Source organism: Flexilinea flocculi, from assembly GCF_001192795.1.
Taxonomy (GTDB): Bacteria; Chloroflexota; Anaerolineae; order Anaerolineales; family Anaerolineaceae; genus Flexilinea; species Flexilinea flocculi.
On record NZ_DF968179.1, the window covers coordinates 173,014 to 230,684 of the forward strand.

Genomic DNA, 57,671 nt, shown 5'->3' on the forward strand with positions numbered 1-57,671 from the left:
GCGAAAATGATGGGTATTGACACTGAAAAAATGTTTTTGCTTGGGTGGACGATTTCCGGGTTCTGTGTTGGGACTGCAGGAGCGTTGTTAACAAATTTTTACTACATCCATCCATATGTCGGTGAGACTTTTTCCAATATTTCCTTTGTTGTCGTAACTTTAGGAGGATATGGAAGTTTTGAAGGATCGCTAATTGCCGGTTTAATTGTCGGAGTTGTTGAAACCATATCAGGATATGTGATAGGTCCCCAATATAAATTAATTCCGGTTTACCTGACCTACCTAATTGTATTAATGTTCCGCCCTCGCGGATTAATGGGCAGACGATAGAAACGGAAAGGAGCATTAATCATGAAAGATAATGGAAAGCAATTAATGAACGACACACGAAAAATCTCACGAGGTATGGTTTTTCGAGTGATTGGCGGATTATGTTTAGCGATATTTTTATTATCATTTCCTCATATTTTTACCTCAAACTATCTTCGAAATTTGGCAATTCTCACCTGCATGTGGGCAATCGGTGGTCAGGCATGGAATGTCTTGAGTGGATATGGATCGAGATACTCAATGGGACACGCGATCTTTTTTGGACTTGGGGCTTATTCCTCAGCAGTTTTATTTACAAAATATGGCATATCTCCCTGGATCGGCATGATAATAGGAATGCTGGTCTCATCATCCATATCGGTAATAGTCGGTTTCCCCACCTTCAAACTTACTCCCGCCTATTACGGAATGGCAACTCTGGGTTTCACTTTTACGCTTCAGGCAGTTTTTTTGAATTGGCGTTGGGTTGGGGATTCACGAGGAGTCTTCATGCCTCTGCTTCGTAAATCGTCAATATTAGATTTCCAATTTGCTAATAATAAGACACAATACTATTACATTGTTTTGTTTTTACTCGTTCTGAGTTATCTCCTGGTTTATAAGGTTTCTAAGTCAAAATTAGGCTTTTATATTCGGGCAATGAAAGAAGATGAATTAGCAGCACAAAGTCTTGGTGTCGATGTGATGAAAAATCTCCAGATTGTCGGAATCATCAGCGCTTCTTTGGCATCGGTTGCCGGTACTTTTTATGCGCAATACATGTTATACGTTGACCCTATGAGTGTTTACAACAGTATTACATCCAATAACTTTATATTAAGCGCCACATTAGGTGGTATAGCTACCATTGCTGGCCCGTTGATTGGTGCGATTATTTTCATACCAACCGGTGAATTAATTCGCGGCTGGATCGGTGGATCGGGAAAAGCATTTGATCAGATGCTTTGGGGATTTGTGATTATTCTAATTGCGATCTATCGGCCAAGCGGTATTCTTGGCTGGTTCAAAGAACATGCTAAGTTTTTTTCTGGAATTTCAAAATGGATGAAAGAGCCTATTGTTAGGAGCAATCATGACAATTCTCGAATGTAAGCATATTTACAAGAAATTTGGCGGCATTACTGCGAATAATGATGTCAATATCTCGATTGATGAAGGGGAGATGGTTGGATTAATCGGACCCAATGGATCCGGTAAGACAACGTTATTCAATTGTATATCCGGTGTTTACAAAATAGATTCTGGCGAAATCATTTTTCGTGGAAATGCCATTCAAAAATTGCCCCCACATCGGAGAACTCCTTTAGGAATTGCCAGAACTTTCCAAATCGTGAGACCTTTTAAAGCTTTGACGGTTTTAGAAAACGTAATGATCGGCTCTCTCTTAAAATCCAAGTCACCGTTGGAAGCGGAAGAAAAAGCCCGTGAAATCATCGAATTCCTTGGAATGACTAAATATATCGATTACACAGGAGCCCATTTGACACTGGCTTATAAGAAACGCCTGGAAATTGCGCGGGCATTGGCAACGGAACCCTATATATTAATGTTGGATGAAGCGATGGCTGGTCTTAACGCTGCTGAAACCAAGGAAGCGGTTGAATTTGTTCGGAAAATAAATGACCGAGGCACTTCAATCATTCTGGTAGAACACGTTATGGAGGTTGTAATGCCATTATCTGACAGGGTTTATGTTCTTGAGAATGGAAAAGTTATTTCCCAAGGACTACCTTCAGAAGTATCCAAAGATCCATTGGTGATTGAGGCTTACCTGGGGGGTGAATGATGTTATTGGAATTGAAATCAATTCGCGTTCAATACTCAGAGATTATTGCTCTGCATGAAGTGTCTTTGCACATTAATGAAGGAGAACTGGTTGCTGTGATCGGCTCGAATGGTGCAGGCAAGTCAACCATGCTGAGGGCTATTTGCGGGATAAATCGGCTTTCATCAGGTGAAATTTGGTTTGATGGAAAAAAAATCAGTTCCATGAAAGCATTCAAGACGGTTGAGATGGGTATTTCTCATGTTCCGGAAGGAAGACGTCTTTTTCCAAGGATGACAGTTTATGAAAATTTAACCTTGGGCGCATGGACTAAAAGGAAGGATACGATATATATTCAGCAGCAGATTGAAAAAGTCTATCATCTTTTCCCGATTTTAAAAGAACGCGCTTCACAAAAAGCAGAAACTTTATCCGGCGGACAAGCGCAGCAATGTGCTATTGGCAGAGCATTAATGTGCAGCCCAAGAATGATTATGTTTGATGAGCCTTCTCTGGGCGTGCAACCGAATATTGTTGCCCGAATATTTGAAAATATTCAACAAATTAATCAGCAGGGAATTACTGTATTACTGGTGGAACAAAATGTAAAACGGGCGCTTGATTTGGCGGACCGCGCTTATGTTTTGCAAACTGGAAATATTGTTTTAGAAGGAACCGGAACAGAACTCATGAAATCTGTAATGGTTCAAAAAGCATATTTAGGAATATAAGCGAGCAAATCTTATGACTTCTACATTAATCAAGAATGCAATGATTGCTTTATTTGACAGGGAAAGAACATTTATCGAACGAGGCTGGATATTTATTCAAAATGATCGAATCAGACAGATTGGTTATGATAATCAAAACCAACCAGAAGCTGATTTTGTTTACGATCTTGAGCATCACCTGGTTATGCCGGGATTTGTCAATATTCATGCGCATCTTCAGCAATATTTCCGAGGATTGTATGAGTTAATAGGGGATTTCTATCAGGTAAATCTTCCTCTTGAAGGTTATCGATTAGATGAGGATATGGAAACACTCGGTTTGGCTTCCGCTGCCGAATTTGTTTATGGCGGATGCACAACTTCGCTTGTCATTTACACATACCCGGAGGGATTCGCAAAAGCGGTGAAAAAGACAGGAAATCGTGTCTATCTGGCATCTGATATTGAAGAGGTTGATCTGAAAGAAATGCAGAAAGGCAAGTATTCCTTTCTTCCAGAAAAAGGGAAGGTTGCTTTTAATCGAGCAGTCCATTTATATGAGGATTGGGAAGGAGCTGCTGAAGGAAGAATTCGGACATTGATGTGCCCAAAAGCGACCGACTTAGTTCTACCTGAAACATATCAGAAAGTAAAGGAATTTGCAAAAGAACGGAATTTGCGTATTACGACTCATTTAGCACAGTCGGTTAGAGAGTATCAGCAAGTCATGAAACTATATGATTTGTCGCCAACAGAGTATTTAGCAAATCTAGGAATATTGGATAATCAACTGATTGCCGCACATTGTGTTTATACCTCCGCACAGGATGAAATGATGATTTTAGATAGCGGTGCTTCGATTGCACAAAGCACTTTTATCTCTGCACCATTTATGCGGTGGAAGGACATGGGAATTCCTGTAGGATTGGGTACGGATGATATGTTCCATGACATACTGCAGATGCTTCGTTCTACACGGCAAGCACAACAACATCGGTCCAGTGCTGTGATCGGAATTGATCAAATGCTTGCTTCTGACAGGTTTACAAGCCGGCTGTCACCGTATGAATTATTGGAGATGGCGACGATCGGGAGTGCCAAAGCGATTGGAATGGACTCTGATATTGGATCTCTTGAGACAAAAAAGAAAGCAGACTTAATTGCTGTTGACTTTAACAATCCACTATTATCTCCGACTTCGGATCCGATTACCAGCCTGTTGTTATACGGCAATTCTGGAAACATAGATTATGTAATGGTAGATGGAAAAATGATCAAAGATCCTTCCGGGATGATAAATTTTGATTTACCAATTGCATTGGAGCAGGCGCAAAATCGTGTAAATCTGATTGTTGATAAATTCTTTTTCGATTTTCCAGAACAAAAAAAACGATGGCAAAAGAAGCTTTCATATAAAGAGGGAGAGGCATAAGAAAATGGAAAATACAAAAAATAAGCCAGTTGCAAAGATTGGTTTTGGACTTCCATATGATACACCGCATGATGCGACGGGATATTGTGCAGCTGAATTAGCAATTCTTGAAGCAAACGAAAGAGATGACCTGCCGTTTTTTCTTGAATTGAAACTTGTCAACGACGAAAGAAATGTTGATCGGGCTCTTGTGGTTTCGAAAGAATTTTGTGAGGATCCGGCTGCAGTAGGTATGTTGGGACCATTAAACAGTCCAATGTCACATGCTTCACAACATGTCTATCATCAATATGGGATGGCTCAAATTTCCTCAGAACCGATAAGTCCCGGTTTAACTGAAAAAGGCTATGAGAATTATTTTCGTTTGTTATGTAAAGGTGATGTCTATGCAAGATTGCAAGCTCGTGTAGCTGTGGAGTATATTGGCGCAAAGCGTATTGTTGTTATAAATGATGGCGATCCTAATCGATACGACCCGTTGGGAATTGCTTTTTTCGATGAAGCAAAAAAACTTGGCTGTGAACCATTACTCATGTGGAAATTTGGTGATTCAGACAGACAGCTCAATTTTGACCCGCTTGTTGAAACAGTTAAATCACAGAATCCTGATCTGGTTTACTTTGCTGTTTATTGGAATCCTTCTCATATTATTGCCCACCAGCTTCGATATAAAAAATGTTCGGGAGTATTTCTGGGCACCGATGCATTAAAACACATTCCTTATTTGGAGGTATATGGTTTAGATCCTGAACCTCCGTATCATACTTTTAATGGTGTGGATGTTCGACTGGCACCTTCTTGCAGAGAATTTTTTAAAAAATTTGCAGTACTCTATCCTCATACATTGGTCAATCTCCAATATGCACCGGAAGGATATGACATGACCAACATGATGATAGAAGCAATCAGACGAGCTGGCGTGATTGACAGAACAGCTGTTCTTCATGAAATTCAAAAAATGGGACAAAACGGTTTTGATGGTCTAATTGGGAAAATTCGATTTGATGAAAATGGCGATTTGATTGATCCTGAAGTAGGTTTATACCGATGTGTAGAAAGTCTGCGTCATTATATCGGACCTGTAAAAGAGTTATTGAAATAAAGGGGGGAACATGCTGTATTTTTCCTATGGATCGTTTATGAGCATGGACGTACTAAAACAACATTGTCCATCTGCTAAAAAAATTTCAACTGCCGTTCTTCCGAATTTTGAAGTTGTTTTTAATTATTACTCAAAAAATTACAAAGGAGGATGCACTGGAGCTGAATTTGTCCCAGGGAAAATTGCTTATGGTGTTTTATATGATATTTCTGAAGAAGAAATGCTTCATCTAGACCAGGTTGAAGGTGTTTACTCAGCAAAATATTTTCGACAGGAAGTCGTCATTATTACCGAAGAGGGCAGATTGGAGAAAGCTTTCATTTATCGAACAACTAATCCATCCGGCCCTCACGAAACTACTCGGGCTTATTTGGGAAAACTTCTTGTAGGAGCCAAAGAAAATCATCTTCCGGATGAATATGTAGAAAAACTTCAAAGACATTTTGATTCTTTACCGGAATCATGAAAAGGTTAAAGTATTTAATAATATCGATTCAATAAGAAATTCAGAAAATTATTCTTCATTTCTTTCTTATTATTAATCATTTTGGCATAGAAAGGAAATGAGTACTGATCCAACATCATTTAACAAATGATGCTAAGTATTTTGTTGCATTAAACAGGACATAATGAAAATATTAGCACAACCAACGGAAAAACCTACAGCAATATCTTCGAATGGATATTTGTTCGCATTATTGTCAACCGTAGTGTGGTCATCTACTGGAATCTTTGTCAGCCATTTGCAGACTGACTATGGAATGAAAGCCATTACTGTTGCATTCTGGAGAGATTTTTTAGCAGCTTTTTTTCTGTTGATCATTATTGTCTGTTTTTCACGTGTTTCATTAAAACAAATTTTTGCAAATGCACTTTTTTCATTGTTTTTTGGTGTAGTTACCGCTTTTTTTAATTATTTTTGGACAACCTCAATAAAACTTAATGGTGTGTCTGTCTCAGCCGTTTTGACGTATTGTTCTCCTGCTTTTACTGCTTTGCTGTCTTTTATCTTTTTGAGAGAACATTTAAAACCTATAAAAGTGCTTTACATCCTGGTTGGGATATTAGGTGCGGCGATGGTTTCAGGTGCAATCTATCCGAGTGCATGGCAGAGTAATGCAATCGGAATTGGCACAGGCCTCCTTTCCGGATTGTTTTTTTCCATTTACAGTATTATGGGAAGACTTGCTGCAAATCGGGGTATGAATGCATTCTCATCGATGTTTGGTTCTTTCTTTTTTGCTGCAATCATTCTGTTATTCTTAAATATTCCTGATTCAGAATCGTTATTCAGTTTAAAAAATTCTCTTAATGGCTGGATGACTTTAGTATTGTTAGTTCTTGGACCGACAATAAGCGGTTATGGTCTTTACATGCTCAGTCTGACAATGATTCCGGCAACGATTGCAAATTTGATCTCTACTTTAGAACCTTTTTTCACCATTCTCCTTGCATATTTATTATTAGCAGAAAAAATGACCTTTATACAATGGATTGGAGGAGCAATGATTGTATTATGTGTTTTACTGATTCAGTTTACGCGCGATTTCTGAGATTTCCTTGGTCATTCTTTAAGTCGGAAGAATAGAAAGAGCAAACCAGAGTACTCTTTATCGCTATTAACAGGTTGATCATCGAAATTGAATCGGAAAAATCAATATCCCAATCTGATATTATTTTTTGTATTCTTTGTCGAAGCGTATTCCGATGAATAAATAATTCTCCGGATGTTTTTTTCGCATCCATCATATTTTCCAGATATACTGTCACCGTTTTTAAATATTCTGTCTTGTGTTGTATATCATAAGTTTCGATTTGTTTGATCATTTCACAATAGTGGTTTTTTTCATCAAACTGGTTCCCTTTTTTCAGAATTGGATAGAAAAAACCCTAACCGATCAAGCGACCATGTTGCTGGTTTTGATCGATACATTGCCTGACCAATTTGAAGTGATTCAATCGCTTCCTCAAGAAAAAATTTAAAATCCTGAATGTTACTCGCAACTCTGCTGATTCCAGCTACAATTTTGATTTTCCGTATTTCAGCTTCGCGAAATAAAAAATCAACGGTTTTTTCTGCCGGACTCTGAAGTATATTGGTCAGTATTACAACAACATAATTGCCATATTCAAACACTGTCCCTGGAACATTATTTTCTTTAATTTTATAATCAACAAACGAATAAATATATCCTTGCTGGTACTCAAAAAAGGGGAGATTTTTAATGATTAAAACTTGATACTGTTCTTTAAGACCCAGTTTTTTTGCAGTCTCATACCATTCACTGCTATTCTGTTCAGTAAAATCATTTGTCATTAAACTTTCAAATATTTCTCTTTTTCCTCTGAGCTCGGCATTGTGAATTGCTAAATCTCGGCTTGCTATTAATGCAGCAATGGTGGTCCCCTGTTCCATCACTGCATAATCGAATTCTGATATCTGCTTGTCTGTTCCAAGAATCCAAATATATCCGAATACCTGATCGGAAATATAAATTGGAGAAAGTAACATTTCAAAATTGATATTTTTATGAGTATCTTTTTTTATATATCTGATGGTTGGGTTAATTCTGGAAAAATATAACAAACCTATTGATTTAATCGCTTTTTTTTCTTCGACGGAGAAGAAACTCTCCTGATTAAGGCTTTTATATTGATAATGATAACTGACCAGGACTTCCTGATTTCTATCGCAAATTTCGACTGAATTGCCGACGAGATTTGATAATCTTTCCGCTAATAAAGTAAGTCCACCATTGTCGATGACTAATTGCGTTAGTTCTTTTTGAATTGGAATTGAATCTTCTACGGATGAGATTTGTTCCCGGATAATTCTACCGTTGATGGCATATGTTATGTCTACATAAGGAATATTCCACGGACAACGAATTAATGGAAAGTTCAAACGGTCTGCTTCTTCAATCATTGCGTCTGGAATTTCTTCAAAATATTTTCCAATTGAAATGATCATTCCTGCTAAACCGGTTTCAGATAAAATCTGAATAATTCTTTTTTGACTCTCAACTTCTTGCGATATTCCAAAAGCAGTCGAAAGCAGCAGCATACCCGGACGAACAAATGGAATCATATCTGGCTGATCAACGATATGTGTCCAATTAATTACATTATTGATGCCTTTATGTCCGGCTACTATTTCTAAAGTAGATAGGATAGGCAATTCTGCCATTGCAGTTTTTATGGTTAATGTCATGATGAATCAGTAAAAAAATTTCCAGGAAAAGGTGTGAATAAAAAGTTTTCAGATAACCTAAAACTTATTATAACGGAATTATTTGGTTTGGGTGAGAATGAATCACCAATTCGAAATTTGAAAAGAAACTTTGTTATTCGGTAAGTCAATCCATATTTCGAATTGCCGAGAAGGAATCCATGCATTTGATAGATTGTTAAAAATGTATTTTTTTAGTATTTCTTTTTTGTGTTCCTAAAACTTGAATCTTTTCTGATTATCGAACCGAAATTATAAAAAGCGTCCTGAATTTAATTTCAGGACGCTTTCCTTTTGCTCCTCGACCTGGATTCGAACCGGGAACCTAGCGGTTAACAGCCGCCCGCTCTGCCGTTGAGCTATCGAGGATCAACTCATAAAATTATATGCTCTTTTGTTTTTCTGTCAAGCAATACGTTATTTTTGAAATATGAAATGTGACTGACGTGAATTGACAAAGTAAATGCAACCAAAGCATAAATAAAGGAATACTCGATCATACAGATATCCGAATTGGCGGGTTCGCATCTCGCTTCATTTAAAACACGTTATGAAATCATGGTTGGCACAGGACTTGCACAATATTGAATGAACCTTTGGATACAGAATTATGTATACAGCGGAAAAGGATGATGACAAATGAAAACAAATTCTAAATACCTGCTTTGGATAATAATCACCATCTGTGTTCTGATGGTTTTCCCTGTATCAGCACAAGATGATCAAACAATAATACCTTCGGATGTCGCGCTGCCATTGGATAATCCTGTCGCCATCGATGACATCGATGAACCTGGTGCGGATGGTGAAATTGGTCTGGCTTATCTTTCTTACAACACGACCGTAGGTACTTATGCTAAATGTTCCACAGATGCGTTTTTCTATATGTTACTGGTAAACGAATCATCGGAAAGCGCTTCAGTGGTTCTGCCGCGAAGAGCAAAAGTTCAAAATCAATATTATTATGTTGAGAACAGTGCCTATACATGCAAAGATGTCAATTATACGACATGGACTCAGGATAATTATGCGGATGCCAACGGAGGATCAGCTTGCGTTTTAGATGATAATGTTCTGGATTTGCCAGCCCATTCGGTGATTTCTGTCAGAGGGAAAGTGGTCAATTTTTCACATGAAATCAGCAGAGAGAACAAGACTGATTCGCTGTTGTATCAATTCGATATTCAAATTAATAACAAACGGAAAAATTCAGCAGGTGCGTTATATGAAGAAAGCGCCATCTGCAAAGCTTTGGAATTTTTGGAAGTTTCTGAAAATAATCGGATTGAAGGCGGATATTTTATTGATCCGACGGCAAGTAAATCATGTTCGATGAATTATTTTTTCATTGTTGAAAATAGTGATTTAATGTATTCCAATGTTGTCGAACTCCCACGTTGGATCGATTTGAATAACAACCGTTGGAGTGTTGGCTGCAGTTATCTATACGACGGTTGTAAAATCTCCGGATTCCGCCATTATGCGTGGGCAATTCTCGAGGATGGCGCTGATTATCACAATTTGAATTATCAGTTTTGTGATCAAGATCGTGCCTTTGGCAATAACTGCTACGAAGAAAACACACTCTGGTGGCTGCGCATTCCTCCACAGACAAAAATTGCTGTTCGCGGTATGGTGAACAACCTTTGCGGTGATGCAGCTACGTATCCCTTCTTTGAAAATTATGTTCATGCGAGCTTTGAGATTAGTGATGCAGGCTCCAATAAATGGTGGGTTGATGGCGAAATTGCAGGGACTCCTCTCTCCAGCGCTGCTTCCAATTTAGAGGTAACTGCACCGCTCTATTCACAAATTTCCGATCGTGACCCGGACGAGGAAGTCACTCGTTATCTTTTTGAAGATCCTTCATTAGGGCAAGATGAGCCGGTTTCAAACGAAACCGATGCAGTAAACCAGACGGCTGTATCTTCACCGGCAGATATTGATCCGTTGTCCCGGAATGACGAGAGCTGGTATCGAATTGGTGATCCTGAATGCGATCATTTCTTCTGTCATGATTTTCATCTGCCTCCAACCGGTTTCCCTGCAAATCGGATGACGTTATTGAATCAACAGCCAACAGAGCTTGCGTATAAGGATTTGGGTAATTACCAAATTGAAATTCCAGCTCTGGATGTAATATCGTCGATTGTGGGTGTTCCACAGCAGGGTGATACCTGGGCAGTTCAATGGCTGGGTGAGAATTCCGGCCTTTTGGAGGGATCTGAATTACCGGGTGAAGGATTGAGTGTCATCGCAGCGCATAACCATATTGATACCGGAACGGCAGGACCGTTTGCCATGCTGAGTACGATGGAAGAAAATGACCGTATCTTTATTCGTAAACCAGGCGGTGATCTGATGCAATATGCGGTTTCACAGAACCTTTTACTGAAACCGGAAGCGTTTTCTGATTTGAAAAATGTCGTTACGGAGAATTCTCTGGTTCTAATCACTTGCGAAAATGAATCCGTGGATGGCGGATATCTGAACCGTCGCATAATTATTGCCAATCCTTCCTGAATACGAATGGCGATTGCACAGTAACTCGAAATTGAAAAAGTCAATCCCTATTTCGAATTGATAGCGGTTTCCTCGAGTAAAACGGGAAAAACCAGCACGAAACAGAATATATAGACAAAAAAGACCAGAATGAACTCAGAGAAGAGATTTCATTCTGATCTTTTTATAAATTGTTTTTTTCGAAATTCTGATTTTGGACTATGGAATTTTCCCCCTAAGTTTTAAAGGCCACTCATTATTTAAAATTTCTATTTCCAAATTCCGTAATTCGGACGATATGGAAGAAAAAAGAACATAGTATTTTTCCTTTCATACAGAAAACCGTTCTATGCATCGAATTACTGAGGGAGAACCCTTTTAATGTGAAGACTTTTTAGAAATATGGTACTATCTATCGCATGAAAAGGGTAAAAAACAGAGCCGTTTTCCTCCTTATTCTTGTTGTCTTCCTCTTGACTGCATGGGATGATGCTACACAAATATATGAAGTTGAAAAAGGAGACACACTTTCGGAAATTGCCTTTCAGTTTGGTTTGAGCATGGAACAGATTCAGGCAGCAAATCCGAAAGTTGATTTTTCACTGTTAAAGATTGGTGATGAATTGGTGATTCCGCCAGCTAATGCTGAGGAATATGACGCATTTATTCAGAGTATGTATTCGAAATATATTCAGTACAACGGTTCGGAATGCATTTCTCAGCTTTTTCATCAAATCAGTTGTTTGTCACGAATTAAAAATTCGGGGGATCAACCCGTAATCAATCTCCAAATGCAATTAGAGGTAGCGGACAGCAGCGGGAATAAATTGCTTTTATCTTCAGGTTCACCGTTGATTCAACTTTCACCTGGTGAAGAAATTCCCGTGTTGTTTACAGGGTTCAATTCGGAGTTATCTGCGCCTTTCGAAACACGATTTCAGGTCAAGAATCTGGATGTGGCTGACTATCGTGAAAATTCTTTTCGCATTGCAGCAGATTCGATGGGCAATTCTTATGAAATCTCTCCCGATGGTTTGTGTGCGAAAATACAAATCCGTTTTGCATCGGATCTTGATATTCATGCTTTCAACCGGAACATTAAGATCGTGGCTGCTGTATATCGAAAGGATGGGACTCCAGCCGGTATTCGAACATGGATTGGAAATGTCGCATCTGAAATCAACATGAGCGTTTATTCACTTTCCGGTAAAATCGAGTCGGTGAAAATTTGGGCAGAATATTATTAGCAAGCAGCCATTCGAAGACGATGGTTCGAAATATGTTGAGGGTTCTTTATGGTTGTGATGGCTTCATGCAAAGCCATCACAACAAAAAGTATTTTCTGATTAATTCGAAGAATAACAAGTCTATTTTTCGAATTACTGATGAAAGGATTTCGGGACACAAGGTAGTATGAAAGCATTGGTGACTGGAGCTACGGGTTTTATCGGATCTGCATTATGTCGAAGACTTTGTGAAAATGGATATCAGGTGACTGCATTTCATCGGTCAACCAGTATTATTCGGCAGATCGAAGATCTTCCTGTGCGACATGTCATTGGTGATTTGTGCGATGATATTTCGGTTGAAAACGCTTTTGCGGATAAACCGGAAATCGTATTTCATTTAGGAGCTCAAACGGCTTCTGGAAAAATTCGAAAGCGAATTCTGGATGTGAATATTGGCGGGACCAGACGTGTTCTCCAATCCGCTTTGCGAAATAAAGTTGATCGAGTAATCTTCCTCAGCTCATCGTTTGCGATGGGGATCCCGGAAAAAAATCATACCAGGCAAGCAAAACCGGCTTTGATTTCTGAAGATCATACCTGGAATTTCTCCGCGGCGAAATGGCCTTATGCCTGGTCGAAGTATTTAGCAGAAAAAGAAATTCAATTGGCATCCGCCTATGGTATGGATACAGTGATTCTCAGTCCTTGTATTGTGATTGGACCTGGTGACCATTATCGAAAATCGAATTCATTCTTGGTACAGTTTCATGACCATCCTCCGTTATTTCATGTTGATGGCGGAATTAATTTAATCCATGTGCAGGATGTTGTGGAAGGATTGATACAATCCGTCACGTATGGGGAAAGAGGAGAACGATATCTTCTAAGCGGAACGAACGTTTCTTTCCAGAAATTATTTCTTCTGATGTCCGATGTCCTAAACTTCACATCTCCGAAATTAGCGTTATCGAATCGTTTCTCCAGAATCTTGTTTCAATTTATAAATGGAGAAAAAAATCCATCCAACGTCGGAAATATTGAAAATGATCTGTTTCATTTTGCAGGATATTATTTTTTTTATGAATCAAGAAAAGCTCGCATACAGCTCCGGCTTTCTCCTCCGAGGAATCTGACTGATTCATTAAAAGAATCCTGGAATTGGTTTAAAGGAATGCAGTAAATGGAAAAAAAGACAATTTGTATGTTGCCTGAAATTACTTCTTTGGGCGGTCCGGGGACGTTTCAGAAGAAATTTCAAGAAGAAGCTGCAAAATCGGGCATTGAAGTGCATTTTAATCCCGAAAGGAAGGATATCGGTGCCTTTCTCATCATTGGAGCTCCGCGCCGTTATATTCCATATCTCCTTCGGGCTCGTCTATGCAATATTCCCGTGATTCAGCGCCTGAACGGGATGAATTGGATTCATCAGGTTGTGGATTCAGGATTGAAGTATTATCTTCATTCGGAATTCGACAATCTTTCCATCGCATTTGTACGAAGATGGATTGCTTCCGGCATTATCTATCAAAGCCCATTTTGTGAAGAAAGATGGAACAAAAAATTTGGAGTATTAAAGAAACCAGTAAAAATTATTTATAACGGTGTCAATCTGGATGATTTTAAACCTTCTGAAACGACACCGGATTCACACTCAATTCAAATTATGATGGTTGAAGGGAATCTTGAACACGGAAGTGAGTACGGTATTGAAATTGCTATCCGAATGATTCTGGGTTTGTCAGAAATATTTCCTTGTTCGATCGTTCTTCAAATTGCCGGAAATGTCAATCCGCAATCCAGGGAACGAATTCAAGCGACTTTCAATGCATTACCATCTCATGTTCAAGTAAATTTTCTCGGAGTTCTTCCAAAACAGGAGATTGCTGCATTGGAATCACAGTCAACATTTTTCTATTCTGCTGAAATACTGACTGCATGTCCAAATTCCGTGATCGAAGCTCTGGCTTGCGGTTTGCCAGTGTTGGGTTTTGATACCGGATCACTGAAAGATGTTGTCGGAGATGGTGGTATCGTGATTTCTTATGGCGCTGATTATTTAAAACTGGAGGAACCGGATATAAAAGGGCTAATTCAGGCAGCAGAAACAATTGTTCGTGATAATTTGAAGTACCGTATCCGAGCAAGAAAACGAGCGGAAAACGTCTTCCCTTTGGATCAAATGACTCTGGACTATATTCGATTTTGTTTAAAAGATTGATTGAAAATAATCGTAAAAGCGAATTTTTCAAATCTTAAACAGCGACTCGAAAAGCATCTCAAGTCAGATGATTTTCGGTTCATGGTTTGTAACGGTTAAGAACTTTTCAATCCCCTGATGTTTAAGAATCAATGTGGCAGTGTTAACAAGCGGATGACAGAAAATTCGATCCGCTTCCCAGGCTTCTCTTAAAAAAATGGTTTGCACTTGCCGGCTGGTATCATTGATGACTGCCAACGGGGTGACCGAGCCAGGTGTAATTCCCAAAAGCTTCTGCATCTTTTCTTCACTGCCAAACCGCAGTTTCGATTCATTCAATTGTTCACCCAGCGTTTTCAAATCCGTTTTCATGTCCGAACGGGTGATAAGCAAGAAAAAACGGTTCCCTTTGTGATTTGACAAAAACAGATTTTTTGCGGAAAAACCGTTTAGGTGATTGGTATAAAGATCTGCTTGCTCATTGGTATATACAGCAGGATGTGCATAGTACTCGTAATCTATTTCGTGTTTGTCCAAAAAACTCAATAAAGATTTCTCATCATAAATTAATATTTGCGGGTCAGAATTCATCATCCGTTTTTTTTAGCAAAAATTTGCTAACAATATGTCCTTTCCCCTTGCGGCTTCCCAAGGATAAATGATCCATGCGTCCGTAATTGCTGCAAAAAAATCAGGTTTGTCATTTTTAAATAGATTCATTTTTGGATTGAAATGGAGAACACAGGTGAACGGGATTCCCTGAACTCCGCTGATTCTGCTTTTGATTGTCGAAAGACATCTGCCGGTCCCCCATGCGTTACTGACAATCAGAATATTCTTATTGGCAAGCTGTGAATCGGCTGGAAAGTTCTTGATATTTGGCCATGCCAGTAAACGCGGATCCTGGCGCTGTGTTTCCATTTCAAATTCTTTGGGGTAATCAATTTTTACCAATAGTAAATCCTCAATGCCCAAAACCTCGGATAAGATGCTGCCGGGGATAGTTCCTCCTTTGCTCAGCATCAAAATCGCATCAAAATTTGTGTGAAATTGCGGGATCAGATGATCGATCAGCCGATCGACTTCCTGCCACGAAATCAGTTCTTTGCGCATACTTGTATTCCTCAAATCTTAAAAAACCATTTGCAAAATCGAAATCTCTTGTAAGCAAATAATCGAGGGACAGCAACCTGTTTGTCTGGATATTTAAATGCTTATCCTTGGATTCTTCATAATTTTTTTCTTTTCTCATACGGTCTTTCGAAAAATCGAATTACTGAATCAGAAGAAAGCATGTCCCTAAGAATAATTTTATTATAGTAAATTTTAACTTCAAAAATTATCAAGTGCGGAATTCGTCAGCAATTCCAAATGTGGAAAGAATTCTTTATTGTTGTATTGTTTTAAATACTTTACACCAAAGATTTAAATGATAAATCCATTCCATTTGGCTTGTTTCATATAATTTCATGTCGTTCATCATTCATTCTGATAAAAGTCTTTAATTTTTTCGACAATTTTTTTCGTTTCTTCGAATTCCCATATTTCGAATTACTGATTGCTGCCGGCCGTCTTTGAAAAACAGCACAGGGTAAACTATAATTATTTTGATTCGGACAGACCAAGAAAGTGAACTGATTTTTATGAGGCTAAATCGAATTATCTGGTTTTTGATTATGATCGTTGCAGGTGCTGTGCTTGGGCTTTATTATGCCTGGATCGTGAATCCTGTGCGGTTTATTGATGCGACTTTCTATGATCTACGCCAGGATTACAAAGCGGATTATATCCTGATGGCTGCAGAAATCTATCACGAAAATCCTGTCCTGTTTCAAACGATGATTCGCATTGATCGGTTAATGGAAAATTCTGCGGAGGAAGCAGTGGCTAATGCGATATCCAATGCTGAAAAATTAGGCTATTCTGAAAACGATTTGGATCTGTTATATAACTTGAATAATGCTGTGGGCGGAAAAAAAGACGAGACTGTTGAACCGGAAGATATCTTTATCGAATATAACATTCCCGAAATCAATCATCAGGACATTTCTACGCCAACGGTTCCAGCCAATGAGGACTTCCATAATTCGTCTGAGAATCCATTTGAGCAAGGTGACGGTAATGGTTGAACATAAAAAGCGGGGACCTTATTATTTAATAACCGGACTGGTGATTGGATTGATCATTGGTCTGTTCTATGCCTGGGTGATGAATCCTACCCGATATGTTGATATCACGCCAAAATCACTGCATGCAGATTATCAAAAATTATATTTGCAGATGATTGCAGAATCTTATCAGGCGAATGAAGACATGGGAAGATCCTATTCCCGGATCAAACAGATGATGGATCCAGTTAATCTGGATACCCTTCGTTCCATGTTGTTAGAGATGGAAAGCGATCCTGATTTTAAGGAATCTTTTGATGTAATCAGAAATTTTATTAATGATTTGGATATCTATATCCGGAATCAAAACAACTGGCAAGCGGAAAATCACCAGAATCCGGTTATAGAGATGTCTCCCGTAGAAAATTTCGAATTTGAAAATCAAACGAAACCCACTGCAGAAACTCTTCGCGTTATTGCTCCTGAATCATCCGGCGGTTCTCAACAGTCAGATGGTTTTTATGTGATTTCCAATCCCTGATGTGGAACGGAGATCAAAAACTCAAGTGTTCAGTAATTTGAAATCAGAAAAAGCTTTATAGAAAAAAGAGAAATCTTGTTGTTATGGTGTTTTTATGCTTCGCGCAAAAACATCATGACTACAAATAATTCAATACATGTTTCGAACAACGGATGAAAAATATTACATATCCAATCATGAAAATTGAATTCTATTTTCGTAGGAATTACTGTGTTGCAGCGTGTATAATGGAAACATTATCTGCGATGAGTTTTGAAAGAAAAATATTTGGAGGTTTTTATGATCAATGAAGTTTTAGATGATGCAGAGAATCGAATGAAAAGCGCAATTAAGGTATTGGAAGATGATTTGGAGGGTATTCGAACTGGCAGAGCCACGCCGACTTTGGTCGAAAAGCTGATAGTCGAATATTATGGAATGCCGACACCTTTTAATCAGGTTTCAACCATCAGCATACCCGATGCTCGCACAATTCTAATTCGTCCATTTGAATCCTCACTGATTAAAGCAATGGAAAAATCAATTCAGGCGTCAGAGTTGGGATTGACTCCCAGCAATGATGGGAAATCCATTCGCCTGATGTTGCCCCCATTGACCGAGGAGCGCAGAAGAGATTTGATGAAGGTTGTTAACAATCGACTTGAAGATGCGCGTGTTGCAATCCGAAACATCCGCAGAGATGTCATTAAAGATATTAAAGATTTTGAAAAAGAAAAAATGATTTCTGAAGATGATCGGAAAAAAGGCGAAGAAAAAATTCAGAAATTAATCGATCAATATATTGCTCAAATTGATGAAGTTGGAAGACATAAAGAGAAAGAAATCATGGAGGTTTAATCAAAATCAATGACTGAGTTGAAATTAGATGTTCCACCTGAACGGATCCCACGCCACATTGCTATCATTATGGATGGAAATGGCCGATGGGCAAAAAAACGCGGATTGCCTCGGTTAGCTGGTCATAGACAGGGAACGGAAAATTTACGCAGAATTATTAAGGCGTGTGTTGAGTTTGGAATCAAGTATCTTACGATCTATGCGTTTTCAACCGAAAATTGGGGAAGACCTGAAGATGAGGTTAGAGGACTCAATCAGATATTCAATGATGCTTTTGTAAATGAATTTGATGAATTGAACCGTCAGGGTGTGCGGATTATCCATCTCGGACAACGAGAAGGGATCGGAAGCGATATGATGGCAAAAATCGATGATGCGGTTGAAAAATCGAAGACAAACGATCGGTTAACACTATCTGTCGGTTTAAATTATGGCAGCCGTAATGAAATTATGCATGCTGTCCGTAAAATTGTAGCAGATGGAATTCCTGTCGACCAAATTACAGAACCATTGATCAGCGATTATTTGTTTACAAAAGGGATCCCTGATCCGGATTTGGTAATCCGAACATCAGGTGAATTACGTTTAAGCAACTTCCTGCTTTGGCAGTCAGCATATTCTGAGTGGGTATTCCCGGATGTGCTATGGCCTGACTACAGTCGTGAAGAATTAATAAAATCAATCCAAGAATATGCAAAAAGGGACAGACGTTTTGGCAAAATTAACGATAAATGAGCAAGGTGATCATTCTATGCTGAAACGTGTTATTTCAGTAATCGTACTTGCACCGATTTTGTTGTACCTGGTTTATCTGGGCGGCATTCCATTTCTTATTGGCTGCTTCCTGATATTGGGCATTTCGGCTTATGAATTTGGTCATATTTATAACCGTGATGAAAAATGTAAAACACCTATCGCCCTATTGGTGGTTATGGTCCTGCTGCTGGCGTCTGCAAGGTATTTTATCGGTTTTGATGCTTCGCAGCGCATGATGACAAGCTGCATCATGGTTTCGATGATCTGGGGTATTTTTGCCTATGAGCATCATAGTACGAGAGCTGCTTTTGGCTTTGCAGTCCTGGTGACGGGTTTGGTCTATATCGGCTGGCTTGGCAGTTACATGATTTCTCTGCGTCAGGTTGATAACGGGTTTTGGTGGCTGACCCTTTGTCTATTGATAGTATGGATGAACGATACAGGAGCTTTATTCGTTGGTAAGAAATTTGGCAAGCATCATATGCTGCCCAAAGTCAGCCCGCAGAAATCCTGGGAAGGGTATCTGGGCGGAATTCTGACAGCTTTACTGACAGCGTGTTTATTGCATATTGCTTTTCCGGCAATCTCAAATATGCTGACCAGGAACCAGGTCCTGATTTTGGCTTTCATCTTATCTGCCTTTGCCTCCATGGGGGATTTTGGAGAGAGCATGATCAAACGGACATTCGACATTAAAGATTCTTCCAATATCATTCCCGGTCATGGCGGTTTCTTTGACCGTTTTGACACGGTTTTCTGGGCAATGCCGATTTGTTATTTGTTCTATGAACTGATCAGTTACGGGCTGTTACAAGTTTAATCGTTCCATTTGAAAGCCGTATATTAACCGGGATAACTGGCCCAGTCATTTCCATTGGATATATTTCATTACCGGACTGCATATAGTTTTCCGGATATGTGACTGTTGTATTTTCTCCAGAGTATGTGCAATAAACCGCTGTGCCCTCTGGAATAAAAATTCGAATGGTACCATTCGCTGATTGGAGGTTAATCGGTATTTGCGATGAATAGGGCAGCATGATATCAATGTTGCCGGTATTATTCATGATATCAGCGCTTGCGAGACTCATTCCTCGAAAGTCGATGATTTGATAACCGTTGTTCATCTTTAAGGATAAAGCAACGTTTTTTCTCTGACTGACTTTTAGATTCCAAAAAGCATCTGAGTCTTTGTTTTCATTTGCCGCAGTACTGGACAGCGCATAAGTAACTGAATATTCATCCTGGAGCATTTCTTCTGAAAATGTCTCATTGGAAGCTAATGCGATTGAACCAGTGAGTGAGCGATTGTCCAGATTTTCACTTTTTAATTGTAACTTTCCTGAGTTGACGCCAAATCGCAGCGTGATATTCGCTTGCTGCGGCAGTAAATAATCGATCTGACGGGATCGGGAACCGGATGAAACGCCCCCCGGTCCGGGAGTAGTCAGCGGATAGCTTTTCGCCATGCCTGAACTGGTAGGAAGCGGAACATCTGGTATCGGCACAATTCCTTTTGCTCCTAAAATGGCATAAACCAGAATGGCGATGATAATGATTACCAGCAAACTTCCAGCCAGACTCCTTCCGCATAACAGCATATCGATTCCAAAAAGAATTAGAAGCAATGGCCAAAAATTAATAAAAACATTCCAAGTCTCACTGGATCCGGCTGTGATATTAAAAATAAGAACTGCCAATCCGGAGAAGACCAGAACAGCAGCACCAAGGATTCTTTTCGCTCCGAAAAACAAGTCCAATCCCGCTGCGATAAAAATTGCAGGCCAAGCGATTTCCATCAATGCTCCGCTCGATGTACCGAGCAGCCCCATAGCTTGTAGCTGGAAAAAGGCACCAGCAAGAATCACAATGATCGGCATGAAATAGGTCTTATTCGAATTTTCCATATAAACAGAGGGTTGCAATATTCATGCCGGATAAACCGGAAACAGCAGGGAGATTATTTGCGAATAAAGGTGAATACCAGTCCCAGCACGCTTAATAGTATCAGAGTCAGTCCAATTGTTTGACGGTAGGATTCCATCTGATTAAGTACTGTTGAAAAACCAATTTTGGTTTCTTCTGGCGTGGGCTGCTCCAGGGAAGGTGAGGGATTGAAGTTTATTGTATAGGTAGGTCGGGGTGTGCGTGTTGGAGGACGCGGTGTATCCGTGATCGTTGGAGTCGGAGTAATTGTGTAGGTTGGTTCAATAATGAGTTCCTTCCCTTCATAAATGACCGGATTCTCAAGATCCAGGTGATTTAATACTGCAATGGTATTCCAGTCAACTTTATAAGCGTAAGCGATTTCTGACAACGTCTGACCGCTGGTAATTTCATGAACAACCGAACCGTCAGGTTGTCTTGTCGCAGTCATCAGAGGAATTGGCGAGGGTGTCGTTGAGACAATCGGTTTTGGCGTTCGAAAATCATAAGTCGGCAGCGGTGTGTACTGAATGGAGCCATCCAGGAGGTAGCCGACCATCACGACAACAAAACGGCGATTTCGTTCATCTGCAACACCAATTCCGATATGCTGTCCCTTCATATCCAATAATTTTTGGATACTTTTCGGATCCGATTTCCAAATTGAATGAATTAAATATTCTGGTGTTGTATCAACCCAAATCATTGCCACATTTTGGCTGACAGAAAAAGGCGCTCCTCCTCCATAACCGACATCGATTGCCCTTGTCTGAACCGTTTCTCTCTTCGGTCCCTCTTCGGTTAATTTTCCGATTTTCAAAAGATAGGCGGCAAAGTTTTGTGCTGCCATGGATAAATTTTTATCAAAAATGAGCATCGGAGCTTTTTTTTCAGCCCGTAGCATATTGATTTGGCTGAAAATTGATTGGATTGCTTTTTCTTGTTCACTCACGGGAGTGGCTGTGGTAGTGCTTGTGTGATTAATGGATTCTTGGATGGCTGTTGCTGTGATCGAATTTGCATCAGTTTGTGTGTTTGCAGCAACAAAAAAGACAGTTACTGACATCAGAATTTCGGTAAGAAAAGCACGACTTTTTCTCATGTACGATAAAAACCGTAAAAGATGGTCAGGAGAAGACCGATTCCGCAAATGATTGTGAGCATAAAACCAAATTTACGAGCGCCTGGTGTATCAAAAAAACTGATGTGCCCGATCAATGGAGAAGGTGTAGGTGTTGATGTAATGGTCGGGGTTAAAGATGCCAACGGCGGCAGTGTCATGGTGATTGTAGAGGTTGGTTTTGGTGTGTTTGTGACAGGAGGAGGAGTCACTGTAGGAGTCAAAGTGTCGGCAACTGGAGTCCCTCCGTAAAAAATCAGGATTCGCCGACCTGCAACTACACTGGTGTCATCGGGAGACATGCCGTTCAATTCCTGCAATTTTGCTATGGTTGTCCCATAATTTATGGCAATTGTCCAAAGTGTTTCGTTGACTTGCACTGTGTGATAGACTGATCCGTCCAATTCAGGCGTACTGGTGGCAAATTCACCGGGTTGGACAGGCGCGGCCTGAATGTCAATGAAACTTGAACCGGCGTTTATATTGGGAGCAATTACGGTAGAGGCGCTTTTCTTATCCAGGTTGGTATCATTTCCAGAGCTGTTGACTTGCAGTGTGTAATACCTGGTTCCATCAGTTCCTACTGCCATACCTGCCCCAACTGTTCCACTGTCCAATCCGATCATGGTATATAAATGGAGTTGATCCGTCCACATCTGTTTTACACAATAGGAAGCGGCAATGTTTTGTCCTGCACAGACATTTTCTGATCTGGCTGGAATTCCGGAGCCATCGGCACGGTTGTGTGTGGAGGTATTGATAGATGCCTGATATTCGCTATGCGCCTGGGCAGAAGCCGAAAGTGCAGGATCCACTGTGTATGCAGCTAAACCGTTGGCAGCTCGCAGGGCATTTACTTCCGATATTAATGAATTCGCGTCCTGGGCTGAACAACTTATTTTTGGTATGCAAAAAAAAATGGCAATGAGAAAGATGATCGATAATGTCATTTTTGGAAATTTGCTTTTTTTACTCATGAATTGGATTATAACGCGAACCATCATATTTATTAAAGAGCAGTAATTTGAAATATGAAAAGAATTCTGTATGCGAAAAGTCACTCCATCTTTCAAATTGCTGATTAGAGAGCAGTAATCCGAAAGTTAGATCTGAAATTTGAATCTATCATAACGATAAAAAAATCCTCCCTTTGTATTACTGAGTAAAGAGCTGTAATGTAAATTCTGGAAAAGCCTTTTGAGAGAAACATGAAAAATTGTGTTTGTGGTGTCAGTCTGAGAAACGTATAAACAGCAGATCACAATTTATTCTTCTCTTTTTTCAAATAACCGAGTTTTCGTGATTTACTTGAATCGTTCATTTGAGGATAGTAACGTCTCGGGCAGTCTGATCCGTACGTAAAAGGGGCAGTGTGAGGACAATTCGGGTTCCATAACCGGTTTGATTTTGATCATGAAAAATTGGGCTTTCTGCCCAAACCTTCCCGCCATGAGCTTCAACCAGATTTTTTACGATAGCCAATCCAAGACCTGAACCTCCGCTGCTTCGGTTACGTGATTCATCTCCTCGATAAAATCGGTCAAAAATATATGGGAGGTCAACCGGATCTACACCGGATCCCGTATCCTGAACAACAATCTCGCAATTGTTCTGTTGAATATCCGATTTAACTTGGATTGAAATCATTCCGCCTTCTAATGTGTATTTCAATGAATTCCGAATCAGATTCATTAAAACCTGTTTGATTCGATCAGCGTCTGCAGTAAGCGTCGTTTCTCCTTGAAAATCATTGATGATTGTGATACCTTTTTGATCTGCCTGCGGTTTTATTTGATCGATAACTTGTTTGACCAGTTCTTCGATATTAATCTCGGAGAAATCAAGCTTCAATTGCCCTGTTTCGGATAACGAGATCAACCGTAAATCGTTTACCAACCGATTCAAAAGAAGTGTTTCCGAATAGAGAACGGCGATCTGCTCTTTAGAAAAAGGCAGAATGCCATCCTGGATGCCCTCCAGAGTACCCTGCATAGCGGTCAGCGGTGTGCGTAATTCATGTGCGATGTCTGCAGTCAGATGGCGTCTTTGGACTTCTGCTGTTAAAAGACTTTCTGCCATTTTATTGAAAGTTTTTCCCAATTCTCCGAATTCGTCCTGTGTTCGAATATCAACTCGCTGGTTTAAATCACCCCCTGAAATTTTCATTGCCGCGGCTTTTAATTTCCGAATTGGAGAGATTATTTGCAGGAAAAGAATACTGCCTAGCAGGATTGCAATTGCTCCGGCAATTCCCGCCGAGCTGATAATCGCTTTGTTCATAGAAGAGTAAAAATCATCTGTCAGAGAATTCTGCTGCTGATTTATGAAGGGACTGACCAGTAAAGTACCGACTTGTTGATCCTGAGCATTGACGGGTAAACCACGTTGCAGGTCGGATTTAGAAATTTGATTACCGTTCATTTCTTTTTGGGAATCCATAACGACAATTCCTTTATTATCGGTAAGGATGACTCTGAATTCCATTGAGCTCATTCCAACAGCAATCGAACCATTCCCCTGGCGATTCTCATTCCAGTTCTGGTTCTTTCCCATGCCATATCCGCCCATCCCGGGTTTAGCCAGATCGCTTTCTGTTGAGAATAAATCAGTTTCCACGTTGTCCCAGGATTGATAGGATTCATAGTAAGCCGATAAAACCGGTATCAAGCGGTTGGCATACATTTGACTGCTGCGATTCGAATAATATTGGAAAGCGTTATGAATTCCTTTTGGCATTAATGTGAAAATCACAGCTCCGCCGATGGCAATAACAAATAAAAATGCTCCAAGTAGTTTGACAATCAGACTATTCCGCATCGCCGCCTTCTTCAAATTTATATCCAATACCAAAAACTGTCTTGATATACGCAGGCTTTTTGGGATTTTTCTCCAATTTCATCCGGATATTCTTGATATGCGCATCGATGGTGCGTTCATATCCTTCGAATGCACTTCCTTGCGATTGTTCCATAATTTGCAGACGACTCAGGACACGTTTCGGCTGGCTTGCCAGTACCGTTAAAATATTAAATTCTGTGGGAGTCAAATCCACAGTACGTCCGGCTACTTCAACAATATGCTGGTCAGTATCGATTATCAGATCTCCGACACGAATCTGGCTTGGCTTCGAGGCTTCGACATTTGTTCTCCGAAGAATTGTCTTCACACGTGCTGTCACTTCGCGCGGGCTGAAGGGTTTTGTGACATAATCGTCAGCGCCTAATTCCAATCCAATCAGCCGATCCATCTCCTCAACTCTCGCCGTCAACATGAGAATCGGGACATCGGATTCTTTTCGGATCATTTTGCATAAGTCAATTCCGTTGATATAGGGGAGATTCAAATCGAGAATAATGAAATCGGGTTTTTCGCTTTGAAATTTTAAAAGAGCGGCTTTCCCATCCGAAGCAGTTGAGACGAAAAAATCAGCATTTTCCAAATATGCTTTCAGAATTGCGACAATTTGAGGTTCATCATCGACCACTAAAATTCTCTCTCTCATACCTTCGTCCTTATGCAATCGTTGCGTTGATTGATTAATAATATAAAATATTGACTTGTTTTTCAAATCCATTCACAAAAAATGTTGTTATTCGACAGCAGCAATTCCTGCGAAAATAGAATTCTATTTTTGCAGGAATTGCTGGAAACCATTACGGAGAAATTCTGCGCGACATAAAAGAGTGTTGAACTTTCTCGAATTTCCGGGATCATTCAACACTCAAAACCTTAAGTTTGATGGTTCTTGAATTTACTCGTCATTGTCGTTATAGGGACAATCATTATTGATCGGGCAATTCTTATAATTCTGCATACGATTTCCCCCGCCGTTTTGATTCATCTGATTTCCCATTCGGTTTCCAGATTGAGAATTCATTGTGTTTCTGCCGGAGAATTGATCTCTCATTTCTGTCATGATATCCTGGAATTGTTCGATGGTCAGACCGGATTCATCCGCAATTTGGGATAAAGTTTTTCCGTTTTCCAATTGAGTATTCAAATCCTCTTCTGAGATTCCAAGTTTCTCTGCAAAATATGCGATTCGTTCATCATGGAAAACGCCATCACCGGTTCCGGGTGTGTTCTGGTTTCCCATCATATTGTTCTGTCTGTTTGTGTAACCGAAATTTTGTTGGGTCTGATTTCCCATCATATTATTTTGTCCGTTTGAAAAACCAAAATTCTTTTGCGTTTGATTTCCAAAACCCTGTTGATTCTGATTTCCAAAACTTTGACCATTTGGATTCGATGGACGGGCGCTCACAATACTTGTAAAAGAAAGAATGATGATCAGCATCAGTGTCAATAGTAAAATTTTATTTGTTTTCATGATATATCTCCTTAATATTTATTTTTCGTTTTATTTCACTTTCAATAATGATGTTATCGACCAGTCTTGAAAAAGGAATGAAGAAGATGTGAAGATTTGATGAAGATTCTTTTTGCCCCGAAATTCGAAATACAAACCAACTGAACAACAAGTAATTCTCTTCATATTTCAAATTGCTGATTTTGGGTGGGCTTGACTGCGAACAATTGTTCTGTTATAGTTATTTTAGAACAAATAGAAAATTTTGTTCATTTCGTTTTAATTCTGGTTCCTGGGAGGTAAAAATGGCAAGAAAAGGGAAGTTAATGAATGAACGACATGAGCGAATCATGAAATTCCTTCAGGACTATCAGCAAAAAAATCAGTATTCTCCTTCAATCCGGGAAATTGGAAATTTTATCGGAGTGAATTCGACATCTTTGGTTGATTACTATGTTCGTCAGCTGGTTGAGATGGGATATTTAGAACGGGATGAACATGTATCTCGCAGTATCCGAATTGTCAGGTCTTTTGAAAATAAAAAAAACAAGCCCCAATCGGTTTCATATTCAAAACAGGAAGTGTTGCGATTTCCGGTTTTGGGTAGAATCGTTGCAAGCGCTCCGATTCCGGTTCCGAACTCTGATCTGGCGTATTTTGACGCAGAAAGTTACATTGAAATACCGCGGAAGATGATCCCGCTGAATGAAAAAGATTCCGAACTGTTTGTACTGGAAGTCTCCGGTGATTCAATGATTGATGCAATGATCAATGACGGGGATAAAGTTATCTTTCGGCAGGCAACTGCAGCAGTCAATGGGGATATGGTTGCAGTCTGGTTATCTAATAATGACGAAACCACCTTAAAATATTTCTATCATGAAGGCGATCGTATTCGCCTTCAGCCTGCTAATCCCACGATGGGACCGATCTATATCGATAATCCTGAACAGGTCCACATTATGGGAAAGGTAGTTATGGTAATTCGGAATTTATTATAAGAAAAACATATTGAAAAATGCGAAAAGCTGTTGTAATTTGGAAAACAACATGAAGGAATTCCGTCATATTGTTATTGTTTCATCCCTCTATTTACCGCATCTTGGAGGTGTTGAACAATTTACACAATCCCTGGCAAAATCTCTTGCCGTTGAATGCAAAGTGACTGTTTTATGTCTTAATACAGAATCCATCCCGCAGGATACTCGGGATGGCCGATTAACCGTGCAATACCTGCCTTGTTATTCTATGTTTTGCGGCAGACTTCCAATACCCAGACCGATCACCGGCAATCTGTTACGATCATTTTTTCAATCGAATCAAGTAGATTTTGCGATCATTCAAACTCGCTTATATCCGTTAAGTTTTCAAGCTGCCCGTATTTTGTCTGAAAAGAAGATCCCATTTATTTTGATCGAACATGGAACCGGACATATCCAATTTGGAAAAGGTTTCATGAATCGACTTTGGAAATTGTATGAACATGGCATTACCTTCGGTCTGAAACGTTATTGCAAAAATTACTATGGCGTTTCTCAAGCCAGCCTTGACTGGCTCCAACATTTCGGTATCTCAGGAAAAGGTGTTATTCATAATGGTGTGAATCCGGTGGATTTTCAGGAACTGCAGCCATTTTTCCGTGAAAAATATAACATTCCATCCCAGGCGATTCTCATTGTCTTTGCAGGACGAATTCTGAAAGAAAAAGGTATTCTCGATCTGCTGCAGGCTTTTTATCAAATCGATTCTGACAATGTCCATCTTTTTATTGCCGGCGCAGGGGATATGGAGCTATTGGATTCTTGGCGGGTGAATTCTCACATCCATATTCTGGGACAAATTTCACATTCAGAATTATTATCGTTATTCGCTGAAAGTCAAATTTTTTGTCTGCCTACAACCTATCCTGAAGGATTACCCACAGTCATTCTTGAAGCAGGTTTTTCCGGGATTCCGGTTATCACAGTTGATTCAGGGGGAATCCGTGATGTCATTTTTGATGATATCACCGGTTTATTTGTGGAATCCGGTTCTCCCGAACAATTGCGCATAAAACTGGAACTTCTGATTCGTAACAGTTCGGAAAGGCAACGGTTAGGTTCCAATTTGCAGAATCTGATACAAAAAGAGTTTATCTGGCCTGAAATTATTAAGAACATCAAATCACTATGGTAATCCAGTGAAAAATGTTTTTTATCAATATTCCATTCAGTATTCTTAAATTTGGTAAAACCTTTAATTGAAAAAGTGAAATTTTATTGTTGTGTTGTGCTCCGTTCAAAAACATCGCAACAACAAAAAATTCTCCCGATATTTCAAATTGTTGTGTATAAAACCGAAACTCGAAATTATTGGTACAATAGGTAAAGTTTTCCAGATATCATCCGAATGATCAGGAGTAGTCCTTTGAAAGTATTGGTAACAGGAGCTGCGGGTTTTATAGGCACTTCACTTTCGAATCGCTTGATTAAAGACGGTTATGAAGTGATTGGATTGGACGATTTTTCAGCAGGCAATCCATCCGGGCTGATGCCTGAAGTAAAACTTACGGAAGCTAAAATTAATGATCAAAAAAAACTATGGGAATTACTGCAAGGAGTAGATTGTGTTTTTCACCTGGCAGCAAAAGTGATTGTTCCTGATTCCATTCTCTATCCGCGTGAATACGAAAAAATCAATGTTGGTGGAACGGTAACACTCCTTGAAGCCATGCGGGATGTCGGTATCAATCGTATGGTATTTGCATCATCCGGCGCAATTTATGGCATACAAGATGAACAACCTCTGAAAGAGACTGCAAAACCAAAACCTGCTTCTCCATATGCTGTTTCGAAACTGGCATCTGAATATTACATCAATACAATCGGCAGGTTATGGGGATTGGAAGCGGTATGTCTGCGGATTTTCAACGCATATGGACCTGGCCAAAAATTTTCTTTTGCACATGCTCCGGTCATTCCGACATTTCTCAAACAGGCGGCTTCCATGGGTACGATCGTGATCCATGGCGATGGAAATAAAACTCGGGACTTTATTTATATTGACGATGTTGTGGAGGCATTGGTAGCTGCCTCAAAAATTGACAGGCCTGTAGAATTGGTAATCAACGTCGGAAGTGGCACAGAAACATCTGTCAACGAAGTATTAAGTCTTGCCAAGAAAATCACGAATGGATCTCCGGAAGTTGTTTACAATCAACGTCGTCCCGGCGGACCCGACCGAATGTGTGCGGATATTACACAAGCAAAGACGCTACTTGGTTTTAAACCGAATGTGCATTTGGAAGATGGTATGCGAATGACTCATGAATTTATTGAGCGATTCCGTAAATAAAAAAATTCCGTTTCATATCGGCTTTAGAAGAATACAAAATGATTGAAGTATCGATTCACGTTTCATGGGAAATGACACTTCAACGAAATTCCCCTCTTTGCTAACAAGACTTTTCCATATTTTGAAATTCTGGTTGACATAAATCATCGCAACAATAAAAAAATTCTCTCGATATTTCGAATTGCTCACATTTCGGATAGCAGGTTAAATTTCCTGAAACTATCGTCAGGTATAATAGATAGTATTATGGAATGGATCGATTGGCTTCTTTGCGCTGGTACAGTGATGGCATTTGGGTTCGCATTTCAAATGCTCTTACCTCCATATGGATGGCTTGCCGGTATTTTTGTCGCCGGTCTTATGTTGTTCAGAGCAAAGAAAAAAAGGGATGACCTTCATAAAAAAGAATAGATTTAGAATTTGGAGAAAATTAAAATGGATGAAAGTTTATTGGTAGACGACAATATGGTGGTCAGCCTTGCTTATGTGTTATATGTGGATGATGAAATTGCTGATTCAGCAGATGCTTCAGATCCACTGGATTATATTCATGGACAAGGATATATCATCCCGGGTTTGGAAAGAGAATTAACCGGTTTGAAAGTTGGCGATAAAAAGACCATCCTGGTTGACCCGGTAGATGGATATGGCGAACGGATGGATGATTCAATTGTTGAATTAGAACGTAGTTTGTTTCCGGCAGAATACGAACCAGTAATAGGGAATTCATTGAATTTACAGGATGATCAATCAGATCAGGTTTTTACCGGTTATATTCACAGTTTTGATGATTCAGTTGTCCGTGTTGATTTGAATCACCCCATGGCTGGAAAAATATTAAAATTTGATACGGAAATCGTTGGAATTCGTCCTGCAAGTGCGCATGAACTGGAATCCGGTCTGCATCAACACGATTGTTCGTGTTGTGGCGGATGCGGTGATGAACATAGCTGCGGTTAAATCAGGATTATCATGGTTCGTTACGAAATTCCGATGACTCCGGGGCCTGTAAGAATTTCCAAGGCTGCTTTTCCAGCACTAATAGCTGATTTTGGCGCTGGATACATGGAAGATGAGTTTTACGACACCTATCGCAAAGTAGGTGAGAAACTTCAAGTTCTTATGGGAACTGCCAATGAAGTCATTATTCAGTCAGGTGAAGCCATGTCGATCCTCTGGGGTGCATTAAAGAGCTGCATTCTTCCTGGGGACAGAGTCTTATGTATCAGTACCGGTTTTTTTGGTTCTGGTTTTGCGGACATGGCAAAGAGTCTTAAAGCCGACGTAAACTTATTGGAATTTGGCTTTGATGAGACACTGCATGATTTTGACCGAATCGAATCGGTTGTAAAAACTTTTTCTCCGAAGGTGATCACAGTGGTTCATTGTGAAACTCCTTCAGGAACACTAAATCCGATAGCTGAATTGGGACAGATCAAGAAAAAGTATCACGTTCCTGTCATGATTGTCGACGCTGTCTCATCAATCGCGTGTACTCCAGTAAAGGGTGATGAATGGAATGCGGATATTGTCATGGGAGGATCTCAGAAAGGTTTGTCCCTTCCTCCGACTATTGGTTTTTGTTCTATCAGTGATTCGGCATGGGATGTCATCCGAAAGACAGCCTATGAAGGCTACGAAGCTTTTCTCCCCTGGTATCGTTTGAACGAATCAAAATGTCACCCGAATACACCGGATTGGAATGGAATTGCTGCAATGGATGCTGTTCTGGATGAATTGGCAGACGAAGGATATGAAGAAGTCTTTTCCAGGCACATACAAGTTGCAGAATATATACGGAAAACTGTATGTGAACTTGGTTATCGACTTTTTCCAAAAGAAGACGCTGTCCAGTCCCCTTCTGTTTCCGCTGTATATATCCCCGACGGATTATCGTTTTCTGAGTTTAATCAGAAAATTCGATCATTTGGAATGGGGATAGGCGGAAGTTTTGGCCCATTGGAAGGTAAAATATTCCGAATCGGGCATATGGGTTCTCAGGCAACCATGCATAATGCAAAAGCGGCATTGGATGTTTTAGCACAAGTCATCTGAAACTCAATTACTGATCAAGCTGAATGAAACCACTTCGAATTGTTATCATAGGTTCGGGTTTAGGAGGGCTGGCTGCTGGAATTCGCTTAGTATCTGAAGGTTATCAGGTAACGATTCTGGAAAAGAATACGCTTCCAGGCGGTTGCCTGCGAACGAAAGAGATTAACGGTTTTCGTTTTAATTATGGTGCGGAGGTAATTACCGCACCATTTCTTTTTGATCAGCTTTTTGAACAGGCGGGCAAAAATCGGCATGATTATTTTGATTTGCTGCCTTTTGAACCTGTCTTTCAGGTGATTTTTCCAGGGGAAAAACGGTTTGCATTTTTCAGCGATCCTCAAAAAACGCTACAATGGAACAACCTGTTTTCTCAGGAAGAAGAAAGAGCGTTGCTTTCATATTTTCAGGCTAATGAAGAAATCTTTAACGATGTCTTCTTTGACTATTGTTCGAAACCGATTCAGGACAGTCAACTTCGATCCTTTTTCCCTTTTCTGCCCCAAAAGCTGCAAAATCAAAAATCGTCCCTCCAGGTTGCAGAAGCATATTATAAAACGCCAGAATTGCAGCTTGTATTTGGTTTTTGGCCATTATTAGCAGGTGGTGATCCGAGAGAATCCGGTTCCCTTTTTCGGATAATCCCATCCATTTTCTCGCATTGGGGCGCCAGCATTCCTGTCGGCGGAATGAAAAGGGTGCTGAATTCATTACTTAGTGTTTTTCTTGAACAAGGTGGTGAGATTTTATACAATTCTGAAGTTCAGGAAATCCAGATTTTTAATCGTACTGTTTCGGGTGTTCGGTTGATTGATGGAAGTATTTATCATGCAGACATTGTAATTTCGGATGTTGATGCTCTCACTACATTTCGTTTTCTGATTGATTCCGATAAAAACAAATATTCTTCAGTATCTCAGGCGAAAACAAAAAATCCGGGAATCAGTGTTTTTTCCTATCACCTCGGACTTGATTGTACGCTTGAAGAAAAAATTTCTCTTGCCGGTTGCAATTTTATATTTCCGAATCATTTTGATGCGTTTCTTTCAGATTTGTTTCATCGAAAAACATTGTCTTCTGATCCCTTTTTTCTCTTGAAAATTCCTGCTAAAACCGATTTATATGCCGCTCCGCATGGATTTGAAGCATTGTCTGTCGTCATTCCGGTTCCGAATCTGGCAAGCGACATTTCATGGGAGAGGGAGTCCTACCTGTTTCGGACTCATGTATTGGAGTTGATTCAGGATTATTTTGTGACAGATCTTCGAAAGCATATTCTTTTTGAAGATTATTCAGATCCAGTCAGAATGTGGACTGAGAATAGATCCTATCTTGGCGCTGCATTTTCAGCAATGCCGAGTTCTGCAAAAAAAAATGACCACAGATTTCCCAATCGATGCAAAGATATCCGAAATCTGTATTTAGTGGGTGCAGGAACGCATCCAGGACCTTCGATTCCGGGTGTGCTCATGGGGGCTGCAAATGCTGTATCGCAGATTAAAGCTGATTTTTCTTAGAACGATTGCGGAATATCTGCGGAGAAAAAATTAGGTTCAACGGAATATTTTGCCTGAATTGTACCAACTCGATTTTGGAATAGATCTTCTCGTATCGTAATCAGCCAGAAATCGGTTCATAGCAAAGAATAAATGTTCCATGTCTTTTTCAGTCGCACTGTTCATGTGGGCTATAACGAAAAAAGTATCTTTCATTTCACCGGGGCAACTTCCGATGGATATACCATACCCGTCTAAGAAACCGATCAGGTCTGCCGGAGTGAATTGAGGAAGCGTTTGTAGAACGGAAAAATTCGGGGATGAGGATTGCGGGTCTGCTAAGAGTTGAAAACCTTTTGATACTGCCCATGTTTTTACCAATTCTGAAAGGTGTTCAATCCGCTGAATTCTTTGTTCAATTCCTTCATACTGAATTTCTTCCAATTGTCTTTCCAGAGCATACAGCAACGGATAAGGAATGGGTGAAGTGATTGAATTATCTCGCATCAGCAGCTGTCTGTTCAGATTCAAATACCATCCTTTACCTGGATTTCCCAGCGCCTTAAAATTTGCATGTTCATCCAGAGCGATCATTCCGAACCCCGGTGGAAGTCCCAGCGATATCTCACTGCATGCCAGCATGACATCAATTTCCAATCCAAATTTTAATGGTTGAACGCTGGTTATACTTGAGGAGCAGTCTGCTATGATGATCGTTTCTGGCGAGTTTTTGCGAATTATCGCTGAAAGCGCTGGAATGTCATTATATATGCCGGCGTATGGATCAATTTCCACCAGGCAGACAGCATCAAAATCCCGTTCCATGATTCTTTTTTCAAATTGGGCGAGAGAAAAAACATTTCCATAATTTGCATCAAAAATTGAAACATTGATTTCCATATTCTTGCTGATATCCAGCCATTGTTTTGAAAGCGGTCCATTAACACAAATTAAAACCTCTTTCTGAACGAAACTGTTCAAAGCTATTTCGTACAAACCTTCCCGTGAACAATGGAAAAATTCCAGCAAATATGCATCCGGAAATAATAGCTCCTTAGTCCGAGTCTTCAGATCAATTTGGAAATCCGAGATGGAAAGGGGCTGTGATTTTGCCTGAGCAGCCAGAACCACAGGAGAAACATCCGCCGGAATCGGTTTAAAATTTAATCCCATGAATAAACTCTTGATGCATGAATATAAAAATTACCCGCTTTCAGGTTTTTCCCAGTAATTCGAATTATAAAAAGAGTATGTTGTTGTTCTGATGGTTTTATGCTTCGCGCAAAACCATCAGAACAACAAATTTCTTTCTTTATTCGAAAAGTCAATCCATATTTCGAATTGCTGAGTTTTTCCTCTGAAAAGGGTAACCATGAATATAAAAAAGTAAACAAATCAACACATTTCTTCTCGTTATTTATTCAGAAAAACCGAAAAGACAGCGTTGTCTGTCATTTAATTCGCCATATATTTGGCGTTTATGTTGATGCAAAATAATTACTGATCTTTTTTCTTCTTTTTTCAGCGAGTCTGGATTGCAGAGAACCTTTATTCTAAAGCTCAAATCAACTGTAGAATAATCTGTATCTGGAGGTTCGTGTTCCGAAATTTGGACAAGTCATTAAAAAAAATAAATTCGTTATCATGTTGTTTTCTTGCAGAGCGTAAAAAACACGATAACAATTATTCCTTGCCAAATTTCGAATCGCTGCCGGAAAGCGACAAAAAAAGATTCGAATTTATATAATAAATGATAAAACGATCAGAAATGCGATGAAAACTAATGCCATCAATCCGATCTTTTTCAAATCCTTAACTACATATGTATAATCAGGATTGAAATCTGAAGAACCTGCTTTGGCAATTGCCGGCATATCTTTTTTCATTTCCATTGAGGCGCTGACTTTTCTTTTTTGTTTCTTTTCCATAAAAAACCTCCAATAAATTCACCTAATCTCTGAGTTTTCCTGTCACGACGATTCTTTGATTATCGACAAGATAAGGATAACAGGAAATCAGTGTTATCGTTGCGTTTGATGTTTGGGCTAACACCTCAACTTGCGTTGGTTGTACAATCTGTGTTCCCTGAACGTTATAAGTATAAGTCATTTTTTCCGTTAAGATAATAATTTCATCACCTGTTTTTAATTGATCCAGTTTTCGGAATACCTGTCCGAAAATATCGTTATGTCCGGATAAGATAATATTGCCTGGTTTTCCTGCCTTGGCGCTGTAACTGTTGAGACCTACACCTTTTTTCAACGATTCCCAATCATCCCCCTGGATAATCGGAGCATCCACTTCGATGGCAGGAATTCTGATACGGACAATTTGCTCTCCAGATAGGTCAGGGATCGGTGACGGTTGAACTGAGTCAACAATATCTCTCAGATGTTCGGGAATTTCATTCTGATTGAACGATGTTTTACCGCTTGCATCCGGGGGTGTATGACCACCGGGAAGTACAATTGCCTGGATCAGCGGCGTCGGCGTCAATGTCGGCAGAACCATTGCCCTGGATGCCTCCTGATTAATGTCTGTCAGTATCTGCGTGCCGATAATCAGCATGACTACGATTCCAATAACGGCTGCGATTTCAATGAAAAGCAAAATTTTGTCGAATTTTCTAATTGGAGGAATTAAAGGCATCTTTTCCAGAACCTCTCCTTCCGGTTTCCATTTCAGCTCTTCGTTGATAGGAGCGTTTTCTTCATCGACCGTACGTCCTGATGCCCTATAGGAAGCGATTCTTGCCTCTCGTCCAAGAACTTTTTTTTGCATCAGACGGTATCGCAGTTCTTCTTCGGTTAATTCATCCGCATATTTCTTTCGTGTCATGCAGTAATTATAAAATACAGCAAAGAATTCACAAACCTCAGATTGTGCTCAGCAATTTGAAATATGCAGAGGATTACTTGGTTTTGTGCTGATCAGGTACCCAATGTTTTGGATTGGTTTTCCTATTCGTTCTGAAAAGACTTTTTTAAATTATTCAGGAAAGTGAATCTTTTTGGCAAAAACAAATTTCTTTGTCACGAAATAATTGAAAAAAAACATAACGAATTCGACACTCATCTTAATAAAAATAGAGGGAATCGCGAGATATTTAGATCCAATCTCCAAGGAAAGCCAAACGATTGCACCAGAAAAAATGACCAGTGCAATATAACGGATTAAAGAATCATAGTGATTGCTTTTTTCTCTGAAAACGATAATTCGCAGGAGTGAATAATTTATCAGCATTGAAAATATTCTTGCAAAAATTAAGGAACATAAGTGGTTTTGCCCTAACATATTCAGAAAAACAAACATTGCATTGTCAGCAATTAAACCGACAGAGGCGCTTAATAGATATCGAAAGAAAAGCCCCAGGGAATAAAATAGCACCAGGTACTGGTTAATAAAACGATGTCCATGATATCTTTCTGTGGTTTTATCCAAAAATGATACTCGGATAGGAATATTCTCTTTATGACATATATTCAGCCATGTTAGTGGAAAGAAACCTGAGCCGTTACTTTTTTCCGATAGAACCATGACAGCTTTTTTTGGTACGATCCATAAATATGGATCCGGTTCATCCAGGCGTGTCCCGAAGATTTTTTCAGTCATCCACATCAAAGTTCGCGGTTGTTTTTGAATTGATATTTCTCTCTCGATGATGTGAAATGCTTCCGGTTCATAGACGGAAAAATAGATACCCTGAAGAATGTCATGTTCATTTGCGGAAGTGTCATCTTTGTAAATAATAATCTGATCGAAATCGATGGATGAATGACGGATATTCAGAACGGTTTCGCTAATTCTTTTACTGATATTTTTCTCATCTGCCCAAACAGCTGGAATTGACAGATCCGTGGGAATTTTCTCCTTTAATTTTGTTAAAAAAATTATGCAATAGGGAATTGTGCCTGTGCTCTCAATTATCTCCAATTCTTTAGCCAAGGGTATTTCCTGATTCAAGTGAACCAATATAAATGGAATTTTCTTTAATGATCCCAAAATATACACACGCTCCTGTTTTAATTATGCGTCATTTTCAAAAATACAATTGGCTTTTTATCATCGATTCGAGCTATTGATTGGCTTTTCGGAAAGAGAGTGAAATATTATTGTTGTGATTTTTCTTTCGCTTTCCGCAAAAACAACACTACAAAAAAATCCTCTCTGTATTTCGAATCGCTGAATTTTAATCGAAATCTTTGAATTGTTACGCAGCAAATTAATTTAAAATATAGACATTCTTTTCGAATAGAGAAAGAAAATATGTTATTGTGATGTTTTTACGCTCTGCGCAAAAACGCCACAATAACTGTTTATTTTTTTAAATTTCGGAACACTGATCGTTGCGAGGATTCAGTGTCGTTCAAACAACGGGTAAAATTATTCTATAAAATATCGATTTAGGGAGTCATTATGCGAATTGCTATCATCGGAGCCGGGATGTGCGGGCTGACAACAGCATGGAACCTTCAGAAGAAAGGACATGACGTTACAATTTTCGAGAAAGAATCCATTCCTGGCGGTTTGGCTTCTGGATTTCGGGAGCCTCAATGGGAAAACTACGTCGAAAAATTCTATCATCATTGGTTTAAGACCGATACAGCGCTTATGCAATTAATGAAAGAATTAGATTTATTTCCTGAGGTCGAATTCAAAAAACCAACAACCGTTATGTTTTATAACGGAAAATTCTATCCATTTGATTCCATTCCTGCCGCCATCCTTTACCCGGGGTTGGGTTACGGCATCAATAAAATCCGTTTCGGATTCATCGGTTTGTATCTGAAACTGACGAAAAATTGGAAAAGTTTGGAAAAATTTACGGCGGAATCCTGGATGACAAAATATGCCGGCGCTGCTGTTTATCATTCCATGTGGGAGCCCATGATGGTTGGAAAATTTGGCGAGCAATATGCTCATCAGGTAAATATGGCTTGGCTCTGGGCAAGAATCTATTCTCGGACAACGCAACTCGGGACATATCGCGGTGGAATGCAAAGCTTTTTTTCTGCTTTCACCGCAAAATTAAGAGAGCGTGGTGTAAACATCCTTTTTAATTCAGCTATTCGCTCTGTTTCAAAAAATGGCGAAATCGACCTGATTGTTGAAACGGAGGATCAGACCTCTCATTTTGATCGCGTAATTATCACCACTTCTCCAAAATCATTTTTGGATCTGGTGCCAGAAATCACAGGTTCCTATCGGGATCAGCTCCAGTCCTTAAAAAGTATTGGCGCTGTTGTTCTGGTTGTTTCTTTGAAACGACCCCTTTCTCCAAAAGACTATTATTGGTACAATCTCCCGAAAAATGCAGGTTTCCCTTTTCTTGCATTGGTGGAACATACGAATTTTGTTCCTTCCTCAAAATTTCATGGAGAAACGATCATCTATGCAGGTGATTACCTGGAATCAGAACACGAATATTTTTCCCTTTCTGAAAGAGATTTATTGCAACGGTTTATTCCGGGGTTTCAAAAGATCAATCCAGAATTTTCAGCGGATTGGATTCTAAATTGTTGGAAATTTTCGACGTATTATGCACAACCGATCCCATTTCTTAACCATTCTGCTAATATTCCGGATGTAAAGACCCCGATTCGGGGATTGTACTTTGCATCGATGAGTCATATTTATCCATGGGACCGTGGGACAAATTATTCTGTCGAACTGGCAAATCTCTTGTCAAGTGTTATTTGAACATTATTTTTGTAAATTTGAATTTGGTTCTTCTATTAAAAATAATTGAATTTTCGGATCTTTAAAATCTCCAAAATAGAATTTGTGTTCCAATAAATATACGAATAAAAAAAATGGTATTTCATTCGAATTATGACGCACGATCGACAAATATTATGCAAAAGTTAGGCAGCCATGTTTGTAAACACGAAAATATATAGCTTTCAACTAACAATTTTAAGATTCTTAAACCTTAAAAGTTTCTGTTTTTTAAAGTTTAAGAATCCATTTTATTCTTGTTCTTAATGCTAAAATATTATTTATCCTTATACAGAAAATCATTCTGTGGATGAATTGACTATACCGATTAAAATAATCGATTTGAAAAAAAAGCGAAAACGAAAGATCTTTAAGATAACACGTCTTAATGTTATTTTTTATTCGCTTTTTTTGACCAAAAAGAACGGAAATGTGAAAAGTAATGGATAATGATGAAAAAATTAATGCTGAAAAAGCCTGGGAAGCGACGCTGGGACAATTAAAATCGTCCTTAGATCGACAAACCTTTTCCACTTTACTTGGAGCTGCAAAATTTGTTTCACAAACCAATAATACTTTTGTGATCAGTGTTCCAAATGCATTTACACGTGATTGGCTTGAACAGCGTCTGACCGAAACAATCGTGCGATTACTGTCAGGAATTATTGAAGCGCCTCAGCAAGTCAAATTTGTCGTCGATAATGGCGAGCCCGCTGAGCCTGCGATAAAGAACACAACCGAATATTTGACTCAGAATGGAAAACCTTATGGTCGTACTTTGACCATCAATGCTCGTTATACATTTGATAATTTCGTCATTGGATCATCGAATAACTTTGCACATGCTGCCTGCCGTGCAGTTGCGGAAATACCGTCTTCTGCCTATAATCCGCTCTTTTTATACAGTGGAGTCGGATTGGGGAAGACTCACTTGATGCATGCCATCGGAAATCACATCATAAAAAATACAGAAAAAAATGTTCTCTACGTTTCCTCGGAAGAATTCACCAATGATTTTATCAATTCCATTCAGCGTCACGAAAACACAACTTTCCGAGAGAAATACCGCAATGCTGATGTTTTATTGATCGATGATATTCAGTTTATTATTGGCAAAGAAAGCACACAAGAAGAGTTTTTTCATACATTCAATACACTTTATCAGCAGGATAAACAGATCGTTATCACATCCGATCGTTCGCCGAAGTCCATGTCCACGCTGGATGAACGGATGCGTTCACGTTTTGAATGGGGATTGACGGTAGATATTCAACCTCCGGATATTGAGACGCGAATCGCTATTCTTGCTTCAAAGGCAGAACGGATTAATCGAAAAATACCGATGGATGTATTGGAGTTGATTGCCAAAGGAATCCAATCCAACATTCGCGAATTAGAGGGAGCCTTGACCAGGATTTTGGCGGTTTCAGACCTTTGCAAACGGCCATTAGACAAAGATTTGGTGTTGATGTCTCTTGCGGATATGATTCCTGCCCATGCTGGATTACAGACCAGCGATATTGTTAATGCTGTTGCAAAAACGTTCGGTGTTGATCCGGAAAAAATCATGAGCCGAGACAGAAGCCGAGATGTATCCCTATCACGACAAGTCGTGATGTACTTAATGCGCGAGGAAGAAAATGTCTCTTTGCCGCAAATCGGACAGGCTTTGGGCGGCCGCGATCATTCCACGGTGATTCATGGATGTGAAAAAATTGCCAGTCTGTTAGAAAGCGATAACCGATTTCGCAGACAATTTAATCAAGTTCGAGATCAGCTTTATGGAATGCCGCATCCTGTTGCAGTCTGAGAACTCCGCTTTTTTCAAGAAAATAATATACAGATGATATTTTGTTAATCATTTTTATGCAGATGTAATTCGACCTAAACGAAATTAGGTTTTTCAGCAGTATCATAAGCATCCGTTACAGTGTGAAACCGTTCTTTCCTTTTGAAAAGAAGAACGGTTTTTCTATTTATTCAATCAGAAATGGCAATTTACTCAATCTGGATTCTCTCATTTGAAAAATTTGATGAATCAACAGAATTATTCAGAGAATCAGTTACTCTTTGTCAATAATTCGAAATATAGAATTGCTATTTGAAATATTCTGGAAAAAAATCACAACGCCAAAGAATCCGCCCGATCTTTTGAATTACTGCTTTCTAAAATATTTTTTAATTTTTTTGAACGGTTGATTTTTGGTCGGGAAACTATTTTCTTGATCCAGCGTACTAATAATAGAAAAACACATCGTTTGCATAAAAAGGCAAGTTTTTTCAGTGATAAAACACCAATTTTGAAAATAAGTACAGAACTTGCACGATAGGAAGTATTCAGAGAAATATCGGGCTGAAAATTTTTAAAAAGGAGGTATTTATGAAAAAGAAATTCGTTTTGGCGCTTCTTTCTGTGGTACTGATTTCCTTCGCTACAGCGGGAATGGTTTCAGCCGATGGCGACCAATGGTGGCAATATCCGCATCACAACAATCCGGATCCTTGGAATCAGAATTGCTGGAGTGGAAGTTCCTGGAATTGCGGATATCCCAATCCGTGTTATGGATGGAATTGCTACAGACCGGCACCTTCGTTATGCGGATCTTTTGTGAGCGATGTAACGATTCCTGACAAGACGTATATTGCGCCGGGAACCGCGTTTACGAAAACATGGCGAATTCGTAATTCCGGAAACGTAACCTGGACTACAGGTTATCAACTGGTGTTTTCGAACGGGAACCAAATGTCAGGTCCATCGGCAATTTCTCTTCCGTATAATGTAGCTCCAGGACAGACGGTTGATTTGTCTGTCAACCTGGTGGCACCAAATTACGGTGGCACATTTAAGGGAAACTGGATTCTCAGAAGCGATACAGGACAGACCTTTGGTGTTGGAGCTTCCTGTCAAGTTGCAGTTTGGGTAGAGATCACAACAACGCAGACATGGAATTACTATAACAATTGCGGCTATAACTACTATAATTGTTACCCGCAATGTTATGGATATTCATGTAATCAATATAACCCAAGACCGCCTTATGACCCCAATCCGTGGCCGAATTGGCCATAAACCAAAGGACTTTGCAGTTTGATCTGCGATATTCAGAAATCAACGCAATCAATACCTGAAAAAGAAAAACAAGAAAAGTCATCTGTTATGGGTGACTTTTCTTGTTTTTCATCTACTTTTCTCTTTGGTCTGATGATTTTCCAATGATTTGAACCGTTTAATTCGAAAATAATCAAGTTAGCATGAAACTTGCACTACACTAAGTAGAAAGAAACCGGGAAAAATCAATCCGGAGGAAGAAGAACCACGTTTGGATCGATGTATTCTTTATCAACCGAATTTTCAAAACCCGGAGACTGCTCTCAACATAAAGGAAAATACTACTGGAGATCATTATTGGAGGTAGATATGAATAAGAAGTGGATTGTTGTATCAATCATGTTGATAGGGATTCTTTTATTGGCAGGGATGAATGCGGCAGAAGCATCCGGCCAGATTTCACAAGAGCAATATTATAACGGCTATGATCCATATACTCCGGAATGGAATTCTCCCTATCCGAATTGGGATAACGATTGGTGGCAAGGTAATAGATCCGGCAATAACTGTAATTATGGCTATTGCTGTCCTGTTCAGTGGTTTAATCCTTGTAATCGAGCAGAATTTGTCCAGGATGTAACCTATGCGGATGGAACTTATATTGCGCCCGGATATTATTTTACAAAAACATGGAGAATTCGGAATACAGGATCCTGTGCCTGGAACAGCAGTTATAGACTGGTGTTTGTGAGCGGGGATAGCATGTCCGCTCCGCAGTCGATTCCGATACCGCGCTATGTGGCTCCTGGACAAACAGTGGATATCAGTGTTAATCTAATTGCCCCTAATAGTGTTGGAACTTTTCGCGGCAATTGGATGATCATGAGCCCTGATGGAACAACATTTGGCGTTGGTCCTTGCGGCGACATCCCGATATGGGTCAATATTTCTACATGGCAGAATAATTGTTATTGTGTTGGAACTTACAACTGCAATTGCGTGAAGCCTTGTTATGGAGTGCAATGCAGCCCAATGCCTCAATCCCATCAGACGGGCAGAAACCCGTTCTGCAATAACAAAATCAAGTCCAAGTCAGTCAGCGACGTGACGATACCCGACGGTGAAATCTTTGCTCCTAACACATATTTCCGTAAAACCTGGCGAATGACAAACGGCGGTACATGTGTTTGGGATGAAAGTTATACCTTGATCTTTACTGGCGGCGATTCAATGAGTGGTCCGGAATATATCCATCTTCCGAAGAAAGTCTATCCGGGGGAGACCGTTGAAATCAGCATTGATCTTCGAGCCCCTGCCAAACCTGGTTTGTATCGCGCATATTACATGCTTCAGGATAATCTGGGATATTCATTCGGTTTTGGTGCATATGCCAATACTGCTTTTTGGGTAGAAATTCAAGTTCGGGAAGAAGCTGCTGAAACCGCAGATACTGCCGATACAAAGGATAGTTCTGAGCCAGTTGTGGATAATCTAAGCGTCAACTCAACAGAAACGGTTGAATTGGAAAAACCGGAGGGCACTGACAGCGACATAAATCCGACAAGTATTCCGGAAGCGGATACCGCAGAGGCTGAACCAACTGCATTAAATGCCTGCGGTACACAACATATTGAGGTCGATCATTCATTGGAAGATACCTATAACATCACCTGGTATGTAACAAACGCTGGCTTTTCAACATGGAGTCCTGATAAATACACACTTGTCAGTTCGGGTATAAGCGATAATCTTTATTTAGACAGCGAATCCATTGTAATTCCTGAAACTCAACCTGGCCAGGAAGCAAAAGTCGAATTTACTGCAAAATTATGGAATAAAGATGATACAACGACGAAACCATGGATGAAGTTCTACATGAGTGATGGCAGTGAATCGTTTTGTGATGTTTATTTTGATCTCCAAAATTGATTTTTACAATCAAAGAGACCGGATGGATTTTCATCCGGTCTTTTTATGTTAATTTCTGCGATTCGAAATTTCGGAGAATTCTTTGTTGTTGTGTTGTCTTTGCGCGAGGTGCAAAAGCAACTTAACTACTTTTTTCTCTCAAAATTCGAATTGCTATTTTTTGAAAATTGTCAAATAATTCAAAAAATTTGATAGAAATTGATGAATACGCTAAAATAACATCAAATATCGGCATTTTTTTGATAAAGATATCGTTATCTTAAAAAACGTTGCTGAATCAAGAAAAATCTGACAGCGCTTTGCCAATTGTGAATTTATGTTAGGGGGCAGCATATGTTATACCAAATTAGTGACCATACATGGTATTTACCAAAGGATGATCAAACCAACCGGCCGGCTTTGGGATATGTCGCATGCGGCCGCGCCAGTCTGATGATCGATGCAGGAAATTCTCCCGATCATATTTCTCATTTTTATGGGAATGTTCGAAGCATCGGATTACCCGATCCAGAGTTTATTGTCTTGACTCATTGGCATTGGAATCACATTTTTGGTTTATCCGGATCACCTGCAAAATCAATAGCACATGCATTAACCAATGAACGCCTTCAGATCATGCAACGATGGGACTGGTCGGACAGTTCTCTAAACTCAAGGGTAGCTGCTGGAGTTGAAAATCCGGCTGCGGCGGAAATGATCAAAAAAGAAATGCCTATACGTCACTCTTTCAAAATAAAACCAGCAGATATTACATTCGTGGTTCAATGTGCTGTTCGAATCGGCGATATTGACTGTCAACTGATTCATGTCGGCGGATCACACAGCGATGATTCCACCATCGTTTATGTTCCGCAGGAAAGTATTGTGTTTTTAGGTGATTGCTGTTATGAAGATCCATATCGAAACGGATCAATCAAGCTCTCAGAATTCCAAAAAACGATAACGATCTTAGATCATTTAGAAGCAAAATGGTTCCTTCCTTCTCATGAAGCTTTGGTCGAAAAAGAAAAATACATGGAAAAACTTTTTCAAATGGAAGAAATCGGCAGCGTCGTTGCGGATACGGATGATATTGAGGTCGGACGAGAAAAGCTGAAAAACTATTTTAACAGGTTGATCACAGTGGACGAGTCTCGAATTTCAGATCAATTTGTGAATGGAAATAGAAAATTTGAAGTTCCTGCGGCTTTTCAATAAAAAATTTGTCATCTCTAATAAAAATCCGACAATTACATTGTAAAATCTTTAATAGTAGGGAGTGTCCAAGAGATATCCGGCACTCCTTTTTTTAAGCAATTATGCGGAATGTAGATTTGCTTTTGGGATAAAGAGAGAACGATAATAATCCTCCCCATATTTCAAATTTACTGATTTTTTGACCACTCGAATAATAGATCAAACGATTGAAGATATCGGAATAAATTCGTGTGATGAAGAGGAAACATGCAATACAAAGATTACTATCAAGTACTTGGAGTATCAAAAACTGCTTCAAGTGAAGAAATTCGAAAAGCTTACAGAGAATTGGCAAAGAAGTACCATCCGGATCACAATCCGGGTAATAAAAAAGCTGAGGAAATGTTCAAGGAGATCAATGAAGCGTATGCCGTATTGAATGATAAGGAAAAACGGGCACGCTATGATCAATTGGGATCGTCCTATCATGATTGGGAACAACAGGGCGGTAACAGCAGCAACTACAATTGGAGTAATTGGTATTCGACCACTGCACAAAAAGGAAATACTCAAAGTTCTTATCAAGATTTTAGCGATTTCTTCGGCAGTGAATTTGGAGGAGCAGGCGGGTTTTCCGACTTTTTTTCCCAGATTTTTGGCGGTATGGGTTCTTCCCAAAGATCGCAGTCCCCTTTTGGCAGTACCAGAAGGACACGCACAAGTGATTTTTCATCGGTCTTCCAACAAGATGTTCCGCAGATTCAAGAACAAAAGGTAACAATAAACCTGGAACAGGCATTCCACGGAACGCTGCTCATCTTGAATATCAACGGAAAAAAAATCGAAGCAAAAATTCCGGCAGGGGCAAAAAATGGAACGAAAATTCGCCTCGCAGGTGTTCTGGATCAGGCAGGTGGAAAAGGTGATCTGATTCTGGTTATTGAAGTGACAAAAGATATGCGCTTTGAAAGAAAAGGTGATGATCTGTATATTGATATACCGGTTGATCTCTATACAGCAGTGTTGGGAGGTCAGATAATTTTCCAGTCAATTGATGAAAAACTTGAACTTAAGATTCCCGCTGGAACGCAACCGGATCAATTAATTCGGCTTACTGGTAAAGGTATGCCAAAATTGAAAGACAAAAACAGCCGCGGTGATTTATACGGAAAGATAAAAGTAATCCTCCCGCGTACGTTAAATGAAAAACAAAAAAACCTTTTTGAAGAGTTAAGAAAGATAAAATAATTTTATGAGTGAACAAAAAGAACAAAAGATATCCGGAAAGAAAAAGGGACAAAGGACAGGAGCAAAACAGGTAAAGGAAACTCCACTTGTTCCTCAAAAAGTATCGGATACTCTTCAAGACAAATCAAATAAAAAAGCCTCCCACGGAAAATTACAGAAGGAACAGGATTTACTGATTCTTCCGTTAGGAGGTTTGGGCGAAGTCGGCAGAAATATGATGATAGTCGGTTTTCAAAACCAATATCTCATTATTGATTGCGGCGTCCAATTTCCAGACAACAGCATGATCGGTGTTGACTATATCATTCCGGATATGCATTTTCTGCAAGGGAAATCGAAACAAATACTTGGAATTCTCCTGACTCATGGTCATGAAGATCACATTGGCGGTTTACCGCATCTGTTTGATGTGATTGAAAATGTTCCAATATTTGCGACTCCTCTGACGGCTGGAATGGCAGAAGTCAAACTGGCTCGAGGCGGCAAACTGGCAAAAACCAAAATAAATATTAAGAACGCAGGAGATGCCTGGGATTTAGGTCCATTTCACATTGAGACATTTCACATGACGCATTCCATTCCTGACGGAGTAGGGCTTGCCATTACGACACCGGCAGGATTAATCGTTCACAGTGGCGATTATAAATTTGATCAGACCCCGATCGATCATTGGCCAAGCGATTTTGGAAAACTATCTGAATTGGGAAAGCGCGGTGTTTTAGTCTTGTTAAGCGATTCGACCAATGCGGAACGGCCAGGAACAACACCTTCTGAAATGGATATCAACAAAGCGTTTGAAGATGTATTTGCTGAAGCCAAAGGCAGAGTCATTATTTCCAGTTTTGCCTCTTTGATTTCTCGCTTACAGCAAGTCACAACCATTGCTCGGCGACATCGCAGAAAGATCTGTATTGTCGGAACGAGTATGATTGACAACGTCAGTCTGGCGACAAAGCTTGGTTATATCAAAATTCCTGAAGACAGCATCGTTTCAATGGAAGAGGCGCTAAGTCTTCCCGATAAAGAAGTATTAATTCTTTGTACAGGTTCTCAGGGAGAACCGACATCGATTTTAGGGCGTCTGTCAACTGGCAAATATAACGCGTTCAGTATTAAATCTGGCGATACGGTAGTATTCTCTTCTCATCCCATACCTGGAAATGAAGAAAATGTTTCAACTGTAATTAATCGGCTTTTCCGTATGGGTGCAAACGTAATCTATCATTCATTGATGTCCGTCCATGTTTCCGGACATGCCTGTCAGGAAGAAATGAAGCTGCTTTTAAATTTAATCCGGCCAAAATATTTCATTCCTGTGCATGGAGAATTACGGCATTTATATCAGCAGGCAAAAATCGGTATGTACATGGGCATTCCAGAACAGAATATTGCTGTGATTGAAAATGGCCAGTCGATTATATTCAACCACGGAAAAATGAGGTTGGGAGATCAGTATCCTGCCTCAATGGTATTGGTGGATGGATCCAATGTTGGCGATATAAATTTTGATGTGATGCGTGACCGGGAGAAGCTCGCTGAAGGTGGTATTGTGATCATCACACTGTTGTTTGATAAATCTAGCGGAGGTTTGTTTAAAGAACCGCGAATTCAACAGTATGGTGTTCTGGCTGAAAAAGAGATGTCGGAAATTCAAGAGGAACTAAAAAAAGCGATTATTGATTTTTGCATCAAAAATAAAAATTCAAACAAAAATAATCTTGAAAAAGATGTGGAACAACTGATCCGGAAATATTTCTACAATTCCATTCGCAGAACACCTTGGGTTTTTGTCAATAGCTTTTCTGTCTGATCGGCAGTTGAAAAAAGAATTCTTTATCGTTGTGTAATTTTTTACGCTTCGTGAAAAAATTGCACAACGATTTTTCTTCTCTTTCCTCAGGTATCCTCTCGAATTTGTTTGATTACTGCAAACAACCAGGTTGCATTTACTTTTTCAATTCACGAAAACTACTGACTGGTAATGATTTTTATTAAATGACTTGACCGTTGATTTGGATTCTGATAAACTGCTTTCTGTTTGCGTCGGACGGAGAAACGAGCGTTTTTTAACAATCTTGTCATGAAGAAAAAACTCTGTTATAATAGCCGACGCGAGGCGAACATTAAAATGTCGCCGACATAGCTCAGTTGGTAGAGCAGCCGCCTTGTAAGCGGCAGGTCATGGGTTCGAGTCCCATTGTCGGCTCAGTTATAAGTTGGCAAGTGAGTTTGATACGATCAAATTTACTTTCGAACTGATAACAGTTCCATTCGGACGGTTACCCAAGCGGCCAACGGGGTCTGACTGTAAATCAGATAGCAGAAGCTTTCGGAGGTTCGAATCCTTCACCGTCCACTGATAATTTTGTAGAGCATATTTATAATTCATGCTCTTCAAATCAGATCAAAGGAATATTTGCATCGGCGAAGTTCCTGAAGCAAGATAAGCCCTCATAGCTCAGTCGGTAGAGCGCAGTCTTGGTAAGACTGAGGTCATGGGTTCGAATCTCATTGAGGGCTCTTTTTGACGAATGGACTCATAACGTCCGGCAATTTAGGGAGAAAGAAATGGCAAAACAACATTTTGACCGATCAAAACCTCACGTAAACGTGGGAACCATGGGGCACATTGATCATGGTAAAACGACATTAACCGCAGCAATCACAAAGTATTGCGCGATGTTAGGTGAAGCAGATTTCAAAGCGTATGATCAGATCGATAATGCGCCGGAAGAAAAAGCACGTGGAATTACGATCAATATTGCGCACGTCGAATACGAAACAGAAAATCGCCATTATGCGCACGTGGATATGCCGGGACATCGTGACTATATTAAGAACATGATTACCGGAGCGGCGCAGGTCGATGGAGCGATCCTGGTTGTGGCAGCGCCGGACGGGCCGATGCCGCAGACCAAAGAGCATGTATTGCTGGCGCGGCAGGTGGAAGTACCGAGCATTCTGATCTTCTTGAATAAGACAGACCAGATGGATGATCCGGAACTGCTGGAACTGGTGGAGATGGAACTGCGCGACATGTTGACCGGATACGGATTCCCGGGAGACGAAACACCGATTATTCGCGGATCAGCATTGAAAGCGCTGGAGAGCACCAGCACAGATCCGAATGCGCCGGAATATGCCTGCATCAAAGAATTGCTGGCAGCGGTAGACAGCTATATACCGACACCGGTACGGGAAATTGAAAAACCGTTCATGATGCCGATTGAAGACGTGTTCTCAATCAAAGGGCGCGGCACCGTGGTGACAGGAAGAGTTGATCGCGGGCACATCAAAGTATCAGATCCGGTAGAAATCGTTGGACTGCGCGAAAAGAGCATGAACAGTGTATGTACGGGCGTCGAAATGTTCCACAAGATCGTGGATGAAGGTATGGCAGGAGATAACCTGGGAATTCTGTTGCGCGGAATTGAACGTGAAGACGTAGAACGCGGAATGGTAGTAGCGAAACCGGGAAGCATCAAGCCGCATACCAAATTCAAGGCGCGTGTGTATGTGTTGAAACGTGAAGAAGGCGGACGCCATAAACCATTCTTCAATGGATATCGGCCGCAATTCTACATCCGGACAATGGATGTAACAGGAAACATTGGATTACCAGAAGGCGTCGAAATGGTGATGCCGGGCGATAATGTTGATATGACTGTCGAATTAATTATACCGGTCGCATTGGAACAGGGTTCGAAATTCGCGATTCGCGAAGGCGGTCTGACTGTGGGTGCTGGTGTGATCACCGAGATTCTTGGATAGAAGGGATTTCAGCATAATCGCTGAAGGAAAAGAAAATGGCATCAAAAAAGAAAGATATTCGGCCGGTAATCTATCTGGCTTGCACGGAATGTAAAGAGCGGAATTATACGACACAGAAGAATCGTCGTAATGATCCCGGCAGAATGGAGCTGAGTAAGTATTGTTCTCGTTGCCGGAAACATACGATGCATCGGGAAACAAAATAATTGGTAGAACATTGCCGGTACAATCATATACCGGCAATTTAGGTGAATAGCTCAATTAGGCAGAGCGCCTGTCTCCAAAACAGGAGGTTGTGGGTTCAATTCCTGCTTCACCTGCTAAAAATGGCAACGCCGCTACAATAGCGGCGTTTGTAGCCATACGATAAGGAGTAGGAAAACCTATGGCAGATTTGAAAAATCAAAAAATCGTGAAAACAGAAGTAAAACAACAGCCTAAAAAAGTTGGCAAACTCAGAAAATGGTGGAATGAAACATTGGGTGAGTTAAAAAAAGTTGTTTGGCCAACACGGGAAGATGCCTGGCGGATGACAAAAATTGTCCTGGTAGTTGTATTTGCTATGGCAGCTTTTTTAGGTATTATTGATTTCGCTTTTTCAAAACTTATCGGTGCATTATTAGGATAAAAGAAGCAGGTAAAATCAATGAATTCTCAGGAATTTGACGATCTGGATGTTTCAGAGCTGAATGAAAATGCAGATTTTGCTGAAGACAGCAAAGCTGGAAAAGCAGCTGCTCCCAAGGCGAAACGGACTGCGAAAGTTCCGAAACAAAAGATCAATCAGGATGACGAAAAAATCGAAAGCACCGAAGAACGTGGCTGGTTTGTTGTTCATTGTTATTCAGGATATGAAAACAAAGTACGGCATAATCTTGAGCAGCGTATCGAATCTATGGGTATGAAAGAAAAAATATTTGATGTTGTCATTCCTACCCAGGAAGAGATTGAAGTAAAAGATGGGAAGCGTAAAACGATTGAACGTCATATATTCCCTGGTTATGTTCTTGTCAACATGATTCTGACTGAGGAATCCTGGTATATTGTACGGAATACCCCGGGTGTGACCGGATTTGTCGGAATGGGAAACCAACCCACCCCGCTGCGTACTGAAGAAGTCAGTTCAATTATCAAACGGATGGAATCAGAAGCTCCGGTTGTCAGCGTTACCTACAAAATTGGTGAAAGGGTCCGCATTGTGGATGGGCCATTCAACGATTTCCGTGGTACAGTATCAGAAATTGATCAGGAAAAATCTAAAGTACGCGTCATGGTAAATTTCTTTGGGCGTGAGACACCTGTAGAGTTGGACTTTTTACAGGTTGAGAAAGCATAAAAGAAATCGTTGTAAGATGAGAGATTCAGCTGCGATACTGATCTCTTGAAATTTGTGGAAGGATAAAATCCGCTAGTACCACGAAGGAGAAATTGTGGCAAAGAAACTAAAAGCAATTGTAAAACTAAATTTAAATGCAGGAAAAGCAAATCCGGCACCTCCGGTTGGTCCTGCGCTTGCAGGTCATGGTATCAACATCATGGCGTTTGTGAAGGAATATAATGCTCGCACACAAAATCGTGTCGGCGAAATTGTTCCTGCTGAAATTACCGTCTACACCGATGGTTCTTTCACTTTCATTCTGAAAACCCCTCCGGCATCATATCTGATCAAACGTGCAGCAGGAATCGAGACTGCTTCACCGCTTGCCAGTAAAGGCAAGGTTGGAAAAATTACACGTGCTCAGATCAAAGAAATTGCTGAAACAAAATTCAAAGATATGAATGCTGTTGATATCGAAGGCGCGATGAAACAAATTGAAGGAACTGCCCACAACATGGGACTTCAGGTAGTTGACTAATTTTATGTGGGAGAGTGTAAGAATACTCGATTGCACCACAAGGAGTGATAATGGCAAGACACGGTAAGAAATTTAACGAAGCACAAAAAAAAGTAGATAGTTTAACAGCCTATTTGCCGAAAGACGCATTGGCATTAGCGAAAGAGACATGTGTTACGAAATTCGATTCGACAATCGAAGTTCACATGAGAATGGGACTCGATCCACGTCAGGCTGATCAACAGGTACGTGATGTAGTTGTTCTTCCGAATGGTTTGGGAAAGACCGTACGTGTATTGGTTTTTGCACAAGGTGAAGGCGCTGCGAAAGCTTTAGAAGGTGGAGCCGATATTGTGGCAGATAGCGACGAATGGATTCAAAAAATTCAGCAAGGGTTCACGGATTTCGATGTGGCAATTGCTACTCCCGATATGATGGCAAAAGCTGGACGATTGGGTAGAGTATTAGGCCCCAGAGGATTGATGCCGAACCCGAAAGCTGGAACAGTTTGCCCGGCAGAAGATCTGCCTCGTGTTATTAAAGAAGCGAAAGCCGGTCGTGTAGAATTCAGATTGGACAAGTCTGCGAACCTTCATGTACCGATTGGAAAAGCCTCTTTCGAAGTTGAAAAACTGTATCAAAATTTTTATGCCTTTGTCGAAGCGGTTCGAAAAGCAAAACCGTCAGGTGCCAAAGGGACTTACATTAAGAGGATTACAGTAACTTCAACAATGGGACCTGGAATCAAAGTTGATCTGAACAGCGCTCAGAACATGGAACCACTGGCATAACATATCGTAATACAACCGCATAAGAATTCACTGTAGACAGCCGGTGCCGCAAGGCTTAATATCCTGCCGAGGCGAATGACAATCATCAACCGATGAGCTATAGTCTTTGCCTTGCAGTTTGAGGCAAAGACTTTTTTTAATCAAATTATGAAGGAAGGAGGATAAATTCATTGGCCTTCACAAAATCTGAGAAAAACGAAATGATGGCACGTTATTCCAAATGGCTTGAGAAAAGCAACGCCGTATTCATGATGGAATACAAAAAGATGGATATGAAAGTGATTGATGGAATTCGTGCAAAAGTCAGAGAAGCGGGCGGAGAATCCCATGTAGTCAAAAACACGTTGATGCAAAAAGTTTTGTCTGAAAACGATTTTGGAAAGATGGATCTTGCCAGTACAAATCTGGTTGGATTTGCTTTCAATGATGTTTCTGCGGTTGCAAAAGCGATTGTGGACATTTCAAAGGACTACGCTTTCCGCATTAAGGGTGGATATCTGAATAAAGATGTTATTTCTGGAGAAGAAATAAAAGCATTAGCCAGTCTTCCGCCATTGCCCGTTATGCGTGCAAAATTGCTTGGAACCATTTTGGCTCCTGCATCTCAACTCGCACGTGTTATCGCAGAACCGGGACGTTCGGTTGCTGCTGTGGTTCAAGCCCATGTTACAAAAGAAGAAGCACCTGCTGCTGAGTAAATGTTGGGACATTCGATTTGTAAAAAATAAAAATATTTTTGTAGGAGTTTTATAATGGCTGATATTGCTAAACTTGTTGATGAATTAAGCGCTTTGAGCGTTTTAGAAGCTTCTGAATTAGTAAAAGCTTTAGAGGAAAAATGGGGCGTTTCCGCTGCTGCTCCTGTTGCTGTTGCTGCTGTTGCTGCAACTGCTGAAGCAGCTGCTCCTGTTGAAGAACCGACAGAATTTGATGTCATTTTGAAAGATGCTGGCCCAAAGAAGATTGAGACCATTAAAGTGATCCGTGTCTTAACCAATCTTGGTTTAGTCGAAGCAAAACAAATGGCAGAAACTGCCGGTGGAAAAGTACTTTCTGCAGTTGGTAAAGAAGCAGCAAATGATGCAAAATCAAAACTTGAAGCTGCCGGTGCCGTAATTGAAGTAAAAGCTGCTGCATAGTTATTCCGTAAAAATAAAAAAAACCGCTTTTTTAAGCGGTTTTTTTTTACTCAATTTTTTGTTCCGACAAAGCATGTACGATTCCTTTAATTCAAAATTTGGATTCGCTATATGAATAAAGGAAGAAAAAATTATTGTTGTGAAATTTATACGCGAAAATAAAAACATCATAACAACAAAGGATTCTCTCCATATTTCGTATTGTTGAATATTGGAAGCTTCTCGAAAATACTTACTGCTTTCAATTTTGGACTGGGTTAAGATTGTCATAACGAATGTCAGTAGTTTTTCTGATCAATGACACATAATCAAAAAAGACTTCAATATTAATAAAAAAATAATTACAATTAGTAGTTACAAAAAGATGTACCTATTAAAATGATGGCTTAGAAATATAATCAAAAAAAATTGTTTCCCCTTTTGTCAGCTATCTAATCTGGTGTTTCAATATGGAAATTCAGTTTCTACGAAAAAATTGTAGTATGTGAATCGTTATCATATAAATCCACATGAGTTGAAATTAATCATTATTTAAGATTTATAACTACTACAATAAAAAGATTGATGAAAAAAAATTCTTATGGAACGATATTATGAATTATTTCGAGATATCTTAATGGAATATACGCTAAATGTCATACTATCTTAGAACAATTATTTACTGTCTCAAAACCGTTCCTTAAAAGCTGATTATTAAAATCGACACTATTCAAATGAATTCATATGAAAAAAGCTGCTATTGGAAGGGGAAATCAGCGATTCGAAATCGGAGATGGATGAATTGTAACTGATCATTTTTTGCTAAGCGAAATAATAAGATCAGTAATAAATATTCTTCCTTTTCTAAAAATGTTTATCGTATTTTCGAATTATTGAGAAAAAAGCGTCATCGTTTCTGCATTCTTATTTTGGATTTTGACAGGAATTTTCCTTAATGGGTGTATTTGAGAGAAAACACAAACAGACAAAAGATTATCAGGCAATAATAATTTCCGTAATTTTTATTTTGGGAATTCTATTTATATTTCTGTTACTAAAAGATTTTTCACAAAATATAAATAGAATTAAACGAAATGAACATGAACAATATATCAAAGAAATTTCTGCAAGAAACACTGTGTTGCTCATGTCAAAACTTGAACAGCCGTTGGATTTACTTTCGAATAGCGCTGTTTGGTACTCGGAATTATCAGAAAACGAAAGTATAAAAAATGACGAAGCGCTAAAGCTTGTACTTCGTGAGGGAGCATTTGACGCCGTATTTTACGCTGATTCAAAAGGATTGCTGTACTCTTCCAATACTGCTTTTTTGGATATTTCTTCCTATGACTCCTTTAAACAAGCTATGCAAGGTAAGAGAAATATTTCAGATGTAACGCCATATTCTGTTTTATATCATCAGCCAATGATCAGTTTTGCCAGTCCGATTCTTGATTCAAATCAACAACCGCAAGGAGTTCTCTACGGTTTTTATAATCCTCAAAAATTTGCCGAAATTTCCTCCATTGATACGGAAAATAAGAATGTAATTACGGTACTGATGGATCAGAAAGGCAACCTTCTTACGTCTTCTGATAAATCTAATATTTTCTTCGGCTCAGGAAATTTATGGGAAAATGAAGCATTTAAAGACCATATTTCCTGTGAAAAAATGCAGCAGGATATAAACTCCGGAAGCAGCGGTTTTCTAAGTTTATCAATCCAAGGAGAACAGCAACTTCTCTATTATGAACCGATTGGGATTAACCAATGGTATACCGTTACAGCAATCAAAAAGTCAGATTTGAGCAATAACAGTACATCGGTCAATCAGATGGTGATGGGATTGACAACAAAAATTATTGGATTCTTGATTTTCTTCTTTTTATCCACAATTGTTTGCAAGCAATTTTTTCAAAAACGAATTTCATCAACAAATCGCGAACTTGTTTTCAGTGAACAGCGGTTTCGTATCGCAGCTTCTATGACAGCAAATATCATTTTTGATTATGATATTTCTTCTAAAACGATTTCACTATCTGATCAGGGCGGTACGAAAATGATCCTTGATACGAAAGATCCAAATTTTCCTAAGAAATTGCTGAAAATGGATGATCTTCCGCAAAAAGAAAGTGATTTAATTATAGAAATCTTTCGCAATATCGATATGGGAATAGAGTCCGAATCCTGTATAATCTGTGCGGGGCAGGTAAATGAATTGGCACAGTGGTACAAAATCAGGCTGACCAGTATTTTAGATGACAATAAAAATCCAATTCATACTGTTGGGACGATTGAGGATATTTCTCAGCAGAAACATGTGGAAAAAGATTTATTGATTCGTGCCGAACATGATTCATTAACCGGATTATATAATCGAAAAGCTGCCATACAGAGAATTGATCAGGTGCTAATGGATCCGGCCAATCAAATATTGATGGAAAACGAAGTGCATGCTGTACTCTTGATTGATATGGATAATTTTAAACAGGTCAACGATACGCTTGGACACCTGGTTGGAGATCAGCTTCTGGTTAAATTTTCGGATTTACTGACAAAAAAATTTCGGAAAACGGATACGGTCTGCAGACTGGGAGGCGATGAATTCCTGATCTTTCTTCCAAAAATGAATTCAAAAGAGTTTGTACTGGAAAAATCACAAGATTTATGCAATGCAGCCAACCAATTTCTTCAGGGAAATCAGGATATGATTGCGGCATCCTGTTCAATAGGGATTGCCTTTGCTCCTTTACACGGGGATACATTTCATGATTTGTATCATAAGGCTGATTTGGCTTTGTACCATGCCAAACGTTTGGGAAAAAATCGCTGTTATATTTATGATAATGATTCAGAAGAATCTGCTGAAGTCGAATTAGAATCAAAGCCTGCTGAAGAAGTAAGTTCGGAAAATGAGAGCTCGAATCGATAAAATCAATAACAAATGATTTATGAAAAACATGGTTTAAAGTCAGCAATTAAAAAATTTTCTCGATTATAAAAAAATATTTTTAAAAATTCCGAATTAATGATCCAGAGTGAGGAACCTTGCTTTTAGAACGATTGATTGATCAATTCTCAATTTGTAAAGTCCAGGATTTTTCTGAGCTTCACTTTCATCAAACTCCGATGTTTGTCGGATATACTCATGAAGAGATTTCTATCGTGTGCAAATCGGATTCCGTTCCCCGTCATTGGATCGAACGAGAAGACGGATGGACTTGTATCCGGATTTGCGGCAAATTGGACTTTTCTGAAATTGGCATTATTGCAAGAATTTCTGCGATTCTTGCATCTAAAAATATTGGGATCTTCGTGGTTTCAACCTATAATACCGATTATTTTCTTATAAAGACAGAGAATTTTGCTCAGGCAGCAGAAGCGCTCGTTCAAAACGGATATCATTTCACCGAATAAATTCATGATTTGAAGTACAGATTCTTTGCGTTTTCATAAAAAATTTGCCGATTGAACTCCTGAGCGTCAACCAGCGATAAATAAAAATTGTCAATATATTCCGCAAAAACTTTTGCAACAACTTGTTTTGCAGCCAACAACGCTCCGAAGCTTTCCTCACTGGTCCAAGTATCACAACCCCAGGTAATCCGATCCGTAGTCCCGACTTCAATCAGTTCTTTTAGCAATGTTTCACATGCATTGCCTGAAATAATGGGCAGCCAGCAAATATCAGCATAGACATTAGGATAATTGTGGATTAATGCGCATAAATCTTGAATCCAGGGATAGCTGCCATGAAAAAGAACAAATCGGGTTTGCGGATTTTTCTCAATGACTTCCTGCATTTGCATGGCATTGCTTTTTTCCAATTTTCCCAGTCCGGTGTGACATTGGAGCGGCACATTGTATTCGGCAGCAATATTGCAAATCTCGAAAAAGACATAATCCTGAAAAGCCTTTATATCTTCGGCATTTGCATTTGGATTCAGAAAGCCTCTTTTTGCTTTTTCTTTGTCAGTCTCACAAAAATCCAATCCGCGATCATAAGCCAATGCAGATTTCATTGCAACACATCCTGACTGAATGTGCTCTTTGATTTGTTCT

Annotated in this window: 56 protein-coding genes, 5 tRNA genes and 1 other annotated feature (2 of these 62 only partly in view); of the genes, 45 read left to right on the top strand and 16 right to left on the bottom strand. The window is 39.6% G+C overall.

Annotation, left to right across the window (positions count from 1 at the left end; all coding sequences use genetic code 11):
* From ATC1_RS00695 to ATC1_RS00730, 8 genes are all read left to right on the top strand, one after another.
* Window positions 1–330, top strand: partial view of a branched-chain amino acid ABC transporter permease gene (locus ATC1_RS00695; protein ID WP_062277096.1) — the final stretch only. The gene continues 549 nt to the left of window position 1, outside the view; only the last 330 of its 879 coding nucleotides appear in the window; its start codon lies off the left edge, out of view; the stop codon is at window positions 328–330.
* A gap of 21 nt (window positions 331–351) precedes the next feature.
* Window positions 352–1,422 (top strand): branched-chain amino acid ABC transporter permease, encoded by a 1,071-nt coding sequence (locus ATC1_RS00700; RefSeq protein WP_062277098.1) that lies wholly within the window; start codon window positions 352–354, stop codon window positions 1,420–1,422.
* The gene (locus tag ATC1_RS00705; protein ID WP_062277101.1) at window positions 1,403–2,116 is read left to right on the top strand and encodes an ABC transporter ATP-binding protein; all 714 of its coding nucleotides are present in this window, start codon (window positions 1,403–1,405) and stop codon (window positions 2,114–2,116) included. The genes ATC1_RS00700 and ATC1_RS00705 overlap by 20 nt, the downstream gene beginning before the upstream one ends.
* On the top strand, window positions 2,113–2,826 hold the full coding sequence (locus ATC1_RS00710) for an ABC transporter ATP-binding protein (RefSeq protein ID WP_062277104.1): 714 nt from the start codon (window positions 2,113–2,115) through the stop codon (window positions 2,824–2,826). Before ATC1_RS00705 ends, ATC1_RS00710 begins: the two co-directional genes overlap by 4 nt.
* A gap of 13 nt (window positions 2,827–2,839) precedes the next feature.
* On the top strand, window positions 2,840–4,237 hold the full coding sequence (locus tag ATC1_RS00715; RefSeq protein ID WP_062277107.1) for an amidohydrolase family protein: 1,398 nt from the start codon (window positions 2,840–2,842) through the stop codon (window positions 4,235–4,237).
* Window positions 4,238–4,241: 4 nt separating this feature from the next.
* A complete protein-coding gene (locus tag ATC1_RS00720) occupies window positions 4,242–5,339 on the top strand; it encodes a branched-chain amino acid ABC transporter substrate-binding protein (RefSeq protein WP_062277110.1) in 1,098 nt (365 codons plus the stop codon).
* A gap of 10 nt (window positions 5,340–5,349) precedes the next feature.
* Entirely contained in the window at window positions 5,350–5,805 is a 456-nt protein-coding gene (locus ATC1_RS00725; protein WP_062277113.1) for a gamma-glutamylcyclotransferase family protein, read from the top strand.
* 163 nt (window positions 5,806–5,968) lie between these two features.
* Window positions 5,969–6,892: a DMT family transporter gene (locus tag ATC1_RS00730; protein ID WP_062277115.1), complete on the top strand. Its 924-nt coding sequence runs from the start codon at window positions 5,969–5,971 to the stop codon at window positions 6,890–6,892.
* On the opposite strand, the gene ATC1_RS15120 is transcribed toward ATC1_RS00730, so the two are convergent.
* The 3 genes from ATC1_RS15120 to ATC1_RS00745 all read right to left on the bottom strand — a co-directional run bounded on the left by ATC1_RS15120 (window position 6,876) and on the right by ATC1_RS00745 (window position 8,937).
* Window positions 6,876–7,166, bottom strand: a complete 291-nt coding sequence (locus ATC1_RS15120) for a helix-turn-helix domain-containing protein (RefSeq protein WP_062277118.1) — start codon at window positions 7,164–7,166, stop codon at window positions 6,876–6,878. The genes ATC1_RS00730 and ATC1_RS15120 overlap by 17 nt on opposite strands.
* 22 nt (window positions 7,167–7,188) lie before the next feature.
* A complete protein-coding gene (locus ATC1_RS00740; protein ID WP_062277120.1) occupies window positions 7,189–8,550 on the bottom strand; it encodes a PucR family transcriptional regulator ligand-binding domain-containing protein in 1,362 nt (453 codons plus the stop codon).
* 315 nt (window positions 8,551–8,865) lie between these two features.
* Window positions 8,866–8,937 (bottom strand) — tRNA-Asn (locus tag ATC1_RS00745).
* 270 nt (window positions 8,938–9,207) lie between these two features.
* Here ATC1_RS00745 and ATC1_RS00750 point away from each other — a divergent pair.
* The 4 genes from ATC1_RS00750 (at window position 9,208) to ATC1_RS00765 (ending at window position 14,517) form a co-directional block, all read left to right on the top strand.
* Window positions 9,208–11,091, top strand: a complete 1,884-nt coding sequence (locus ATC1_RS00750; protein ID WP_062277123.1) for a sortase — start codon at window positions 9,208–9,210, stop codon at window positions 11,089–11,091.
* A 398-nt stretch (window positions 11,092–11,489) separates the two neighbouring features.
* On the top strand, window positions 11,490–12,317 hold the full coding sequence (locus ATC1_RS00755) for a LysM peptidoglycan-binding domain-containing protein (protein WP_062277126.1): 828 nt from the start codon (window positions 11,490–11,492) through the stop codon (window positions 12,315–12,317).
* A 166-nt stretch (window positions 12,318–12,483) separates the two neighbouring features.
* Complete coding sequence (locus ATC1_RS00760) at window positions 12,484–13,479, top strand: NAD-dependent epimerase/dehydratase family protein (protein ID WP_062277129.1); 996 nt, start codon at window positions 12,484–12,486, stop codon at window positions 13,477–13,479.
* The gene (locus ATC1_RS00765) at window positions 13,480–14,517 is read left to right on the top strand and encodes a glycosyltransferase family 4 protein (protein WP_062277132.1); all 1,038 of its coding nucleotides are present in this window, start codon (window positions 13,480–13,482) and stop codon (window positions 14,515–14,517) included.
* A 63-nt stretch (window positions 14,518–14,580) separates the two neighbouring features.
* On the opposite strand, the gene ATC1_RS00770 is transcribed toward ATC1_RS00765, so the two are convergent.
* On the bottom strand, window positions 14,581–15,090 hold the full coding sequence (locus tag ATC1_RS00770) for a prolyl-tRNA synthetase associated domain-containing protein (protein ID WP_082174593.1): 510 nt from the start codon (window positions 15,088–15,090) through the stop codon (window positions 14,581–14,583).
* Between the two features lie 9 nt (window positions 15,091–15,099).
* The gene (locus ATC1_RS00775; protein ID WP_062277135.1) at window positions 15,100–15,609 is read right to left on the bottom strand and encodes a phosphoribosyltransferase; all 510 of its coding nucleotides are present in this window, start codon (window positions 15,607–15,609) and stop codon (window positions 15,100–15,102) included.
* 530 nt (window positions 15,610–16,139) lie between these two features.
* On the opposite strand from ATC1_RS00775, the gene ATC1_RS00780 reads away from it, so the two are divergent.
* The 5 genes from ATC1_RS00780 (at window position 16,140) to ATC1_RS00800 (ending at window position 19,558) form a co-directional block, all read left to right on the top strand.
* A complete protein-coding gene (locus ATC1_RS00780; protein WP_152024187.1) occupies window positions 16,140–16,625 on the top strand; it encodes a hypothetical protein in 486 nt (161 codons plus the stop codon).
* Window positions 16,618–17,145 carry a hypothetical protein gene (locus ATC1_RS00785; protein ID WP_062277142.1) on the top strand — a complete coding sequence of 176 codons (528 nt, stop codon included), beginning with the start codon at window positions 16,618–16,620 and terminating at the stop codon, window positions 17,143–17,145. The genes ATC1_RS00780 and ATC1_RS00785 overlap by 8 nt, the downstream gene beginning before the upstream one ends.
* A 279-nt stretch (window positions 17,146–17,424) precedes the next feature.
* Window positions 17,425–17,982 (top strand): ribosome recycling factor, encoded by a 558-nt coding sequence (gene frr / locus ATC1_RS00790; RefSeq protein WP_062277145.1) that lies wholly within the window; start codon window positions 17,425–17,427, stop codon window positions 17,980–17,982.
* A 9-nt stretch (window positions 17,983–17,991) separates the two neighbouring features.
* A complete protein-coding gene (locus ATC1_RS00795; protein WP_062277149.1) occupies window positions 17,992–18,717 on the top strand; it encodes an isoprenyl transferase in 726 nt (241 codons plus the stop codon).
* Window positions 18,718–18,733: 16 nt separating this feature from the next.
* Window positions 18,734–19,558 carry a phosphatidate cytidylyltransferase gene (locus tag ATC1_RS00800; RefSeq protein WP_062277152.1) on the top strand — a complete coding sequence of 275 codons (825 nt, stop codon included), beginning with the start codon at window positions 18,734–18,736 and terminating at the stop codon, window positions 19,556–19,558.
* On the opposite strand, the gene ATC1_RS00805 is transcribed toward ATC1_RS00800, so the two are convergent.
* The 6 genes from ATC1_RS00805 to ATC1_RS00830 form a co-directional block, all read right to left on the bottom strand.
* Window positions 19,533–20,645: a LiaF transmembrane domain-containing protein gene (locus tag ATC1_RS00805; protein ID WP_152024188.1), complete on the bottom strand. Its 1,113-nt coding sequence runs from the start codon at window positions 20,643–20,645 to the stop codon at window positions 19,533–19,535. The two genes, ATC1_RS00800 and ATC1_RS00805, sit on opposite strands and share 26 nt — an antisense overlap.
* A gap of 53 nt (window positions 20,646–20,698) precedes the next feature.
* Window positions 20,699–21,766: a LysM peptidoglycan-binding domain-containing protein gene (locus ATC1_RS00810; RefSeq protein WP_082174595.1), complete on the bottom strand. Its 1,068-nt coding sequence runs from the start codon at window positions 21,764–21,766 to the stop codon at window positions 20,699–20,701.
* Entirely contained in the window at window positions 21,763–22,734 is a 972-nt protein-coding gene (locus ATC1_RS00815; protein ID WP_172667684.1) for a LysM peptidoglycan-binding domain-containing protein, read from the bottom strand. Before ATC1_RS00815 ends, ATC1_RS00810 begins: the two co-directional genes overlap by 4 nt.
* Before the next feature lie 367 nt (window positions 22,735–23,101).
* Window positions 23,102–24,601 carry a sensor histidine kinase gene (locus ATC1_RS00820; protein ID WP_062277162.1) on the bottom strand — a complete coding sequence of 500 codons (1,500 nt, stop codon included), beginning with the start codon at window positions 24,599–24,601 and terminating at the stop codon, window positions 23,102–23,104.
* Window positions 24,591–25,286: a response regulator transcription factor gene (locus ATC1_RS00825; RefSeq protein ID WP_062277879.1), complete on the bottom strand. Its 696-nt coding sequence runs from the start codon at window positions 25,284–25,286 to the stop codon at window positions 24,591–24,593. The genes ATC1_RS00820 and ATC1_RS00825 overlap by 11 nt, the downstream gene beginning before the upstream one ends.
* 249 nt (window positions 25,287–25,535) lie before the next feature.
* Window positions 25,536–26,114, bottom strand: a complete 579-nt coding sequence (locus ATC1_RS00830; RefSeq protein ID WP_062277165.1) for a hypothetical protein — start codon at window positions 26,112–26,114, stop codon at window positions 25,536–25,538.
* 284 nt (window positions 26,115–26,398) lie between these two features.
* Here ATC1_RS00830 and lexA point away from each other — a divergent pair, with 284 nt between their 5' ends.
* The 7 genes from lexA to ATC1_RS00860 all read left to right on the top strand — a co-directional run bounded on the left by lexA (window position 26,399) and on the right by ATC1_RS00860 (window position 32,995).
* Window positions 26,399–27,094: a transcriptional repressor LexA gene (lexA, locus tag ATC1_RS00835; RefSeq protein ID WP_062277168.1), complete on the top strand. Its 696-nt coding sequence runs from the start codon at window positions 26,399–26,401 to the stop codon at window positions 27,092–27,094.
* 49 nt (window positions 27,095–27,143) lie between these two features.
* Entirely contained in the window at window positions 27,144–28,268 is a 1,125-nt protein-coding gene (locus ATC1_RS00840; RefSeq protein ID WP_062277172.1) for a glycosyltransferase family 4 protein, read from the top strand.
* A 231-nt stretch (window positions 28,269–28,499) separates the two neighbouring features.
* Window positions 28,500–29,426: an NAD-dependent epimerase/dehydratase family protein gene (locus ATC1_RS00845; RefSeq protein WP_062277175.1), complete on the top strand. Its 927-nt coding sequence runs from the start codon at window positions 28,500–28,502 to the stop codon at window positions 29,424–29,426.
* A gap of 246 nt (window positions 29,427–29,672) precedes the next feature.
* Window positions 29,673–29,837, top strand: a complete 165-nt coding sequence (locus tag ATC1_RS14780; RefSeq protein WP_154664732.1) for a hypothetical protein — start codon at window positions 29,673–29,675, stop codon at window positions 29,835–29,837.
* Between the two features lie 24 nt (window positions 29,838–29,861).
* Window positions 29,862–30,386: an FKBP-type peptidyl-prolyl cis-trans isomerase gene (locus tag ATC1_RS00850; RefSeq protein ID WP_062277178.1), complete on the top strand. Its 525-nt coding sequence runs from the start codon at window positions 29,862–29,864 to the stop codon at window positions 30,384–30,386.
* Between the two features lie 12 nt (window positions 30,387–30,398).
* Complete coding sequence (locus ATC1_RS00855) at window positions 30,399–31,481, top strand: pyridoxal-phosphate-dependent aminotransferase family protein (RefSeq protein WP_062277180.1); 1,083 nt, start codon at window positions 30,399–30,401, stop codon at window positions 31,479–31,481.
* Between the two features lie 23 nt (window positions 31,482–31,504).
* Complete coding sequence (locus tag ATC1_RS00860; protein ID WP_062277183.1) at window positions 31,505–32,995, top strand: phytoene desaturase family protein; 1,491 nt, start codon at window positions 31,505–31,507, stop codon at window positions 32,993–32,995.
* Window positions 32,996–33,031: 36 nt separating this feature from the next.
* On the opposite strand, the gene ATC1_RS00865 is transcribed toward ATC1_RS00860, so the two are convergent.
* The 4 genes from ATC1_RS00865 to ATC1_RS00885 all read right to left on the bottom strand — a co-directional run bounded on the left by ATC1_RS00865 (window position 33,032) and on the right by ATC1_RS00885 (window position 36,976).
* Window positions 33,032–34,147, bottom strand: a complete 1,116-nt coding sequence (locus tag ATC1_RS00865) for an aminotransferase class V-fold PLP-dependent enzyme (RefSeq protein WP_062277186.1) — start codon at window positions 34,145–34,147, stop codon at window positions 33,032–33,034.
* Window positions 34,148–34,713: 566 nt separating this feature from the next.
* Window positions 34,714–34,902 carry a hypothetical protein gene (locus tag ATC1_RS00875; protein ID WP_062277192.1) on the bottom strand — a complete coding sequence of 63 codons (189 nt, stop codon included), beginning with the start codon at window positions 34,900–34,902 and terminating at the stop codon, window positions 34,714–34,716.
* 22 nt (window positions 34,903–34,924) lie between these two features.
* Window positions 34,925–35,812: a sortase gene (locus ATC1_RS00880; protein ID WP_062277195.1), complete on the bottom strand. Its 888-nt coding sequence runs from the start codon at window positions 35,810–35,812 to the stop codon at window positions 34,925–34,927.
* Between the two features lie 150 nt (window positions 35,813–35,962).
* Window positions 35,963–36,976, bottom strand: a complete 1,014-nt coding sequence (locus ATC1_RS00885; protein WP_152024190.1) for a GtrA family protein — start codon at window positions 36,974–36,976, stop codon at window positions 35,963–35,965.
* A 414-nt stretch (window positions 36,977–37,390) separates the two neighbouring features.
* On the opposite strand from ATC1_RS00885, the gene ATC1_RS00890 reads away from it, so the two are divergent.
* From ATC1_RS00890 to ATC1_RS00995, 21 genes are all read left to right on the top strand, one after another.
* A complete protein-coding gene (locus ATC1_RS00890; protein WP_062277202.1) occupies window positions 37,391–38,674 on the top strand; it encodes an NAD(P)/FAD-dependent oxidoreductase in 1,284 nt (427 codons plus the stop codon).
* Window positions 38,675–39,134: 460 nt separating this feature from the next.
* Window positions 39,135–40,502, top strand: coding sequence for a chromosomal replication initiator protein DnaA (gene dnaA, locus ATC1_RS00895; RefSeq protein WP_082174597.1), 1,368 nt, complete (start codon window positions 39,135–39,137; stop codon window positions 40,500–40,502).
* 570 nt (window positions 40,503–41,072) lie between these two features.
* Window positions 41,073–41,762: an NBR1-Ig-like domain-containing protein gene (locus ATC1_RS00900; RefSeq protein ID WP_062277205.1), complete on the top strand. Its 690-nt coding sequence runs from the start codon at window positions 41,073–41,075 to the stop codon at window positions 41,760–41,762.
* A 348-nt stretch (window positions 41,763–42,110) separates the two neighbouring features.
* Window positions 42,111–43,670: an NBR1-Ig-like domain-containing protein gene (locus ATC1_RS00905; RefSeq protein ID WP_062277208.1), complete on the top strand. Its 1,560-nt coding sequence runs from the start codon at window positions 42,111–42,113 to the stop codon at window positions 43,668–43,670.
* Window positions 43,671–44,003: 333 nt separating this feature from the next.
* Window positions 44,004–44,867, top strand: a complete 864-nt coding sequence (locus ATC1_RS00910; protein ID WP_062277210.1) for an MBL fold metallo-hydrolase — start codon at window positions 44,004–44,006, stop codon at window positions 44,865–44,867.
* Window positions 44,868–45,113: 246 nt separating this feature from the next.
* Window positions 45,114–46,094, top strand: coding sequence for a DnaJ C-terminal domain-containing protein (locus ATC1_RS00915; RefSeq protein ID WP_062277213.1), 981 nt, complete (start codon window positions 45,114–45,116; stop codon window positions 46,092–46,094).
* A gap of 4 nt (window positions 46,095–46,098) precedes the next feature.
* Window positions 46,099–47,904, top strand: coding sequence for a ribonuclease J (locus ATC1_RS00920; protein WP_082174599.1), 1,806 nt, complete (start codon window positions 46,099–46,101; stop codon window positions 47,902–47,904).
* 323 nt (window positions 47,905–48,227) lie between these two features.
* Window positions 48,228–48,300, top strand: a tRNA-Thr gene (locus ATC1_RS00925).
* Window positions 48,301–48,367: 67 nt separating this feature from the next.
* Window positions 48,368–48,450, top strand: a tRNA-Tyr gene (locus tag ATC1_RS00930).
* Window positions 48,451–48,541: 91 nt separating this feature from the next.
* Window positions 48,542–48,614, top strand: a tRNA-Thr gene (locus tag ATC1_RS00935).
* Between the two features lie 48 nt (window positions 48,615–48,662).
* Window positions 48,663–49,865, top strand: a complete 1,203-nt coding sequence (gene tuf, locus ATC1_RS00940) for an elongation factor Tu (protein ID WP_062277215.1) — start codon at window positions 48,663–48,665, stop codon at window positions 49,863–49,865.
* 35 nt (window positions 49,866–49,900) lie between these two features.
* The gene (gene rpmG / locus ATC1_RS00945; RefSeq protein WP_062277218.1) at window positions 49,901–50,071 is read left to right on the top strand and encodes a 50S ribosomal protein L33; all 171 of its coding nucleotides are present in this window, start codon (window positions 49,901–49,903) and stop codon (window positions 50,069–50,071) included.
* Between the two features lie 40 nt (window positions 50,072–50,111).
* Window positions 50,112–50,185 (top strand) — tRNA-Trp (locus ATC1_RS00950).
* A 65-nt stretch (window positions 50,186–50,250) separates the two neighbouring features.
* A complete protein-coding gene (gene secE, locus ATC1_RS00955) occupies window positions 50,251–50,493 on the top strand; it encodes a preprotein translocase subunit SecE (protein WP_062277222.1) in 243 nt (80 codons plus the stop codon).
* 18 nt (window positions 50,494–50,511) lie between these two features.
* Window positions 50,512–51,201 (top strand): transcription termination/antitermination protein NusG, encoded by a 690-nt coding sequence (gene nusG, locus ATC1_RS00960; RefSeq protein ID WP_082174600.1) that lies wholly within the window; start codon window positions 50,512–50,514, stop codon window positions 51,199–51,201.
* A gap of 94 nt (window positions 51,202–51,295) precedes the next feature.
* Entirely contained in the window at window positions 51,296–51,721 is a 426-nt protein-coding gene (gene rplK / locus ATC1_RS00965; protein WP_062277224.1) for a 50S ribosomal protein L11, read from the top strand.
* A 50-nt stretch (window positions 51,722–51,771) separates the two neighbouring features.
* On the top strand, window positions 51,772–52,491 hold the full coding sequence (rplA, locus tag ATC1_RS00970) for a 50S ribosomal protein L1 (protein WP_062277228.1): 720 nt from the start codon (window positions 51,772–51,774) through the stop codon (window positions 52,489–52,491).
* Between the two features lie 12 nt (window positions 52,492–52,503).
* Window positions 52,504–52,637, top strand: a sequence feature (ribosomal protein L10 leader region).
* Window positions 52,638–52,661: 24 nt separating this feature from the next.
* Entirely contained in the window at window positions 52,662–53,189 is a 528-nt protein-coding gene (gene rplJ, locus ATC1_RS00975) for a 50S ribosomal protein L10 (RefSeq protein ID WP_062277231.1), read from the top strand.
* Between the two features lie 54 nt (window positions 53,190–53,243).
* Entirely contained in the window at window positions 53,244–53,630 is a 387-nt protein-coding gene (rplL, locus tag ATC1_RS00980) for a 50S ribosomal protein L7/L12 (RefSeq protein WP_062277234.1), read from the top strand.
* Between the two features lie 1,126 nt (window positions 53,631–54,756).
* Window positions 54,757–56,541 (top strand): sensor domain-containing diguanylate cyclase, encoded by a 1,785-nt coding sequence (locus ATC1_RS00990; RefSeq protein WP_172667685.1) that lies wholly within the window; start codon window positions 54,757–54,759, stop codon window positions 56,539–56,541.
* Between the two features lie 116 nt (window positions 56,542–56,657).
* Complete coding sequence (locus ATC1_RS00995) at window positions 56,658–57,026, top strand: ACT domain-containing protein (RefSeq protein ID WP_062277242.1); 369 nt, start codon at window positions 56,658–56,660, stop codon at window positions 57,024–57,026.
* Between the two features lie 2 nt (window positions 57,027–57,028).
* Here the strand turns inward: ATC1_RS00995 and ATC1_RS01000 are convergent, their stop codons facing one another.
* Window positions 57,029–57,671: the 3' portion of an amidohydrolase family protein gene (locus tag ATC1_RS01000; protein WP_062277245.1), read on the bottom strand. It continues 557 nt past the right edge of the window; only the last 643 of its 1,200 coding nucleotides appear in the window; the start codon falls outside the window, past its right edge; its stop codon occupies window positions 57,029–57,031.

Bases quoted from the DNA above. Each gene is read 5' to 3' on its own strand.
- ATC1_RS00700 (WP_062277098.1), top strand. From the start codon at position 352: ATGAAAGATAATGGAAAGCAATTAATGAACGACACACGAAAAATCTCA.
- ATC1_RS00705 (WP_062277101.1), top strand. From the start codon at position 1,403: ATGACAATTCTCGAATGTAAGCATATTTACAAGAAATTTGGCGGCATT.
- ATC1_RS00710 (WP_062277104.1), top strand. From the start codon at position 2,113: ATGATGTTATTGGAATTGAAATCAATTCGCGTTCAATACTCAGAGATT.
- ATC1_RS00715 (WP_062277107.1), top strand. From the start codon at position 2,840: ATGACTTCTACATTAATCAAGAATGCAATGATTGCTTTATTTGACAGG.
- ATC1_RS00720 (WP_062277110.1), top strand. From the start codon at position 4,242: ATGGAAAATACAAAAAATAAGCCAGTTGCAAAGATTGGTTTTGGACTT.
- ATC1_RS00725 (WP_062277113.1), top strand. From the start codon at position 5,350: ATGCTGTATTTTTCCTATGGATCGTTTATGAGCATGGACGTACTAAAA.
- ATC1_RS00730 (WP_062277115.1), top strand. From the start codon at position 5,969: ATGAAAATATTAGCACAACCAACGGAAAAACCTACAGCAATATCTTCG.
- ATC1_RS15120 (WP_062277118.1), bottom strand. From the start codon at position 7,166: ATGATCAAACAAATCGAAACTTATGATATACAACACAAGACAGAATAT.
- ATC1_RS00740 (WP_062277120.1), bottom strand. From the start codon at position 8,550: ATGACATTAACCATAAAAACTGCAATGGCAGAATTGCCTATCCTATCT.
- ATC1_RS00750 (WP_062277123.1), top strand. From the start codon at position 9,208: ATGAAAACAAATTCTAAATACCTGCTTTGGATAATAATCACCATCTGT.
- ATC1_RS00755 (WP_062277126.1), top strand. From the start codon at position 11,490: ATGAAAAGGGTAAAAAACAGAGCCGTTTTCCTCCTTATTCTTGTTGTC.
- ATC1_RS00760 (WP_062277129.1), top strand. From the start codon at position 12,484: ATGAAAGCATTGGTGACTGGAGCTACGGGTTTTATCGGATCTGCATTA.
- ATC1_RS00765 (WP_062277132.1), top strand. From the start codon at position 13,480: ATGGAAAAAAAGACAATTTGTATGTTGCCTGAAATTACTTCTTTGGGC.
- ATC1_RS00770 (WP_082174593.1), bottom strand. From the start codon at position 15,090: ATGATGAATTCTGACCCGCAAATATTAATTTATGATGAGAAATCTTTA.
- ATC1_RS00775 (WP_062277135.1), bottom strand. From the start codon at position 15,609: ATGCGCAAAGAACTGATTTCGTGGCAGGAAGTCGATCGGCTGATCGAT.
- ATC1_RS00780 (WP_152024187.1), top strand. From the start codon at position 16,140: ATGAGGCTAAATCGAATTATCTGGTTTTTGATTATGATCGTTGCAGGT.
- ATC1_RS00785 (WP_062277142.1), top strand. From the start codon at position 16,618: ATGGTTGAACATAAAAAGCGGGGACCTTATTATTTAATAACCGGACTG.
- frr (WP_062277145.1), top strand. From the start codon at position 17,425: ATGATCAATGAAGTTTTAGATGATGCAGAGAATCGAATGAAAAGCGCA.
- ATC1_RS00795 (WP_062277149.1), top strand. From the start codon at position 17,992: ATGACTGAGTTGAAATTAGATGTTCCACCTGAACGGATCCCACGCCAC.
- ATC1_RS00800 (WP_062277152.1), top strand. From the start codon at position 18,734: ATGCTGAAACGTGTTATTTCAGTAATCGTACTTGCACCGATTTTGTTG.
- ATC1_RS00805 (WP_152024188.1), bottom strand. From the start codon at position 20,645: ATGGAAAATTCGAATAAGACCTATTTCATGCCGATCATTGTGATTCTT.
- ATC1_RS00810 (WP_082174595.1), bottom strand. From the start codon at position 21,766: ATGAGAAAAAGTCGTGCTTTTCTTACCGAAATTCTGATGTCAGTAACT.
- ATC1_RS00815 (WP_172667684.1), bottom strand. From the start codon at position 22,734: ATGACATTATCGATCATCTTTCTCATTGCCATTTTTTTTTGCATACCA.
- ATC1_RS00820 (WP_062277162.1), bottom strand. From the start codon at position 24,601: ATGCGGAATAGTCTGATTGTCAAACTACTTGGAGCATTTTTATTTGTT.
- ATC1_RS00825 (WP_062277879.1), bottom strand. From the start codon at position 25,286: ATGAGAGAGAGAATTTTAGTGGTCGATGATGAACCTCAAATTGTCGCA.
- ATC1_RS00830 (WP_062277165.1), bottom strand. From the start codon at position 26,114: ATGAAAACAAATAAAATTTTACTATTGACACTGATGCTGATCATCATT.
- lexA (WP_062277168.1), top strand. From the start codon at position 26,399: ATGGCAAGAAAAGGGAAGTTAATGAATGAACGACATGAGCGAATCATG.
- ATC1_RS00840 (WP_062277172.1), top strand. From the start codon at position 27,144: ATGAAGGAATTCCGTCATATTGTTATTGTTTCATCCCTCTATTTACCG.
- ATC1_RS14780 (WP_154664732.1), top strand. From the start codon at position 29,673: ATGGAATGGATCGATTGGCTTCTTTGCGCTGGTACAGTGATGGCATTT.
- ATC1_RS00850 (WP_062277178.1), top strand. From the start codon at position 29,862: ATGGATGAAAGTTTATTGGTAGACGACAATATGGTGGTCAGCCTTGCT.
- ATC1_RS00855 (WP_062277180.1), top strand. From the start codon at position 30,399: ATGGTTCGTTACGAAATTCCGATGACTCCGGGGCCTGTAAGAATTTCC.
- ATC1_RS00860 (WP_062277183.1), top strand. From the start codon at position 31,505: ATGAAACCACTTCGAATTGTTATCATAGGTTCGGGTTTAGGAGGGCTG.
- ATC1_RS00865 (WP_062277186.1), bottom strand. From the start codon at position 34,147: ATGGGATTAAATTTTAAACCGATTCCGGCGGATGTTTCTCCTGTGGTT.
- ATC1_RS00875 (WP_062277192.1), bottom strand. From the start codon at position 34,902: ATGGAAAAGAAACAAAAAAGAAAAGTCAGCGCCTCAATGGAAATGAAA.
- ATC1_RS00880 (WP_062277195.1), bottom strand. From the start codon at position 35,812: ATGACACGAAAGAAATATGCGGATGAATTAACCGAAGAAGAACTGCGA.
- ATC1_RS00890 (WP_062277202.1), top strand. From the start codon at position 37,391: ATGCGAATTGCTATCATCGGAGCCGGGATGTGCGGGCTGACAACAGCA.
- dnaA (WP_082174597.1), top strand. From the start codon at position 39,135: ATGGATAATGATGAAAAAATTAATGCTGAAAAAGCCTGGGAAGCGACG.
- ATC1_RS00900 (WP_062277205.1), top strand. From the start codon at position 41,073: ATGAAAAAGAAATTCGTTTTGGCGCTTCTTTCTGTGGTACTGATTTCC.
- ATC1_RS00905 (WP_062277208.1), top strand. From the start codon at position 42,111: ATGAATAAGAAGTGGATTGTTGTATCAATCATGTTGATAGGGATTCTT.
- ATC1_RS00910 (WP_062277210.1), top strand. From the start codon at position 44,004: ATGTTATACCAAATTAGTGACCATACATGGTATTTACCAAAGGATGAT.
- ATC1_RS00915 (WP_062277213.1), top strand. From the start codon at position 45,114: ATGCAATACAAAGATTACTATCAAGTACTTGGAGTATCAAAAACTGCT.
- ATC1_RS00920 (WP_082174599.1), top strand. From the start codon at position 46,099: ATGAGTGAACAAAAAGAACAAAAGATATCCGGAAAGAAAAAGGGACAA.
- tuf (WP_062277215.1), top strand. From the start codon at position 48,663: ATGGCAAAACAACATTTTGACCGATCAAAACCTCACGTAAACGTGGGA.
- rpmG (WP_062277218.1), top strand. From the start codon at position 49,901: ATGGCATCAAAAAAGAAAGATATTCGGCCGGTAATCTATCTGGCTTGC.
- secE (WP_062277222.1), top strand. From the start codon at position 50,251: ATGGCAGATTTGAAAAATCAAAAAATCGTGAAAACAGAAGTAAAACAA.
- nusG (WP_082174600.1), top strand. From the start codon at position 50,512: ATGAATTCTCAGGAATTTGACGATCTGGATGTTTCAGAGCTGAATGAA.
- rplA (WP_062277228.1), top strand. From the start codon at position 51,772: ATGGCAAGACACGGTAAGAAATTTAACGAAGCACAAAAAAAAGTAGAT.
- rplL (WP_062277234.1), top strand. From the start codon at position 53,244: ATGGCTGATATTGCTAAACTTGTTGATGAATTAAGCGCTTTGAGCGTT.
- ATC1_RS00990 (WP_172667685.1), top strand. From the start codon at position 54,757: ATGTCAAAACTTGAACAGCCGTTGGATTTACTTTCGAATAGCGCTGTT.